The 57,671-nt window shown below is 50.5% G+C and carries 55 protein-coding genes (1 of these 55 only partly in view); 32 read left to right on the top strand and 23 right to left on the bottom strand.

All coding sequences use genetic code 11. The features are described from left to right. Together AC4QZR_RS08715 and AC4QZR_RS08720 are read right to left on the bottom strand one after the other, a co-directional pair. Positions 1–1,422, bottom strand: the 5' portion of a protein-coding gene (locus AC4QZR_RS08715; RefSeq protein WP_494480558.1) for a DNA gyrase/topoisomerase IV subunit A. It extends 1,326 nt beyond the left edge of the window; 1,422 of the gene's 2,748 nt are visible here — the first part of the coding sequence; the start codon lies at positions 1,420–1,422; its stop codon lies off the left edge, out of view. Then, positions 1,415–3,277, bottom strand: a complete 1,863-nt coding sequence (locus AC4QZR_RS08720; RefSeq protein WP_253405885.1) for a DNA topoisomerase IV subunit B — start codon at positions 3,275–3,277, stop codon at positions 1,415–1,417. Before AC4QZR_RS08720 ends, AC4QZR_RS08715 begins: the two co-directional genes overlap by 8 nt. 349 nt (positions 3,278–3,626) lie before the next feature. Between AC4QZR_RS08720 and AC4QZR_RS08725 the strand changes: the two genes are divergently transcribed. The 3 genes from AC4QZR_RS08725 to fbaA all read left to right on the top strand — a co-directional run bounded on the left by AC4QZR_RS08725 (position 3,627) and on the right by fbaA (position 7,498). Continuing rightward, positions 3,627–4,775, top strand: coding sequence for an AI-2E family transporter (locus AC4QZR_RS08725; protein ID WP_494480559.1), 1,149 nt, complete (start codon positions 3,627–3,629; stop codon positions 4,773–4,775). Positions 4,776–4,911: 136 nt separating this feature from the next. Next, positions 4,912–6,321 carry an exonuclease domain-containing protein gene (locus AC4QZR_RS08730; protein ID WP_494480560.1) on the top strand — a complete coding sequence of 470 codons (1,410 nt, stop codon included), beginning with the start codon at positions 4,912–4,914 and terminating at the stop codon, positions 6,319–6,321. A gap of 106 nt (positions 6,322–6,427) precedes the next feature. Then, positions 6,428–7,498, top strand: coding sequence for a class II fructose-bisphosphate aldolase (gene fbaA / locus AC4QZR_RS08735; protein ID WP_494480561.1), 1,071 nt, complete (start codon positions 6,428–6,430; stop codon positions 7,496–7,498). Between the two features lie 56 nt (positions 7,499–7,554). Here fbaA and AC4QZR_RS08740 read toward each other — a convergent pair whose 3' ends face one another. The 5 genes from AC4QZR_RS08740 to AC4QZR_RS08760 all read right to left on the bottom strand — a co-directional run bounded on the left by AC4QZR_RS08740 (position 7,555) and on the right by AC4QZR_RS08760 (position 12,990). Beyond that, complete coding sequence (locus AC4QZR_RS08740) at positions 7,555–8,493, bottom strand: 1-phosphofructokinase family hexose kinase (protein ID WP_494480562.1); 939 nt, start codon at positions 8,491–8,493, stop codon at positions 7,555–7,557. 199 nt (positions 8,494–8,692) lie between these two features. Beyond that, positions 8,693–11,095 carry a glycoside hydrolase family 65 protein gene (locus tag AC4QZR_RS08745; RefSeq protein WP_494480563.1) on the bottom strand — a complete coding sequence of 801 codons (2,403 nt, stop codon included), beginning with the start codon at positions 11,093–11,095 and terminating at the stop codon, positions 8,693–8,695. Further along, positions 11,088–11,909 carry a trehalose-phosphatase gene (gene otsB / locus AC4QZR_RS08750; RefSeq protein ID WP_494480564.1) on the bottom strand — a complete coding sequence of 274 codons (822 nt, stop codon included), beginning with the start codon at positions 11,907–11,909 and terminating at the stop codon, positions 11,088–11,090. Before otsB ends, AC4QZR_RS08745 begins: the two co-directional genes overlap by 8 nt. Before the next feature lie 32 nt (positions 11,910–11,941). Next, positions 11,942–12,688, bottom strand: coding sequence for an HAD family hydrolase (locus AC4QZR_RS08755; protein WP_494480565.1), 747 nt, complete (start codon positions 12,686–12,688; stop codon positions 11,942–11,944). Between the two features lie 113 nt (positions 12,689–12,801). Continuing rightward, on the bottom strand, positions 12,802–12,990 hold the full coding sequence (locus AC4QZR_RS08760; RefSeq protein ID WP_494480566.1) for a hypothetical protein: 189 nt from the start codon (positions 12,988–12,990) through the stop codon (positions 12,802–12,804). 237 nt (positions 12,991–13,227) lie between these two features. Between AC4QZR_RS08760 and pgi the strand changes: the two genes are divergently transcribed. Further along, positions 13,228–14,877, top strand: coding sequence for a glucose-6-phosphate isomerase (pgi, locus tag AC4QZR_RS08765; RefSeq protein WP_494480567.1), 1,650 nt, complete (start codon positions 13,228–13,230; stop codon positions 14,875–14,877). A 47-nt stretch (positions 14,878–14,924) separates the two neighbouring features. Further along, positions 14,925–16,523 carry a hypothetical protein gene (locus AC4QZR_RS08770; protein WP_494480568.1) on the top strand — a complete coding sequence of 533 codons (1,599 nt, stop codon included), beginning with the start codon at positions 14,925–14,927 and terminating at the stop codon, positions 16,521–16,523. A 46-nt stretch (positions 16,524–16,569) separates the two neighbouring features. Here AC4QZR_RS08770 and AC4QZR_RS08775 read toward each other — a convergent pair whose 3' ends face one another. Then, positions 16,570–17,637, bottom strand: a complete 1,068-nt coding sequence (locus AC4QZR_RS08775) for a DNA topoisomerase IB (protein WP_494480569.1) — start codon at positions 17,635–17,637, stop codon at positions 16,570–16,572. A 141-nt stretch (positions 17,638–17,778) separates the two neighbouring features. Here AC4QZR_RS08775 and AC4QZR_RS08780 point away from each other — a divergent pair, with 141 nt between their 5' ends. From AC4QZR_RS08780 to AC4QZR_RS08795, 4 genes are all read left to right on the top strand, one after another. Further along, the gene (locus AC4QZR_RS08780) at positions 17,779–18,189 is read left to right on the top strand and encodes a hypothetical protein (protein WP_253405897.1); all 411 of its coding nucleotides are present in this window, start codon (positions 17,779–17,781) and stop codon (positions 18,187–18,189) included. Between the two features lie 90 nt (positions 18,190–18,279). Then, a complete protein-coding gene (locus tag AC4QZR_RS08785) occupies positions 18,280–21,129 on the top strand; it encodes a M16 family metallopeptidase (protein ID WP_494480570.1) in 2,850 nt (949 codons plus the stop codon). A gap of 218 nt (positions 21,130–21,347) precedes the next feature. After that, complete coding sequence (locus AC4QZR_RS08790; protein ID WP_494480571.1) at positions 21,348–22,184, top strand: M48 family metalloprotease; 837 nt, start codon at positions 21,348–21,350, stop codon at positions 22,182–22,184. A 56-nt stretch (positions 22,185–22,240) separates the two neighbouring features. Continuing rightward, positions 22,241–23,380 (top strand): App1 family protein phosphatidate phosphatase, encoded by a 1,140-nt coding sequence (locus tag AC4QZR_RS08795; protein ID WP_494480572.1) that lies wholly within the window; start codon positions 22,241–22,243, stop codon positions 23,378–23,380. A gap of 108 nt (positions 23,381–23,488) precedes the next feature. Here AC4QZR_RS08795 and AC4QZR_RS08800 read toward each other — a convergent pair whose 3' ends face one another. Together AC4QZR_RS08800 and mtgA are read right to left on the bottom strand one after the other, a co-directional pair. Further along, positions 23,489–23,983 carry a YybH family protein gene (locus tag AC4QZR_RS08800; protein ID WP_494480573.1) on the bottom strand — a complete coding sequence of 165 codons (495 nt, stop codon included), beginning with the start codon at positions 23,981–23,983 and terminating at the stop codon, positions 23,489–23,491. Continuing rightward, on the bottom strand, positions 23,970–24,707 hold the full coding sequence (gene mtgA / locus AC4QZR_RS08805) for a monofunctional biosynthetic peptidoglycan transglycosylase (protein WP_494480574.1): 738 nt from the start codon (positions 24,705–24,707) through the stop codon (positions 23,970–23,972). The genes AC4QZR_RS08800 and mtgA overlap by 14 nt, the downstream gene beginning before the upstream one ends. Positions 24,708–24,865: 158 nt before the next feature. Here mtgA and AC4QZR_RS08810 point away from each other — a divergent pair, with 158 nt between their 5' ends. Both AC4QZR_RS08810 and AC4QZR_RS08815 read left to right on the top strand, forming a co-directional pair. Continuing rightward, a complete protein-coding gene (locus AC4QZR_RS08810) occupies positions 24,866–25,501 on the top strand; it encodes an LON peptidase substrate-binding domain-containing protein (protein WP_494480575.1) in 636 nt (211 codons plus the stop codon). Further along, positions 25,501–26,730, top strand: coding sequence for a metallophosphoesterase (locus tag AC4QZR_RS08815; RefSeq protein WP_494480576.1), 1,230 nt, complete (start codon positions 25,501–25,503; stop codon positions 26,728–26,730). The genes AC4QZR_RS08810 and AC4QZR_RS08815 overlap by 1 nt, the downstream gene beginning before the upstream one ends. 7 nt (positions 26,731–26,737) lie before the next feature. Here AC4QZR_RS08815 and AC4QZR_RS08820 read toward each other — a convergent pair whose 3' ends face one another. Continuing rightward, positions 26,738–27,649, bottom strand: a complete 912-nt coding sequence (locus AC4QZR_RS08820) for a diacylglycerol/lipid kinase family protein (protein ID WP_494480577.1) — start codon at positions 27,647–27,649, stop codon at positions 26,738–26,740. 34 nt (positions 27,650–27,683) lie between these two features. Beyond that, on the bottom strand, positions 27,684–28,481 hold the full coding sequence (locus AC4QZR_RS08825; protein ID WP_494480578.1) for a M48 family metalloprotease: 798 nt from the start codon (positions 28,479–28,481) through the stop codon (positions 27,684–27,686). A gap of 278 nt (positions 28,482–28,759) precedes the next feature. Between AC4QZR_RS08825 and AC4QZR_RS08830 the strand changes: the two genes are divergently transcribed. Next, positions 28,760–28,957 (top strand): hypothetical protein, encoded by a 198-nt coding sequence (locus AC4QZR_RS08830; protein WP_116543560.1) that lies wholly within the window; start codon positions 28,760–28,762, stop codon positions 28,955–28,957. Between the two features lie 74 nt (positions 28,958–29,031). Here the strand turns inward: AC4QZR_RS08830 and AC4QZR_RS08835 are convergent, their stop codons facing one another. Then, complete coding sequence (locus AC4QZR_RS08835; RefSeq protein WP_494480579.1) at positions 29,032–29,847, bottom strand: murein L,D-transpeptidase catalytic domain family protein; 816 nt, start codon at positions 29,845–29,847, stop codon at positions 29,032–29,034. A gap of 269 nt (positions 29,848–30,116) precedes the next feature. Here AC4QZR_RS08835 and AC4QZR_RS08840 point away from each other — a divergent pair, with 269 nt between their 5' ends. Next, complete coding sequence (locus AC4QZR_RS08840) at positions 30,117–30,506, top strand: hypothetical protein (protein ID WP_494480580.1); 390 nt, start codon at positions 30,117–30,119, stop codon at positions 30,504–30,506. A 50-nt stretch (positions 30,507–30,556) separates the two neighbouring features. Here the strand turns inward: AC4QZR_RS08840 and AC4QZR_RS08845 are convergent, their stop codons facing one another. Then, positions 30,557–30,955, bottom strand: coding sequence for a hypothetical protein (locus tag AC4QZR_RS08845; protein ID WP_494480581.1), 399 nt, complete (start codon positions 30,953–30,955; stop codon positions 30,557–30,559). A gap of 313 nt (positions 30,956–31,268) precedes the next feature. Here AC4QZR_RS08845 and AC4QZR_RS08850 point away from each other — a divergent pair, with 313 nt between their 5' ends. Continuing rightward, complete coding sequence (locus tag AC4QZR_RS08850; protein ID WP_253405910.1) at positions 31,269–31,499, top strand: hypothetical protein; 231 nt, start codon at positions 31,269–31,271, stop codon at positions 31,497–31,499. A gap of 88 nt (positions 31,500–31,587) precedes the next feature. Here the strand turns inward: AC4QZR_RS08850 and AC4QZR_RS08855 are convergent, their stop codons facing one another. Both AC4QZR_RS08855 and AC4QZR_RS08860 read right to left on the bottom strand, forming a co-directional pair. Continuing rightward, entirely contained in the window at positions 31,588–32,046 is a 459-nt protein-coding gene (locus AC4QZR_RS08855; protein WP_253405911.1) for a DUF4199 domain-containing protein, read from the bottom strand. A gap of 53 nt (positions 32,047–32,099) precedes the next feature. Beyond that, on the bottom strand, positions 32,100–32,570 hold the full coding sequence (locus tag AC4QZR_RS08860) for a DUF4199 domain-containing protein (RefSeq protein ID WP_494480582.1): 471 nt from the start codon (positions 32,568–32,570) through the stop codon (positions 32,100–32,102). A gap of 333 nt (positions 32,571–32,903) precedes the next feature. On the opposite strand from AC4QZR_RS08860, the gene AC4QZR_RS08865 reads away from it, so the two are divergent. Continuing rightward, positions 32,904–34,529, top strand: a complete 1,626-nt coding sequence (locus AC4QZR_RS08865) for an ABC-F family ATP-binding cassette domain-containing protein (RefSeq protein WP_253405913.1) — start codon at positions 32,904–32,906, stop codon at positions 34,527–34,529. 35 nt (positions 34,530–34,564) lie between these two features. Next, a complete protein-coding gene (locus AC4QZR_RS08870; RefSeq protein ID WP_494480583.1) occupies positions 34,565–35,242 on the top strand; it encodes a hypothetical protein in 678 nt (225 codons plus the stop codon). Between the two features lie 73 nt (positions 35,243–35,315). Here the strand turns inward: AC4QZR_RS08870 and AC4QZR_RS08875 are convergent, their stop codons facing one another. Both AC4QZR_RS08875 and AC4QZR_RS08880 read right to left on the bottom strand, forming a co-directional pair. After that, positions 35,316–35,465, bottom strand: a complete 150-nt coding sequence (locus tag AC4QZR_RS08875) for a lmo0937 family membrane protein (protein ID WP_007660460.1) — start codon at positions 35,463–35,465, stop codon at positions 35,316–35,318. Positions 35,466–35,531: 66 nt separating this feature from the next. After that, positions 35,532–35,684: a lmo0937 family membrane protein gene (locus AC4QZR_RS08880; RefSeq protein ID WP_140623340.1), complete on the bottom strand. Its 153-nt coding sequence runs from the start codon at positions 35,682–35,684 to the stop codon at positions 35,532–35,534. A 435-nt stretch (positions 35,685–36,119) separates the two neighbouring features. On the opposite strand from AC4QZR_RS08880, the gene AC4QZR_RS08885 reads away from it, so the two are divergent. Continuing rightward, positions 36,120–37,025, top strand: coding sequence for a 3-hydroxybutyryl-CoA dehydrogenase (locus AC4QZR_RS08885; protein ID WP_494480584.1), 906 nt, complete (start codon positions 36,120–36,122; stop codon positions 37,023–37,025). A gap of 2 nt (positions 37,026–37,027) precedes the next feature. After that, a complete protein-coding gene (locus AC4QZR_RS08890; RefSeq protein ID WP_494480585.1) occupies positions 37,028–37,417 on the top strand; it encodes a VOC family protein in 390 nt (129 codons plus the stop codon). A 91-nt stretch (positions 37,418–37,508) separates the two neighbouring features. On the opposite strand, the gene AC4QZR_RS08895 is transcribed toward AC4QZR_RS08890, so the two are convergent. After that, positions 37,509–38,321: a 2,3,4,5-tetrahydropyridine-2,6-dicarboxylate N-succinyltransferase gene (locus AC4QZR_RS08895; RefSeq protein ID WP_494480586.1), complete on the bottom strand. Its 813-nt coding sequence runs from the start codon at positions 38,319–38,321 to the stop codon at positions 37,509–37,511. 51 nt (positions 38,322–38,372) lie between these two features. Here AC4QZR_RS08895 and AC4QZR_RS08900 point away from each other — a divergent pair, with 51 nt between their 5' ends. The 9 genes from AC4QZR_RS08900 (at position 38,373) to mnmE (ending at position 47,915) form a co-directional block, all read left to right on the top strand. Beyond that, a complete protein-coding gene (locus AC4QZR_RS08900) occupies positions 38,373–39,512 on the top strand; it encodes a glycosyltransferase (RefSeq protein WP_494480587.1) in 1,140 nt (379 codons plus the stop codon). Positions 39,513–39,588: 76 nt separating this feature from the next. Continuing rightward, complete coding sequence (locus AC4QZR_RS08905) at positions 39,589–40,587, top strand: 3-oxoacyl-ACP synthase III family protein (protein WP_494480588.1); 999 nt, start codon at positions 39,589–39,591, stop codon at positions 40,585–40,587. 146 nt (positions 40,588–40,733) lie between these two features. Continuing rightward, positions 40,734–41,390, top strand: a complete 657-nt coding sequence (locus AC4QZR_RS08910) for a metal-dependent transcriptional regulator (protein WP_494480589.1) — start codon at positions 40,734–40,736, stop codon at positions 41,388–41,390. A gap of 1 nt (position 41,391) precedes the next feature. After that, complete coding sequence (locus tag AC4QZR_RS08915; RefSeq protein WP_494480590.1) at positions 41,392–42,324, top strand: metal ABC transporter solute-binding protein, Zn/Mn family; 933 nt, start codon at positions 41,392–41,394, stop codon at positions 42,322–42,324. Positions 42,325–42,336: 12 nt separating this feature from the next. After that, complete coding sequence (locus tag AC4QZR_RS08920; protein ID WP_494480591.1) at positions 42,337–43,128, top strand: metal ABC transporter ATP-binding protein; 792 nt, start codon at positions 42,337–42,339, stop codon at positions 43,126–43,128. A 207-nt stretch (positions 43,129–43,335) separates the two neighbouring features. Next, positions 43,336–44,619 carry a metal ABC transporter permease gene (locus AC4QZR_RS08925; protein ID WP_494480592.1) on the top strand — a complete coding sequence of 428 codons (1,284 nt, stop codon included), beginning with the start codon at positions 43,336–43,338 and terminating at the stop codon, positions 44,617–44,619. Positions 44,620–44,969: 350 nt separating this feature from the next. After that, positions 44,970–45,848 carry a metal ABC transporter permease gene (locus AC4QZR_RS08930; protein WP_494480593.1) on the top strand — a complete coding sequence of 293 codons (879 nt, stop codon included), beginning with the start codon at positions 44,970–44,972 and terminating at the stop codon, positions 45,846–45,848. A 74-nt stretch (positions 45,849–45,922) separates the two neighbouring features. Continuing rightward, positions 45,923–46,465: a thioredoxin family protein gene (locus AC4QZR_RS08935; protein WP_494480594.1), complete on the top strand. Its 543-nt coding sequence runs from the start codon at positions 45,923–45,925 to the stop codon at positions 46,463–46,465. A 70-nt stretch (positions 46,466–46,535) separates the two neighbouring features. After that, complete coding sequence (gene mnmE, locus AC4QZR_RS08940; protein ID WP_494480595.1) at positions 46,536–47,915, top strand: tRNA uridine-5-carboxymethylaminomethyl(34) synthesis GTPase MnmE; 1,380 nt, start codon at positions 46,536–46,538, stop codon at positions 47,913–47,915. A gap of 166 nt (positions 47,916–48,081) precedes the next feature. Here the strand turns inward: mnmE and AC4QZR_RS08945 are convergent, their stop codons facing one another. Next, positions 48,082–48,243 (bottom strand): hypothetical protein, encoded by a 162-nt coding sequence (locus tag AC4QZR_RS08945; RefSeq protein WP_494480596.1) that lies wholly within the window; start codon positions 48,241–48,243, stop codon positions 48,082–48,084. Between the two features lie 337 nt (positions 48,244–48,580). On the opposite strand from AC4QZR_RS08945, the gene AC4QZR_RS08950 reads away from it, so the two are divergent. From AC4QZR_RS08950 to AC4QZR_RS08970, 5 genes are all read left to right on the top strand, one after another. Continuing rightward, positions 48,581–50,008, top strand: coding sequence for an APC family permease (locus AC4QZR_RS08950; RefSeq protein WP_494480597.1), 1,428 nt, complete (start codon positions 48,581–48,583; stop codon positions 50,006–50,008). A 231-nt stretch (positions 50,009–50,239) separates the two neighbouring features. Further along, complete coding sequence (locus tag AC4QZR_RS08955; RefSeq protein WP_494480598.1) at positions 50,240–50,599, top strand: hypothetical protein; 360 nt, start codon at positions 50,240–50,242, stop codon at positions 50,597–50,599. Positions 50,600–50,867: 268 nt separating this feature from the next. Next, positions 50,868–51,983 carry a lysylphosphatidylglycerol synthase transmembrane domain-containing protein gene (locus AC4QZR_RS08960; protein ID WP_494480599.1) on the top strand — a complete coding sequence of 372 codons (1,116 nt, stop codon included), beginning with the start codon at positions 50,868–50,870 and terminating at the stop codon, positions 51,981–51,983. Positions 51,984–51,991: 8 nt separating this feature from the next. Then, the gene (locus tag AC4QZR_RS08965; RefSeq protein ID WP_494480600.1) at positions 51,992–52,555 is read left to right on the top strand and encodes an amino acid permease; all 564 of its coding nucleotides are present in this window, start codon (positions 51,992–51,994) and stop codon (positions 52,553–52,555) included. Positions 52,556–52,624: 69 nt separating this feature from the next. After that, positions 52,625–53,719, top strand: a complete 1,095-nt coding sequence (locus AC4QZR_RS08970) for an amino acid permease (RefSeq protein ID WP_494480888.1) — start codon at positions 52,625–52,627, stop codon at positions 53,717–53,719. A gap of 44 nt (positions 53,720–53,763) precedes the next feature. Here AC4QZR_RS08970 and AC4QZR_RS08975 read toward each other — a convergent pair whose 3' ends face one another. Genes AC4QZR_RS08975 through AC4QZR_RS08985 form a run of 3 tightly spaced genes read right to left on the bottom strand, consistent with a single transcriptional unit; the run spans position 53,764 to position 57,588 of the window. Continuing rightward, a complete protein-coding gene (locus AC4QZR_RS08975) occupies positions 53,764–55,038 on the bottom strand; it encodes an amine oxidase (protein ID WP_494480601.1) in 1,275 nt (424 codons plus the stop codon). A gap of 57 nt (positions 55,039–55,095) precedes the next feature. After that, a complete protein-coding gene (glf, locus tag AC4QZR_RS08980; protein ID WP_494480602.1) occupies positions 55,096–56,301 on the bottom strand; it encodes a UDP-galactopyranose mutase in 1,206 nt (401 codons plus the stop codon). A gap of 36 nt (positions 56,302–56,337) precedes the next feature. After that, positions 56,338–57,588, bottom strand: a complete 1,251-nt coding sequence (locus tag AC4QZR_RS08985) for a glycosyltransferase family 1 protein (RefSeq protein ID WP_494480603.1) — start codon at positions 57,586–57,588, stop codon at positions 56,338–56,340. Between the last annotated feature and the right edge of the window lie 83 nt (positions 57,589–57,671).

Below are 57,671 nucleotides of genomic sequence, written 5' to 3' on the forward strand. Positions count from 1 at the left end.
CAATCCTTCAAAGTAAGCGATCGCATAGCGGATCAGGTTAGCCAGGTGGTCATCCACCTCAGCCATCTCTTCTTCCAGTTTGTTGATGTACTCATCGGCTTTGAAAGAGTCGAATTTGGAGATACGCTTGATCTTGATCTCGGTCAGGCGGATGATGTCATCCTGAGTTACTTCGCGACGCAAAAGCTTCTTAAACGGATCCAGGCCTTTGTCAATCGCCTCGAGCACAGCTTCCCAGGTTTCGCACTCCTCGATATCACGGTAAATGCGGTTCTCGATGAAGATCTTTTCCAGCGAAGAGTAGTGCCACTTGTCTTCCAACTCACCTTTACGGATCTCGAGTTCACGCTTGAGCAAGTCCACTGTTTTGAAGGTGGAAATGCGCAGCAACTCGTCCACACTCAGGAAGTGGGGCTTGTCGTCGATGATAACGCAGGTGTTTGGAGAAATAGATACCTCGCAGTCCGTGAACGCGTAGAGCGCGTCCATGGTCAGGTCAGGCGACACGCCCGGAGGCAGTTGTACCTGTATCTCCACATCGGCAGCCGTATTGTCAACTACCTTCTTGATCTTGATCTTGTTGTTCTCGCTCGCCTTTACGATCGACTCCATCAGTCCTGTGGTTGTGATGCCATAAGGCACGTCACGGATGATGAGCATCGTCTTGTCGACCTTCTCAATTGTGGCGCGCACCCGAATCTTACCACCACGCATACCATGGTTGTAGTTGGTCACATCCACCATACCGCCGTTCGGGAAGTCAGGCAGCAAGGTTGTCGTGCGGCCTTTCAGCACATCGATAGATCCTTTGACCAGCTCCTTAAAGTTGTGCGGCATGATCTTAGTCGAGAGACCAACGGCTATACCTTCTACACCCTGCGCAAGCAAAAGCGGGAATTTCACCGGCAAAGTCACCGGCTCGTTCTTACGGCCGTCGTAGCTCAACTGCCACAGTGTCGTCTGCGGATTGAAAACCACATCCAGCGCAAACTTGGACAGACGCGCTTCGATGTAACGAGGCGCAGCCGCACTATCGCCAGTACGTACATCGCCCCAGTTACCCTGCGTCTCGATCAAAAGATCTTTTTGACCCATGTTTACCATCGCGTCACCTATTGAGGCGTCGCCGTGCGGGTGGTACTGCATGGTCTGACCGATCACGTTGGCCACTTTGTTAAAGCGACCATCGTCCATCTCCTTCATCGCATGCAGGATGCGGCGCTGCACCGGCTTCAGACCATCTTCGATGGCAGGTACGGCACGCTCCAGTATTACATAAGAAGCATAGTCAAGGAACCAGTTTTCGTACAGACCGGACACCGGCGTTACGTTATGGATTATCTCTTCCTCACCGTCTGTAAATGCAACTTCTTGCTCCTCTTCTCTTTCTATACCTTCGTTGTTCAGTTCGTCGTTATGCATATACTTCCTCAACTATGTCTTTCTCAAACTTCAGATTCTCAATAATGAATTGCTGGCGCTCCGGCGTGTTTTTGCCCATGTAGTAGCTCAGCATTTTCTGTATCGTCGTGTCTTTCTGCAGGAACACCGGTTTTAATTTGATGTTATCGCCAATGAACTTGCCGAACTCATCCGGTGAAATCTCCCCCAGACCTTTGAAGCGGGTGATCTCCGGACGCTTGCCCAGTTTCTCAATAGCCGCCTGCTTTTCAGTTTCGTTATAGCAATAGATCGTCTCTTTCTTGTTGCGCACCCGGAAAAGCGGGGTTTCCAGAATGTACACGTGGCCGTTCTTCACCAGATCCGGGAAGAACTGCAGGAAAAAAGTGAGCAGCAGCAGACGAATGTGCATACCGTCCACGTCGGCATCTGTGGCGATCACTACGCGGTTGTAGCGCAAACCTTCCAGCCCCTCTTCAATATTTAAAGCGTGCTGCAGCAGGTTGAACTCTTCGTTTTCGTACACTACCTTTTTCTTCAATCCAAAGCAGTTCAGCGGCTTACCTCTCAAACTGAAAACCGCCTCTGTATCCACGTTTCGGGATTTGGTGATGGAACCACTTGCTGAGTCACCCTCCGTTATGAAGAGTGTAGAAAGCAGTGCATTCTCGTGCTTGTCCTCGTTGAAGTGCAGACGACAATCGCGCAGCTTTCGGTTATGCAGGTTGGCTTTCTTGGCGCGCTGGTTGGCTAGTTTCTTCACACCCGCCATGTCCTTGCGCTCCCGCTCGCTCTGTTCGATACGCTTCTTCAGCGCCTCGGCCGTCGCCTGATTGATCCGGAGATAATTATCCAGGTGCTCCTTTATAAAGTCATTGATATATGAGTTCACAGCCGGTCCATCTGGTCCCATGTCAATCGAGCCCAGTTTGGTCTTGGTCTGCGACTCAAACACCGGCTCCTGTACACGCAGCGAAATGGCACCAACAACGGAGCCACGAATATCAGCCGCATCGTAGTCTTTCTTATAAAAGTCGCGGATCGTTTTTACCAGTGCCGTACGGAAGGCCGCCAGGTGCGTACCGCCCATCGTGGTATACTGACCGTTCACGAAAGAATAGTACTCCTCGCCGTAGTCGTTACCGTGTGTGATGGCTAGCTCAATGTCGTTGCCTTTCAGATGGATGATCGGGTAGCGCATGCTCTCCTCATCGGCTTTATTTCTCAAAAGATCGAGAAGGCCGTTTTCGGAGTAGAATTTCTTGCCGTTGAAGTTGATCGTCAGACCGGCATTCAGGTATACGTAATTCCAGATCTGGTTTTCCAGATAATCCGGGTTGTACTGGTAGTTCTTGAAAATAGTATCGTCCGGCGTAAATGTCGTGAGCGTACCGTTGCGCTGCGAAGTGGCCTCCAGCGGAAGATCGTTTGTCAGCACGCCACGCTCAAACTCTGCAGCCTTCATCTGGCCGTCGCGCACCGACTGGATGCGGAACTGGCTTGAGAGGGCGTTTACTGCCTTGGTACCCACACCGTTCAGACCAACAGACTTCTGGAAAGCCTTGCTGTCGTACTTACCACCTGTATTGATTTTGCTCACGCAGTCGATCACCTTGCCCAGCGGAATACCGCGGCCATAGTCACGCACCTGCACCTTGTGGTCCGATATTTTGATGTCGATTGTCTTGCCATACCCCATCACGTGTTCGTCAATGGAGTTGTCAATTACCTCTTTCACCAAAATGTAAATACCATCATCGGCCGAAGAACCGTCTCCCAACTTACCGATGTACATACCGGGGCGTAGCCTGATGTGTTCGCGGGGCTCCAGCGAGCGAATGCTGTCTTCGTTGTAATTATGCTCTAACTCTGCCATTCTGTAAGCGTAAGTGTATTTGATTTAGTGGAATCACTCGGAAATATAGAAAAATAAAAGAAATCGGACGCTACAAATAGTTCCGGCGTCTAACCGATTCATCTTTAAAAGAAGGCTAATGCTAATATTATTAGTCAGCAAATATAGCTAAAATAGTTGAAATCATCAACCACTTCTATACAACCAATGCACATTGCGATCAGTTCACAAAAATAAGAGAAATACGCAGGTATAACTTAGCTAAAATTATTAGCATAAAAATAGTTAGATATAACTATACTTGCGCATTACATTTGCTTAACTGAATGCGGTTAAACACAGGCCGTATACCTACATACATTCGCACCCTATGGAAATTAAATTACCCCAGTATTTTAAGTATGTCATCATTTTACTGGGCCTTTTTCTAGCTATTTGGACACTCCAAAGCTTCAAATCAGTTCTGATGCCACTGACCTTTGCTTTGCTGTTTGCCCTGCTCCTGCTGCCTCTTACCCGCGACCTCGAAAAATTTCGTGTACCGCGTGCCTTGGCTATTCTCTGTAGCATTGTGATGGTGGTGATCGTGCTGGGGTTGGTGATTTGGTTTCTGTCCATGCAAGTCATTAGCCTCACCTCGGAACTGGATGCCATCGGCAAAAACTTTGATGCTTTGCTGATGAAGGTACAGGATTACCTCTACCACAATTTTGGCATACAGCCGGCCAACAAAAGCGAGCTTTTCCGTAATACAGTAGGCGGCTTGCGGGAGATTTCGACCACTTTTGTCGGCAGCACCATCTCGCTGACCACCGGCGCGCTGACGGTCATCACCATCGTGCCCATCTTTGTGTTCTGTTTTCTGTACTACCGCGACCACCTGGAGCAATTCATGTACAAGTTTGTGTCGAAGGAGCGCCGTAGCAGCCTGAACCATACTATTGACAACATACAGTTGGTGGCGCAGAGTTATATCTCTGGGCTGATGATCGTGATTGTGATCGTATCTCTGCTCAACTCGGCTGGCCTGCTAATCCTGGGCGTGAAGTATGCCATCTTCTTCGGCGTCTTTGCCTCCATCCTGACCATCATACCTTATATTGGCATCCTGATCGGGGCCATGCTGCCGGCGTTGTTCACGCTGGCTACTACCGGTAGTTTGTTCGAGGCGGTGCTGGTGGTGCTGGTGTTCATGTTTGTGCAGTTTCTGGAGGGCAACTTCATTACACCCTATGTTGTTGGTTCCAAGGTCAGTATCAACCCTTTTGCTGCCATCATCGCCTTGCTGATCGGTGGTGAAATATGGGGAGCGGCCGGTATGATCATCTCTATACCCATGATAGCGATCCTGAAGGTAATTTTCGATGCCTATGAACCACTACAACCTTTTGGCTTTTTGTTGGCTGACATAGACGATGTGAAAGCTCAGAAATCGGGGCGCTTCCGGAAAATGTTCGATAAGCTGCGCGAAAAAGCGCGTAGGGAGCGCTACGAGGATGACCGTGAGGCTGAGCAATAGCCCGCATTTGCTAAAGCTGTTTGCACAAGGTATAGCGAGCGTTCAATTTGAAACGTATTGCTAAAAATATTGGTTTACAGGATAGCCCTTTGGACAGCGCCGAAGGTCGCTTCAAATAAGCCTAAAAAGAATCAGCTTGTACGCCATCATAGACATTGAGACTACGGGTAGTCAGCCCACGCAGGACAGGATCACCGAGATTGCCATTTTCATTCACGATGGAAACGAAGTCGTGGATAAATATAGCACCCTGATCAACCCGGAGCGCCCCATACCCTATTTCATTTCTCAACTCACCGGCATTACCGACGACATGGTGCAGGACGCACCCAAGTTTTACGAGGTGGCCAAAGACATCGTGCAGTTCACCGAGGGGAAGGTGTTCGTAGCCCATAACGTGCGATTTGACTATTCCTTCATCAAGAAAGAGTTTGCCGATCTGGGTTTTACCTTTCAGCGCAAAACGCTCTGTACCGTGCGCTTGAGTCGTTCGCTTATACCTGGCCTACCGTCTTACTCGCTCGGGAAACTCTGTAAAAGCATCGACATTGACCTGCAGATGCGCCACCGGGCCATTGGCGATGCTGAGGCGACGGCCAAGCTATTTGACAAGCTGATCAAGATCAACCGGCCGGTCATTGACGGAGCGCAGCATATGGCCGATCCTTCAGAACAGCTTAAAAACGAAATCAAAGCCTCACTCCTTCCTCCCGCCATCAGCAAGGAGCAGGTGGATGCATTGCCGACGGTTCCGGGTGTATACTACTTCTACAACGAAGCGGGCGAGGTGATCTATGTGGGCAAGAGTATTAACATCAAGAAGCGCATTATCCAGCACTTCAACATCGACTACAAGAGTCGCAAATCCATTGAGTTCAAAAACCAGATAGCCGATATCACTTACGAGCTGATGGGCAACGAACTGGTGGCATTACTGTTTGAGTCTGCCGAAATCAAGCGGATGAAACCGCACTACAACCGGCAGCAGCGGCGCAGTGTATTTAACACCGGCATCTTCACCTACCAGGACGACAAAGGGTATAAGCGCTTGACATTCGGTAGCATCAATAGGGCCGATGATGTGAACATGACGCCTATTATTGCCCTCTCAAACCAGTTTAAGGCCAAGGGATTCCTTTATCATAAGGTGTCCAAATATAACCTGTGCCAGAAGCTGTGCGACCTGTATAAAACGCCGGGCGCCTGCTTCGATTACCAGGTACACATCTGCCAGGGCGCTTGTATTGGTGAGGAAAGCCCTGAGGAGTACAATGCCCGGGTGGATGCCGCCATCGAGTCATTCACCTACGAGCACAACAGCTTTGTGATTGTGGGCAAGGGCCGAGAGTTGGGCGAGAAGTCTGTGGTGGTGGTGGAGCACGGCACCTACCTCGGCTTTGGCTTTGTGGACGAGTACTTTTCAGCCAGTTCGCTCGACGATTTCAAGTCAGAGATACAGCGCTACAACGACAACAAGGACGTGCAGCAGATCATACGCGGCCACATGCGCGGGAAGCACAAAGACAAAGTGCTCGTGTTTGATTAAGCTTTCCTAACAGGTATAGCCCCTTTTTTCTGAAGCGCCTGCCATCAATTTTCGGTTAAGAAATTATTTATCCGTAATTTCAAATCGAAATAAAACTTAAACATTCATGGAAAAACGTTTCAGATCAGGGGTATTGTTCGGCGATGAGGTAACAGAGCTGTTCAAGTATGCCAATGAAAATAACTTTGCGCTGCCAGCCGTCAACGTGATTGGCACAAACTCTATCAATGCCGTGCTGGAAACAGCCAAGGCGCTTAACTCTCCCGTAATCATTCAGTTCTCGCACGGTGGTGCCACCTTCTTTGCTGGCAAAGGCCTAGAGAATGACAACCAGAAAGCCGCTATCGCAGGTGGTGTTTCCGGTGCCCAGCACGTGCACCTGATGGCCGAAGCCTATGGTGTGCCGGTAGTACTGCACACTGACCATGCCGCCAAGAAATTGCTACCATGGATCGACGGTCTGTTAGACGCTGGCGAGAAATACTACGAGCAGCACGGCAAGCCGCTTTACAGCTCCCACATGCTCGACCTTTCTGAGGAAGAGATCAAAGAAAACATCGAGACTTGCGCCAGCTACCTGGAGCGTATGAACAGGATCGGTATGACTGTAGAGATCGAGCTCGGCGTAACGGGCGGCGAGGAAGACGGCGTGGACAACACGGGTGTGGACAGCTCCAGACTGTATACCCAGCCAGACGAAGTAGCTTATGCCTACGAAGAACTGAAGAAGGTAAGCGACCGCTTCACGATCGCAGCGGCTTTCGGTAACGTGCACGGCGTATACAAGCCAGGCAACGTAGAGTTGCGCCCGGAGATTCTGAAAAACTCACAGGACTTCATCAAGGAGAAATACGGAACTAGCGACAATCCGGTGAACTTCGTATTCCACGGCGGCTCCGGTTCTGAGAAAGCGAAGATCACAGAAGCAATCGGTTACGGTGCCATCAAAATGAACATCGACACCGACATGCAGTGGGCTTACTGGGAAGGCGTGAAGAATTACTACGAGTCGAAGAAAGATTATCTACAAGGTCAGCTCGGCAATCCAGAGGGTCCGGATTCCCCGAACAAAAAATATTACGACCCACGCGTATGGCTGCGCAAAGGTGAAGAAAATTTCATCGCCAGGTTAAAAGAGGCGTTTGAGGATTTGAACTGCGTGAATCGCAATTCATAATCTAGCTTACTAATAGGGGAAAGGGTGAGGCGAAAGCTTCACCCTTTTTTATTTTATTACTTATGCTTCAGCAACCACTGGTAAATCTCCTCAGTATCCTCTTTGCGACAAAGCTCCGAGCCTGGCGTCATGGTAGCGGCGGTACCGGCGGCTACACCATAGCGCACCACTTCATCAAGCGGACGACCCTGTAGCAAGCCCATCACCATACCCGCTACCATACTGTCTCCGGCGCCGACCGCACTCTGTTGTTTCACGGTCGGTGGCACGACATAGTGTATACCTGACTCTTTTGATGCAAGCATGGCACCACGTGGGCCGAGCGACACGACCAGCACTTTGCACTTGCCTTCATCGATCACCTGCATAGCAAACTCCTCCTGTTCGAACGCCGAAATGTGTTCCTTTCCGGCCAACTTGGCCAGCTCACCCAGATTGGGTTTGATCAGGTATAGCCCCTCTCCTGCCGCTTTTATTAAGGCTTCACCCGAAGTATCCACGATCAGCCTGAAGTTACGCTTGTGGGCGATCACCGCCATCCGGAGGTAAAAGTCGTCGGGCACACCGGGAGCCAGGCTGCCACTAGCGACCACATATTCAAGAACTTGCTCCAGTTTTTCGAGTTTGTCCAGCACCTGTTGCCACTCCGACTCCTCTATATGAGGACCCGGCATGCCGAAACGGAACTGGTCGCCGGTGTTGTCTTCCATCACCATCAGGTTTTCGCGGGTCCAGCTTTTAGTCTGGCCGTTCCAGTACTCCACGCCTTCCTCTTTCAGCAAATTGCAGAGCATTTCTCCGGCTGGGCCTCCTGACAGTAGCCAGGCGCAAGAGTTGCCGCCCAGCTTGTGTATGGCTCGGGAAACGTTGATGCCCCCTCCGCCCGGTTCGTAAGTGGGTTCTTCGCAGCGGAGTTTCTTCTCGGGCAGCACACGCTGCACGTGGGTGCTCTTATCCAGGGCCGGGTTGATCGTAATGGTCAGGACTTTATGCATACTGCTACAGGTATAAATATCTGAAAGAAAGGCGTCACTCTAGGGAAACCACTATTATAAAACATCCGGATGAAGGCTCTAATAGATCTTAACAAGCTCGTGCATACTTTCATGAAACTACCCCCTGGCCGAGAATTACAGGAAATGACATCAGGTATAGGTTTAGGTATAGACTTTCCTGAAACACATTCCTTATACCTTAGCGGCGGATGTCGAACTCCTTTTGGTCGCCGGTCCTGAAGGTATAGACCTCACCACGCACCCCGACATTCACTTCCTTGGACCATCCCCTGTCAAATTTGATGATCAGTTTATCGCGGGTAATATTCAGGTCAAGCCAGTGTCCGCGATAGCGGAGCTGCAGGTTAAGGCAGGGCATTTCGTCCGGAAGCACCGGGTTCAACCACAGCACATTATCACGAATCTCGAGGCCGGTGTAAGCGCGTTGCACCAGGTCTACCGTGCCGGCCATGGCTCCGAGGTGTATGCCTTCGGCTGTGGTGCCTCCCTGTATATCTTCCAGGTCACTCATCAGGGCTGTTTCAAAGTTTGTCCAGGAGCGTTTACGGTCCGAACGGGCCAGCACCCAGGCATGCACGATCTTACTTAGGGTGGAGCCATGCGAAGTGCGCTGTTCGTAGTAGGCAATGTTTTCAGGTATACGCTCGGGCTTAAAGTCGTAGTCAAGTTGCCTGAAGATGGAAATCAATTCTTCTGAAGAAAAAAGGTAAAAGAGCATCAGCACATCGGCCTGTTTACTGGCTTTATACCTGTTCACGCTGTCGTCTTCGCTTTCCAGGATGCGGTCGAGCCGCATGGATTCTCCGTGCTTTGCTCTGTACTTCGCCCAGTCGAACTCCTGTAGTTTGTCGTAGCCGTCAAATTGCGCGATAATCTTGGTATCTTCCAGAAAAGGCACGTACATGCGCTTGCCGATATCCTCCCAGCGTGTCAAGTCGTCGGGCGTAATGTGCCGCTTGGTGAGCAGTTCTACGTAGCGGGAGTCACCGATCACCTCTTTGAGCTGCAGCGCTTTTTGGATCACCCAAACGGCCAGCACATTGGTATAGGCGTTGTTGTTTAGGCCTACCTCCTCAGAATCGGGATACTCGGTGTGGTACTCGTCAGGCCCCACCACATGCAGAATCTCATAGCGACCAGTTACCTGATTGATAGTAGCGATCGTGGACCAGAACTGTGCGATATCCAGCAACATCTCAGCACCGTGGTAACTCAGGAAGTCGATGTCGCCGGTGGCCTGGTAGTAGTGCCACACATTGTAGGCAACAGCCGAACTGATGTGCCGCTGCAGAAACGTGTTGTCAGGCAGCCAGCGGCCCGACTGCGGATTGAGGTGAAGGACCTGGCTTTCCTCTCGGCCGTTACTGCCGCTTTGCCACGGGAACATAGCCCCTTTATACCCTGCCGCTTTTGCGGCGCTTCGGGCCTCGTTCAGGCGACGGTAGCGGTACATAAGCAACTCTCGCGTGATGGCCGGCAGATGCAGGTTGAGAAAAGGAAAGATGAAGAGTTCGTCCCAGAAGATGTGCCCCCTGTAAGCCTCTCCATGCCAGCCCCGGGCGGGTACGCCCACGTCCAGGTCGACGGTATGGCCCGAGACGGATTGCAACAAATGGAAGATGTGCAGTCGCAGCACAGACTGCACTTTCGTATTGCAAGCCGTGTCAAGGTCACAGCGGTTCCAGATGCGTTGCCAGGCCCGCTTATGCTCCTCCAAAGACTCTTCAAAAGTACCCTGCCGGAAGCTGTTGACACAGGCATCCTGCAAAGGCTCAGAGGTGGCCCAGTCGCGGGAGGTATAGATCAGCACGCTTTTTTCGAGCCGCAAAGTCTGGCCTTCTTTTGCCTGTAGTTTAAACTGGTGTTCTGTATAGCCTTGTTCAATTTTGGTCTGAGGCAACACGCCACTGTCTTGTCCATTCAGGTATACCTTGGTACGGGCTACCTGCACCATTCGGGTCTTCGACTGCACTGTCTGCACCACCAGGTACATGGTCTCTTCGTCGTGCTGGCCTTGTTCCAATGTTTCGAGGTGCTGACTGGCCAGCGCGCGGTAACGGGCCACGCCACTGTTGATCACGCGACCGTCAAGGGCGGCTCTTAACCCTACTTCACCTGACCAATTAGTAGGCGTCAACTGCCATTCCAGCGCTGCGAGGTGCGGGTTTGCCATGCTGACGATGCGACGGGTGTTGAGCTTCGATTCGCGCCCTTTACTGTCTCGGAAATGGACGAAACGAAGCAACACACCATGCTTTAAATCAAGCTCCTGCTTGAAGTCGAGCACCTCAACGTTGCTGATGTGAAACCACTCTTCGCCTGGCTGCCGGAAGGAAACGGGTAGCCAGTTGGGCCAGTTTACCAGGTCTTCGTTTTCGATTTGCTTGCCGGCCACTTCGGAGGTGAGCCGGTTGTAGCCGCCGGCCAGGTATGTGCCGGGGTAATGGAGATCGTCTTCGGCAGGAGTTTCTTCAAATGCGCCACGGGTGGCAATGTAACCATTCCCTAGTGTGCAGAGCGCTTCGCGCAGGGTTTGCTCTTCAGGGACCCATTGGTTGTAAATGATACTCCAATCAGCCATTGCTTTGCTGTTTGATAGTATCTGTCAGATCTTCCAGGAAAACACGCACTTCATCCACACTTTCCAACCGGTAAGTAGCGGCCGTTTTGTCGTCGTGCTCGCCTACCAGTATACCTATACCGTGGCCCCGCAGCTCTGCAAAAGCGTCTTCATCCGTTATATCGTCGCCGATGTAAAGCGGCACATAGTTGCCATTGTTCAAACCCAATTCCTCCATCAGCCACATCACCGCTTTACCTTTGTGCCAGTTAATGTTCGGTTTGAGCTCGTAGATTTTTTTGCCGTGGCCGATCTTGAGTTCTGGCATTGTATCCAGCACTTCGTCCACAGCCTTTCTAACTTCTTCCACCTGATTTTCAGCCACATTGCGGTAATGTACCGCGATCGCATAGCGCTTCCGCTCCACCAGACTTCCCGCTATACCTTGTAGCTTTTCCTGCAGGATGCCTTCCGCTTTGTCCAACGCGGGCAGGGCGGTTTTGGCACCTCCGGGTTCAGAGGCCATACCTCCCGGGCCGGTGATATCGAATCCGTGGGAACCGGCAAAATAAAGGTTATCGAGTTTGACCAGGTTTTCCACGTTCCGGCGGTCCCGCCCGCTCACCACAGCCACTTTGGTCACGGCAGCCATCTCGTGCAGTGCCGTCCGCATCTCGTCCGACAGTAATGCCATTTCAGGTCGCTGCACAATGGGCGTCAGACAGCCGTCGTAGTCAAGAAAAATGGCGGGTGTTTTGCCTTGGAACTGTGCTTTGAGTTCGGAGAGTTGTTCGAGGGCCGACGGTAATTCCTGGGCCGCACATTTCTGTATCATAGTATTGATTTGAGGGGTCGAATTTGGGATGTTTATACTTTGGGGAATTCCTTGATAACCAGATCAGCTCCACTAGCTTTAAGACCGGCTTCGTCGTGGGTACGGTCTACACCTACCACCAGTCCAAAACCACCGGATTTGCCGGCCTGTACCCCTTTGCGGGCGTCTTCGAAAACGGCCACCTGGGCAGGTGCTATACCTAGCCGGCGGGCAGCCTCCAGAAAAATATCCGGTGCAGGTTTGCCTTTCAGGCCAAGTTCAGAGGACTGTAGCCCGTCAACATGCTCTTCAAACAGCTGCTCTATACCTGCGGCATGCAGTACATCCACACAATTCTTACTAGCAGAAATAACGGCTGTGCGCATACCGTTTTGTTTTTGTTGTTTGATCCAGGCAATGGTATCATCATACACATCCACCCCGCCCTGCCTGACCAATTCCTGAAAGTACATGTTTTTCAGGTTCCCGAGTCCTCCTACTGTTTCATGACCTGTTTCGTCTTCGGGGCTGCCCTCCCGCAACGTGATGCCTCGGGATTCCAGAAAATTGCGAACACCGTCGTAGCGGGGAATGCCGTCAATATACTCCCGGTAGTCGGTTTCGATGTCGAGCGGCTCGTAGTGTTTGCCCTCTTCCTCACCACGCTTTTGTAGGTAGGCATCGAACATGCGCTTCCAGGCCTGGGCGTGTACCCGGGCTGTCTGCGTTACGACACCGTCGAGATCGAAGATCAGGGCTTTGATGTTTTTCTCCTGAAGATTTTGCTGAAGCGTATTCATGTTTTATTAGTTTTAATAATCAGGATTTCGGACAAGCCAAAGGCCTGCGAACAGTTGTGAAGAACACACCGCGTATGCTTTAAGGGTGAACTTTACAAAAAATCAATAAGCTACTAAGGTATACCTTCTGTGCGCTCATGCGGCGGTACGTCAGGGGCCTGCTCCGGGTGAGTGGTCTGATGCTGTTCGCCGGTTACCTCCTTAGCATGGGTTGGTGGTGTTCTTTTTCCGTCGTCTTCCCTCAAAATTCTGGCTTTTGGTGATGGAGTTTCGTTTGGTTGGTTCTTTTCTTCCTCTTTCATAGTCTGGGGATTTTCGTTTAACATTCCTGTAAGCTTCATACGCATGAATTCCCTTCATCGAATGAAATCTACCGGTCTTAGGCCTACGCAGGAGCCCGCTAAATGATACCTTTCATGTGCTCACTGCCCAAATTACCGTATCTTTATACCTGAAAGGCTATATTTCCTGCCCATTCTGAAAAACCTTGCAGGCGCTTTAAGAGTAGTTCCTGCCGTAACACCTTGACAAAATAAAACATGCTACAATCCGACAACCCGACCCAAACGAATACTTGGAAAAAACTTGAAACACACTTCGCTGCGTTGAAGCATCAGCACCTGCGCGACTTATTCAAGGCCGATCCGGGTCGCTTCAAAAAATTCTCTTTCGAGATAGACGGAACGCTATACGATTTCTCTAAAAACCGCATCACGGAAGAAACCTTGGATCTGTTAGCCGAACTAGCCGAGGAAACGAAGGTGCCAGCCGCCATCGAGAGCATGCTGCGCGGAGAGAAGATCAACGCCACCGAAGGCCGTGCCGTGCTGCATACCGCCCTGCGTAACTTCACGGATCAGGAACTGGTAGTGGACGGAGAAAATGTGCTGGAAGAGGTACGTGACGTGCAGCGCCAGATGAAGGATTTCTGTGACCGACTGCACAGCGGCGAATGGACCGGCTACTCTGGTAAAAAAGTAAAGCATGTCGTGAACATAGGTATAGGTGGCTCGCACCTGGGTCCGCAAATGGTGACCGAGGCGCTCAAGAAATATCAGAAGCCGGATATCGAAGTGCATTTTATCTCGAATGTGGACGGTACCGACGCGGTAGAAGTCCTGCGCAAAGTCGATCCGGAAACAACCCTATTCATTATCGCTTCCAAAACCTTCACTACCAAAGAAACCATTGCCAACGCCCACACGGCCCGGAGCTGGTTCCTGGAAACAGCCAAAGACGAAGCGTATGTGAGCAAGCACTTTGTGGCACTATCTACCAACACCGAGGCAGTCTCTAAATTCGGCATCGCACCGGAAAGCACCTTCCGCTTCTGGGATTGGGTAGGCGGTCGTTTCTCGCTCTGGTCAGCCATCGGTTTGTCGGTGGCCTGTGCTATCGGGTACGACAGGTTTGAGGAATTGCTGCGTGGCGCTGAGGCCATGGACAAGCACCTGAAAAATACGCCGCTCCGCCAGAACATACCGGTACTGATGGCTCTTTTGAGCATCTGGTATACCAACTTTTTTGAAGCGCAGTCGCACGCCGTGTTGCCTTACGACCAGTACCTGCGCCTGTTGCCAGAGTATTTACAGCAGCTGCAGATGGAAAGCAACGGCAAGACCGCCATGCGCAATGGTGAGTACGTGAACTTCCAGACGCAGCCTGTGATCTGGGGTGCGGCGGGCACCAACGGACAGCACTCTTTCTTCCAATTGATCCACCAGGGCACGGTGTTGATTCCATCTGATTTCCTGGCCCCGGTGAACAGCCACAACCCGATCGGCGAGCACCACCCGATGCTGCTTTCCAACTTTTTTGCCCAGACCGAGGCGCTGATGAAAGGCAAAACTGAGGAGGAAGTGCGGACAGAGTTGGAGAAGAAAGGAATAGCTAAAGAAGAGCTCGAGCAACTGGTCCCGCATAAGGTATTTGAAGGCAATAAGCCATCCACCTCGATTATGTTCGACATGCTGACGCCCTATACCCTGGGAAGCCTGATTGCCATGTACGAGCATAAGACTTTTGTGCAGGGCGTGATCTGGAACGTGTACAGCTTCGACCAGTGGGGTGTGGAACTGGGCAAGCAACTGGCCGGCGCCATTGAAGAGGAACTGCTCCACAACAAGGAAGCGGAGCACGACAGCTCCACAGCCGGACTGATCAGCTATTACAGACAAAAACGCAAATAGCGAAAACCTTGCGTCGAGGCTGCGTTTAAGGATGGTATCTATACCTTATGCAGCAACTATACCTTAAAACGACGCTTCTGCTGCTTCTCGCACTCTTGCTCAGCAGTTGCGCCGACGATAATTTCTACCAACAAGACGCTTTGGTGCAGCCGGGGGAGCATGACCTGCCTCCGGCTGGCACTGACAGCGTATGGGCAGTGGCCGGACGCCACTACGACCGTAGCTGGCTTTACCGCCTTTTCTGGGGCAACCACCATCGCGACAGCTGGACCACCCCTGTTAAGCTTCCCGTATTTGATCTTTCCCGCGTGAACGGCGGCATGAGAGTCGTGAAGAAAGGGGGCGGCTTCCAGACCAGCAGTTTCCAACTCCAGGACAGCCTCGGCCGCATTTACGCTTTCCGCTCCATCGACAAAGATCCGGTGCAGGTGCTGGCTAAATTCTGGCGACCCACTTTCGTCACCAACATTCTCCGCGATCAGATCTCTTCTGCTAACCCGTACGGGGCTTTGATCATTCCTGGCCTAGCCAAAGCGGCAGGCGTCTTTCATAGCTCCCCTACACTTTATTACGTTCAAAAAAGTGATACCTCTTTCGGTGAATACGCAAAGGCGGTGCAGGGCAAGGTATACATGCTCGAGGAGAAATTTGATGGTATGGCCGACACGCTGCGTATGTTCGGAAACGTGACCGGATTTGCGGACTCCGAAGATGCCCTACGCAATCGCTACAAAACAAATACCCATCAATTTGATCAAAAAGCCTTTGCGCGCGCCCGGCTCCTGGATGTGCTCGTCGGTGACTGGGACCGCCACAAAGGCCAGTGGGACTGGGCCGTCTACGAAGAAGGCACCGATACGATTTATAAACCCATCCCCAAAGACCGTGACCAGGTATTCCTGAAAATGGACGACGGCGCTATACCTTTCCTTGCCACCAGCAAGCTGATGGCCCGTAAATTCTACTCCTTCGGACCGACCATCAAAGATGTGAAAGCCCTGATGATCAATGCACGTTTTATAGACGAGCGCCTGCTTCACGAATTGACACGGGAAGAATGGGTGGCGATTGCAAAGGATGTGCAGGAAAAGCTCACCGATGACGTGATCGAAAAAGCCGTGGAAAACCTGCCCTCTCCCATCTATACCTTAAAAGGAGAAAGCATCCTACAAAATCTGAAAAACCGCCGCGACCAACTACCCGAATTGGCAGAAGAGATGTATGAAATCATAGCCAAAGAAGTCACCGTTGCTGGCACTGATCAGCCGGATTTTTTTCAGGTAAGGCGGCTGGATGATGACCACACCGAAGTTGTTCTTATGCGTCCTGCTCAAACCAGTATACCTGAAAAGGTACTCTACCAACGGACATTCTCCGGAAAAGAAACAGAAAAGATCACGCTGCACGGCCTCAGCGGAGATGATGAATTTACGATTGAAGGAGATGTTGCAGAAGGTATACTGGTAGAGGTATATGGCGGCCTGGGTGAAGATGAAATAACGGACAGGTCCTCGGTTAAAGGTTGGCGCAAAATGACCCATATCTACGACACCGAGCGCGGCAACGAAATCGACTTCGGCACCGAAGCCAAAGACCTGACCACAAGAGACGTGCGGGTGCACGCCTATGACCGGGAAGGAAATTAGAGTATTGTAGGGACAGTTTGCAACCAGTCCCTACAAAATAAATACCTCAACTTCTAAGGCTCTTCTCCAGCATTTTCAGCACGAAATGTTCCATACTGCTGAGGTGTTCGATTTTGGATTTAGTGGGATCGTGCTTTTTAAGGAAACTCATCAGTTTATCTTCCCGAAAGAGGTTCACTACCTCGGGGTGTATGTAGTATTTGCTGCAAACGGTTGGGGTGTTGCCCAAGCCTTTGGCCACCTCCTTCACCGCTTCCTTTATACCTTTCTCTTTGTCAATCTCCGGGTTTTCGTCGATAACGCGCTCCAGGCATTCCACCATGCGCACGGTGCCACCCCAGGTCCTGAAATCCTTGGCCGTGAAATCATAGGCGGTCACTTCCCGCAAGTATTCGTTCACGTCGCCTGACTCCAGCGTCTGCCGCTCGCCTTCCTCATCGTAGTACTGAAACAAATCGTAGCCGGGTATATCCTTACACTTCTTCACGAGCTGCGCCAGGCGCCTGTCTTTCAGGTCGATTTTTTGCTCCACTCCTTTCTTGCCCACAAATGCAAAAGTAACCGTACTGCCATTAAAGGTCACGTGACGGTCACGCAGCGTGGTGAGCCCATACGACTTGTTTGACTTGGCATAGGCACGGTTTCCGATCCGAATCAGCGCGTTGTCCATAATCGACACCACCAGCGCCGTTACCTTGCGCTTGTCGAGGTGGCGGGACTGTATGTCTTTTTGAACCTGCTCCCTCAAGGCAGGCAGCGACTTCCCGAATGTGATCATGCGACCGAATTTGGTCAGGTTGCGGGCGTGCTGCCATTCCGGGTGGTAGATGTACTGCTTGCGCCCTTTGTCGTCGCGTCCGGTGGCCTGGAGATGTCCGCGGGCCGTTTTCGCGATCCATACTTCGGTCCAAGCCGGCGGAATCACCAGTTTTTTGATGCGTTCAAGCGTTTTTTCATCGGTCACCTTTTCCCCTTTATGATCAAAGTAGGTGAAACCTGTACCGGCCTTTTTACGGGTGAGCCCCGGCTTTTCGTCAGAGGTATAGCGCAGGCCCGCCCACTCGGCTGAAAGGGCAGGATCCTTATATAGGTTGTGTAGTTCTTTCTTTGTCATTAGCTAAGGCATTAGGCGCCTGTTGCCTATAATACATAAAAGCCATGCAAAAGTTATCCACGGTACAGACTGCACGGGAGCTTTTGCCTATACCTCCTCAACAATTCCCCTTATATTTGTCCCAGAAAAAAAGACATATCCATGACCATCCATAAACAGATTTCTTACCTCTACGCCTTTTTTGGCGTTTTCCTGCTGGGCTGTGGCGTTGTGGCGGTAGATGTGGCCGGCGAGCAGGCCCGGACCGCCCTCTTTACAGGTATAGCCGGTGGCTTGCTGGCGCTGGTGGCGGGGCATTTCCTGAACAGAAAACACCGTTGGGGATTTCTTCTGGGAAGCGCCGAGGCCGGACTGCTCACGCTTCTGCTGGGCTGGCGCTCCGGCACCTATTTCATTCGCTTGCTCGAAATGGTGCAGGAAGCCCCTGAGCCTAACTCTACCCATACATCAGGTATGGCTTTTCTGCTTACAACCGCCATGCTGGTAGTAGCACTGCTGACCCTGGCGGTGTCCGTTATGTTTGCCAAACAAGTGTTTGCCGAGACAAAATAGGCGTTCGTCTATATTTTCTTATAGCATTAAACCTTTATGTGTTATATTGGTCCTAACACAAGACCAATCGTTCACCTAAAACAAATTAATATGCTTCAGAAAATCGGTTTGAGTATCGTGCTCACGGCCAGTGTGGTCAGTGCTGCCGAGGCGCAGACAAAACTCGTGGAAAAGGTAACCAAGAAAAGCGATGAGCTGGTTATACCTTACGAAAAATACAAACTGGCCAACGGCCTCACCCTAATCGTGCACGAGGATCACTCCGATCCGGTTGTGCATGTGGACGTGACTTACCACGTAGGTTCAGCCCGCGAAGAGGTGGGTAAATCTGGCTTTGCGCACTTTTTTGAGCACATGATGTTCCAGGGCTCCGATAACGTGGCCGACGAAGAGCACTTCAAAATCGTGTCGGATGCAGGCGGTACCCTGAACGGTACTACTAACCGCGACCGTACCAACTACTTTGAAACCGTGCCAAGCAACCAACTGGAAACTGCGCTATGGCTGGAAGCCGACCGTATGGGCTTTTTGCTGGATGCCGTAACCCAGAAGAAGTTTGAAGTACAGCGCGAAACTGTAAAGAACGAGCGTGGTCAGAACTACGACAACCGTCCTTACGGTCTTGTGTACGAGAAAACATCGCAGCACCTGTACCCGCACGGTCACCCTTACTCCTGGACCACCATTGGTTACATCGAGGACCTGAACCGCGTGAACGTAGAAGACCTGAAAAACTTCTTCCTGCGCTGGTACGGACCAAACAACGCTACGGTAACCGTGGGTGGTGATGTTAATCCGGCGGAAGTTGTGAAACTAGTAGAGAAATACTTTGGCGCTATACCTACCGGCCCTGCCGTGCAGGACATGAAGCCAATGGTCGCTTCACTTAACGCAGACCGTTACATTTCTTACGAAGACAATGTGCGCTTCCCGATGCTGCGCGTTACGTATCCGGTGCCGGAGGCTGGTCACAAAGACGAGCATGCACTGGACGTGTTGGCCGAAATCCTGGGACAGGGACGTAACTCTATCTTCTACAAAAACTTCGTGAAAGAGCAGAAAGCCTTGCAAGCTTCTGCCATGAACTCCACCTCGGAGCTGGCTGGTGAGTTCGGTATTTCCATTATGGCCTATCCGAACAGTACTCTGGCACAGATGGAAGAACTGCTGCGCAAGTCTATCGCTGAGTTTGAAACACGCGGCGTAACCGACGAAGATCTGCAGCGCTACAAGGCCTCTGCTGAGTCTAACCTGATTAACAGAATGGCAAGCGTGAGTGGCAAAGTATCGCAACTGGCTTCTTACGAAACCTTCCGTAACAACCCGAACTACCTGCAGGAAGAAATCCGCCGCATCAATGCACTGACAAAGGCTGATGTAGTGCGTGTATATAACCAGTATATCAAAGGCAAACCTGCTGTTATCTTGAGTGTGGTACCAAAAGGCAAGCCGGAAATGGTGGCCAAAGCTGACAACTATAACGTTGACACAAACGTGTCGGTAGCACAGCCACAGGACTACAGCGGACTGAGCTATACCAAGGCAGTTGACACTTTCGACCGCAGCAAGCGCCCGGTAGCGGGTCAGGCCAAAGCCGTGAGCGTACCTAACTTCTATACCTCGAAGTTCAAGAATGGCATGAAGGTGATCGGCACGAAATCTGACGAGATCCCAACTGTTACTCTGCAGCTGACTATACCTGGCGGACATCGTTTGCTGGCCAATAACGCAGGCAAGGCGGGCATCGCATCGCTTACAGCTTCTCTGATGAATGAGGACACCGAAAACTTCACTTCAGAAGCCTTCACAAGCGAGCTCGACAAACTGGGCAGCTCTATCCGCATCGGTTCTGGTACAGAAGACACTTACGTAACAGTACAATCGCTGAAAAAGAACCTGGACAAAACATTGGCACTGCTCGAAGAGCGCTTGTTCCGTCCGAAGTTCGCAGCTGACGACTTTGAGCGTCTGAAAAAGCAGCAACTGGAAGGTATAGCCAACCAGTCGACACAGCCAACGGCTATTGCCAGCAGCGTGTACAACAAACTGCTTTATGGTGAAAACCACATCATGGCCATCCCTACTTCAGGTACTACAGAGTCAGTAGGCAGCATTACCCTCGAGGATGTGAAGCAGTTCTATGCTGCCAATTTCACGCCTACAGGCGCTGAACTGGTAGTAGTAGGCGATATCAACGAAAAAGAGATCATCGGCAAGCTGGACTTCCTGAAAAAATGGAAGAAGAAGAACGTAACTGTACCTGCTGATGTGAAAGCGCCTGCTATTGCGGCCACTAAGATCTACTTCGTTGACAAGCCGGACGCTGCGCAATCAGAGATCAGAATTGGCTACGTAGCCCTGCCTTACGACGCAACCGGTGAGTACTACAAAACATCGCTGATGAACTTCGTGCTGGGTGGTGCCTTTAACAGCCGCATCAACCTGAACCTGCGCGAAGACAAAGGCTATACCTATGGCGCCCGTTCCGGCTTCGGTGGCAGCCGCTTTGCTGGTCCGTACACAGCTTCTGCCGGTGTGCGTGCTGATGCTACTGCTGCTTCTGTAGTGGAGTTCATGAAAGAAATCAACGATTTCAGAACCAAGGGTATCACAGAAGATGAGCTGCAGTTCATGAAAAACTCGATCGGTCAGTCAGATGCGCGCCAGTACGAAACACCTGGTCAGAAGGCGAACTTCCTGGGCCGAATTCTGCGCTACGACCTGAAGAAGGATTACGTAGGCAAGCAAACGCAGATTCTCAACAACATGACGAAGCAGGAAATCGATGCGCTGGCTGCCAAGCACTTGCCATCTGACAAAATGCACATCGTGGTGGTAGGCGATAAGAAAACAGTATTGCCAGAACTTCAGAAGTTGAGCTACGAAGTGGTGGAGCTGGATACCAACGGTAACCCGGTAGGTACCTCCTCCGTAAAATAGCGCATACTACACTTGAAAAAAAGCCCCTGAATATCAGGGGCTTTTTTATTTGCACTATTTTATGCGTTATACCTGTCACTACTCCTTCCAACCAAGGCGAATTTTAATCCGTAAGCGCATACTAAAATCAAATAGCGTTAGTTTTAAGCAAATCGCAGGGTCTTATTTATAGCCTATACCTGCGCATTGCTTTAATACATTTTACCACTCTAATTTAAATGATGAAGTATATCAATCGTACCGCACCCTGGCTGCTTGTCTTTGTCAGTGTGTTTTTCATGAGTAGCTGCAAAGACAATGAAGGCGTCATCTTTTCGATTCAGGATGATATACGACTGGGTGAGCAAGTGTCGCAGCAGGTAGATTCTACTTTCCGTGCACAGGGCAAGTTATTGGAGCGCAACTCCGGCAATGCCAATGTTCAAAAAGCCTATACCCACCTCGACCGCATCGTGAACCGTGTGCTCAACTCCGGCGAAATCAAGTATAGAAATGAGTTTGTCTGGACGGTGAAGATCATCGATGATCGTGAAACCTTGAACGCTTTTGCTGCTCCGGGTGGACACATTTACGTGTATACCGGCTTGATGAAGTTCCTGGACGATGAAGACCATTTTGCCGGGGTGCTGGCCCACGAAATAGCCCACGCCGACAAACGCCACAGCGTGCAGCAACTGCAGCGAGACTACGGTATAGCGCTGCTACTTTCCGTCGCGCTCGGTAACAATGCCGGTACGCTGCAACAGATCGCTGCCCAGTTGGCAGGTACCCTGGCAGGCCTGCGCTTCAGTCGGGGAGCCGAGACCGAGGCCGATAACGCCTCCGTGATATACCTGGACGGAACCGATTATTATGCCTGCGATGGCGCAGCCGGTTTCTTCGTAAAGCTCAACACTGAGGCGCAGGGCAGCAATCCGCCCGAGTTCCTGAGCACACACCCGAACCCGGACAACCGCGTCGAAAACATTCAGCAGCAGGCCAGCCAGCGTGAATGCGCAAAAGACGGAGCTGCCAATACGGACTTTAACGAACTGAAAAAAAGCCTGAATTTGTAACTCGCAAAGGTCTGCCCAGAGGCAGGCCTTTGTGTTGAACCCCATACCTGTCGACTATGAAAAAGATAAAGAACACTGCTGCGAAAGCTGTTTTGAAAGGAGAAGAAAAGTTTGACACGCTGACTTTTAATCTGCGTCGCAAGCTCAATATGTTTGGTCCGCTGCACATTATGGCTTACCGCAGCTATGGCACACCTACCCGCCTCTATGTGAAAGGCCGCGTGTTGGTCGATAAGGGCATCACGCTGTCAGAAGAGAATGACACGTTGTGGGAGAACATCCTGAATATGTACAAACGCTTTAATAGCCGGGAAATACCGGGTGCACGCATTGAGCTGTGCCTGGGAGATCAGAAACATGAGATCACAACGGACATAGAAGGCTATTTTGTGCTGAATCTAGCGCCTGAGAAGCCGCTTGTGCTCGAGGACATCTGGCACACAATCGATATTACGCTTTCCGAGGCCCCCGTGGAGGTGGAAGGACCGGTGAAGGCGCAGGCACATGTGCTCGTCCCTCCTCCCGATGCAGAGTATGGCATCATCAGCGACATAGACGATACCATCGTGCGGACGGGGGCCACGAGCCTGCTGCAGACCGGACGAAACGTGCTGCTCAACAATGCACACTCCCGCATACCTTTCCATGGGGTAGCATCCTTTTATAAGTCGCTGCAACTGGGGCGTAACGGCAAGCGTAACAATCCATTCTTCTATGTTTCGAGCAGTCCCTGGAACACGTACGATCTGCTTTACCATTTTCTGGAGCTGAATGAAATTCCGCAAGGGCCGCTCCTGCTCCGTGACTTCGGAATTGATGAAAGCAAGCTCGGCTCCTCCGACCATATGAGCCATAAGTATAAAGAGATCGAAAACATACTGATCACTTACCCTGAGCTTAAGTTCATTTTAATTGGTGACAGCGGGCAGCAGGATGCCGAGATTTATGCAGAGGTTGTACGAAAACACCCGGGCCGTGTCCTGGCCATTTACATCCGGGATGTGAACATCGAAAAACACGCCACGAAAGTGGTCAAGATTTTTGACGAGTTCAAGGATAACAAAGAAGTGGAGATGGTGCTTGTAAAACAAACCCTGGAAGCCGCTGAACACGCTGCAAAATGTGGCTATATCTTCACGGAAGAAATTCCGGAAATTGCCAGAGAAACCGAAGTGGATGCCGAGGGAGATGAGTGATTAATTGAGTGGATGAGTATTGGAGTGAATGAGTGATTGTTAAATTGTTATTACAATGATTAAAATCACACACTAACAAAATCACTCCATCACCAATTCACTCATTCACTAACTCGAATGGTCTGCTACGATTTTCCAGCCTTCCGGGAATCGCTTGAGGATGATGGAGAAGTGGCCTTGCAAGTCGCCTAAATCTGCGTCGCGCTGCAGGTGCCATTTGCCGACTACGAGCATGTGGTCTGAGGCTAGATGGCGAAACTCTTTCAGGTCGAAGGTCAGTTTGCCCATGGCTGTCGGATCAGGGTAGCTCTTGCGGTAGTTATCCAAAGTCTTTTGCCAACCATAGGTCAGGCCGTTTTTACCCACAAACAGCAGCGAGTCTGATTTCCAGTAATCCTGCATAAAGCACTCGAGGTTGCCTTGGCTCCAGCAGGCTGACTGCGAGGCCAGCATGTCGCGCACCTGCCCTTCTGCCACCGCTGGATCGTGCTTGGCAGGAGTAGTGGTGCTAAGCTCTACCTGCTTCTCTTCGTTCTGCTGACAGGCTGTAAATGACAAGCCTATACACAGGGCCAGTACACCGATAAACTTATTTCTTTTCATCTTTTTGGGGAAGTATGGTTTTGATGTAAGTCGTGCCACCCAGACGGCCCATGGCACGGGCTATGCGACGCTGCCTGCCTAATACGTATGCCGACGGTCTTTCAGCGGAATAGCGGATCGGATTGGGAAGCACTGCTGCCAGCCGTGCCGACTGCTGACGTCCTATCTCCGAGGCAGGTTTCTTAAAATACTTTTGCGAAGCCGCTTCCACGCCAAACACCCCATCCCCCATCTCTGCAATGTTCAGGTATACCTCCAGGATACGCTTTTTGCCCCACAGCAACTCAATCAGGAAAGTAAAGTAAGCCTCTACACCTTTGCGCAGGTAACTCCGACCGTGCCATAAGAACACGTTCTTGGCCACTTGCTGGCTGATGGTACTGCCTCCCCTGATGTTCTTTCCTTTCTGATTGCGCTTAAAGGCATCGGCAATAGCATCAAAATCGAAACCGCTGTGTTCCAGGAAAAGCTGGTCTTCTGAAGCTATCACGGCTAGCGGCAACTGCTCTGACATCTCCTCCAGAGAAACGAACTTATACCTGATCGCAGGGTTATCCTTGCCTGCTGCCCCGGCTTCGGCGCGCCGCTTCACCATATGCAGCGTAGCCGGTGGAGCCACCCAGCGGTATACCAACACCCACAGCACACTCAGGAGCACGAGGCTCAGCAAAAGCTTTGTGATGATAAGCCTGATCTCACGAAAGCCCAGCCGTTTCTTCTTCATTATAAGCGTTCAAAAAATAAGTGCGCAAAGCTAAGTGTTTTGGCTTATAATGCAACAAAAGCGGCGTGGCTGAATTGTAATACTTAACACGCGTCAAACATACCCGTATTCCATATACAAAACACGAACTTGTCTGTTATAGAGCTAAAGAAAAGGCCATGCAAAAGTACTTACCCTTGTTCCCTCTGAATATCGTGGTATTTCCGGGCGAGAAGCTAAACCTGCACATTTTCGAGCCTCGCTACAAGCAGCTGGTCTACGACTGCCTCGAAAGCGGCACGACATTTGGCATACCTACGTTCATCAACAACAGTGTGGGGCACTACGGCACGGAGATCAAGCTGCTGCAGGTTGAGAAAAAATACGAAAGCGGCGAGATGGACATTCGCACACAGGGTTTGAGCACCTTTATGATACTGGAGTTTGACAAACAGGCACCGGGCAGGCTCTATGCTGGCGGTCAGGTAGAGGAAGTAGAGAACCTGGAAGACGAGGATATTGTAACGAAAGAGAAAATACGCGAAAAGCTGCAGGAGTTATACACAGCTTTGGGTATAAGCAATATTCTGATGGACCTCCCCGAAAACTTTACCTCTTTTGACGTTGGCCACCATTTAGGCTTGAACACGGAACAGGAGTATACCTTGTTGCAATGCAATAGTGAAGCCTTGCGACAAGAAATGATTCTACAGCATCTTCTGCAGGTATTACCTATTGTAGCCGAAACCGAAAAACTCAAGGAACGCGTCAAGCTCAACGGTCATTTCAAAAACCTCTCGCCACCTAACTTCTGATGCTGCTATACTTTCTTATCATACCTACCGTGTTGTTTTTGGTTTTTGGGCTGTTCAGCTACTGGCAGGAGCTCAAGTACCGCAACAAGCCATTCTATAAACTTTCGGATGTAGGCTGGCGCAAGTGCCTGCCTAAACCTGAGGCACGGCTGGTACACAGCATCGCGTTTATGGGCGATGTGGGCTATGTCGCGACCGACGGCACGGACCCTGTCATGCGAATCCTGGAAGAGTGGCAGCAAAACGCAGGACCCGATGGCAGCGTCCTGTTCCTGGGGGATAACCTATACCCGGTGGGAATGCCCGCCGAAACCCATCGCCACTACCCTGCCGCCAAAGAGCGCCTGGATTTCCTGCTAGGGCAAATGGGCGCTTATGCAGGGCGCAAGATTTTTCTGAGCGGCAACCACGACTGGAACAAAGGGCGCTCTAAAGGGCTGGAGTATGTGCTCCGGCAAGAAAAATATGTGGTCGACACGCTGCAGGACGACAACAGTTACCTGCCCCGGCACGGTTGCCCTGGTCCGGAGGCCATACAACTAGCAGAAGGGTTGCTATTGGTCATCATCAACACGCAGTGGTGGGTGCAACGGGGCGAAAAGCCGATGGGTACCGGGCAGGGCTGCCCTTATGATGACATTGAGGAATTCTTTGTGCGCCTGAACCAGATCCTGCGCCGTAACCGACACCAGCGTATCGTGGTGGCAGCGCACCACCCACTTTACAGCAATGCGCTGCACGGTGGCAAGTTCACCATCAAACAGCACATCTTTCCGCTTACGGCTGCCCACAAACGCTTTTATATTCCGTTGCCTATTTTCGGTTCTTTATACCCATTTTACCGTCAGCTATTTGGAGCCTATGAGGACATGTCCCACCGAAAATACCGCAAGATGCGCAAGCGTCTGCTCCGAATCTTCCATCAGTACAGCAACATTGTGTATGTGGCGGGGCATGACCATAATCTGCAGCACTTTGAGGTGAGGGACAACCATTACATCGTGAGCGGATCGGGCAGCAAAACCTCTTTTGTGAAGAAGGGCGGCAAAGCCACCTTTACGCTGGAGCAGCGGGGTTTCTTTGTGCTCAACTACTACGACACCGGGGAGGTATGGATAGAGGCGCTGGCGGTTACGGAAGGTGAAAGCGTTTCAATGCCAGGTGCCGTTGTGTTCCGGAAAGAATTAGGCCCCGTCTTGAAGCCCAAAAAACAAACACTGGAGGTATAGCCTTTAATTATGATTCATCAGGTATAGGCAGAATAACCTTCAGGCTTTTAGGGTGCATCGTCACTTTGATCACCTCATCTAATTCAGCCGGTTCGCCGTCGATATGCACCACTTCACGGTCTACGTTGTAGACAGTAGCCTTTCGACAGCTGATGCGACGGGTATAGATGGAGCCGTCAATATTATCGGTGTACATCCTCACCAGCAAAACAGGCGCGGCAGCTTTTGGGAAAGGCTCAATCAGGCAGATTTCGAAGCGACCGTCGTTTAGGATTCCGCTGGGGTTAATAGCGGCATTGCTCCCAAAGGCGTTGGCATTGGCAATGGTTACCATAAAAGCCTCCCCCTCAAAATTCTCCGTGTCGGTTTCTATTCGATAAAACTTCGGCTCGTAATTCATGTACTCCTGCAAAGCTATCCACGCGTAGGCACCCGGTCCACGCTTATCCCCTTCGCAAAAGCGCTTCACGACCAGGGCGTTAAATCCCAGATCGCTGAGATGGATCGAAGGCTTCCCATTCAGGTCGATGGTGTCAATGTTGCGCACCACATGTTCGTGGATCAACTGCAAAGCCTCTTCTGTATCCTGCGGTATACCCAGGTCTTTTGAGAGCCCGTTGCCGGAGCCAAGCGGAATAATGCCCAAAGGTATGGAGGTACCGATCAGCAGGGCGCCGACCAGACTCACCGTGCCATCGCCCCCTACTGCAAAGACAGCATCATAAGTATTTTCCTCTATGAGCTGCTTGATCTGCTCTAAATCACTTTCGCCCGTCGTTCGATAGATCGTACACCTAATTTGATAATCAGCACATTCTGACTTTATTTCATCCTCCAGTTCCTCTTTGTCGATATCACCTGCTATGGGGTTGATGACAAACAGGAGGTTTTGGAGTTTCTTGTCTTTTTGCGTAGGCATGTTGTGGTCTCAGTTTATAGATGAATGCCCGGGCTTATTTTACCAGGCCAGCAGGCAGACCGTTTGGATACTCCTGTTGGATGGCACGTTCAATCTCCGCGATACGGTTGCCTGGATTGGGATGCGTTTGCGCGAATTCAGGACCACTGGCACCGCCGCTGGCCTCCTCGAGTATGCGCATCACCTCAATCATGGCCCGCGGGTCGTAGCCTGCCTCCCCTGTCAGGCGCACCGCCAGCCGGTCCGACTCCAGTTCATCTTCCCGTCCGTAACGCATGTTCATCAGTTTGCCAATCATAGCGGCAGCAACGGCACCTGTTCGTGAAGCTGGGTTTTCCGGATCGTAGGTGGCAATGGCTGCAGCACCGGTCAAACCCTGCGTGAGCTTTGCCTTGGCTAACTGCTGGGCAGAGTGTCGCCCGACTACGTGCCCTATCTCGTGGCCCAGCACGCCTGCCAGTTGCGCCTCCGAACTCAGACGACGAAGCAGCCCTGCTGTGATGAAAATCTGCCCGCCGGGAAGAGCAAAGGCGTTGACAGTCTGCTCATCGGCTAGCAAATGAAAGTCAAATTTATAGGGCGTCTCGGCAACGCGGGTATTCTGGACAAGCCGCTGCCCGATTACGTTAACCTGGGCTCTCGCCTGTTCATCCGGATGAAGTCCACCATATTGAGAAGCCATCTGTGGAGCAGTCTGTAACCCAAGGGCAATCTCCTGCTCTACGGTCATATCCACGTGCTGCATCTGGCCGGTAAATTCATTCTCCTGCCTGTTGCACCAGTACGTCACCAGCGATACCGCCGCAATCAGGATGGCAATAATAAATTTCATGACTGCTCTCATGTTACTCTATAGCTTCACGGTTCTAATTTTATAATTATGTAAGCCCTACTCACCGGTCAGCTTTTGCGTGATGTTTAGTGCTGGCCGGGTATGTTGCAACACCATATACTTTAATTGTACTAGAAAGTATACGCAAGTGCCATGAAAATAATAGAGATTGCAGGATAGATAGAAGGCAAGAATTCATAAATAGCTACCCTATTTTATATGAATTTCGTAATACACTAAAATCGCTGCAAAAACAGCTTCAATTAAAACAGAATATTATGAATATGAAAAGAACATTCGGTGCCATTCTGACCATATTAGGTATAGTTGGCATCATCTGGGGCGCTTATGCCTTTGTTATGGGAGGCGACGGCGCTGCCGTTGGCAAGTACACGGCTGCCGTTCCCTTTATTGTAGGCCTGATCTTTTTCTTTGCGGGCATCAACCTGGTAAAGACGACAAAGGACCAGACGTGACCCTAAGAATCATTAAAACCAAAAAAGCCACTCCGGATCTCGGCGTGGCTTTTTTGTGTAGTTTTTTGTCCTGTCTATGCGTTAGTCGGCAGTATATCCTGAAGCGATGCGAAGCCTTCGACAGCTCTTTCTACATTCAAATAGTCAGAGGTATAGGCCTTGTCTGCACTGTGAATGTAGAGTACCGTATTGTTCTTGATCAGCTCGATCACATCACCGGAAATAGCTCTTGGCACCGCCGGGCAGCCCAGGCTGCGGCCGAGCCGGCCATACTGCTTTACAAAATCTTCACTAACGTAGTCAGCACCATGCAGTACGATGGCACGTTCCATGGCTTTCGAGTTATACTGCTCGTCCATACCGGACAAACGCAACGAAAGCCCATGCTTGCCATGATAGGTTTTATCGGTCAGGTAGAAGCCCATACTACTCATGTTGGAATTAGGTTCGTTTGAGAACTTCTCTGCTTTTACATTGCCCGTGTTACGGCCATGCGCCACCAGGTTGTTGTAGAGTACTTTGTTTGCATCCAGGTCAATAATCCACATGCGCTTCTGATTGCTTGGCTTGGTAAAATCAACCACGGTCAGGATCTGCTTGTCAGCAGCTGTCAGTTCATCCTGCTTGAAATTGTGGTAACCTGTATAGGCACGCTCAAATACACTGTAGGAAAGTCCCGCCTCTTGTAATCCTGCTCTGTTATACACTTCCTGTACATGATCTTCGAAAGCAAGTTTCTTCTCAGCAAAGGAAAGGTTGGCAAGTGAAGTGGAAGTCAAAACAGTTTCAGCTGTGAGTCCCATCGGATCAGATTCGTCGTGTCGGGCTCCGCCAGGAGTGGCTATCAACATGAAACTCAAGGCAAAAGAGGTTACAGTGGCTCTTATCATAGGGCTATTCTTCTTATCGGGTTTTACGCAATTAATGTACTAACAGGAAAAAACACAACAATTGTTCCCTTAAAAGATGTTTAGGTCCAATTTGAAGGGCTTTCCCCCACCTGCTGACCGGATGTATATGCTAAACGTTTGTATACCTGAATCTTAGTATATGAGGACTCTATATTTTTATTGCTCTAAAGTTTTACTGTTTTATAAATTAGGGCATTTACTTGTATGCCAAGGCCGGAAGCTGCAATTTTGAGGTAAGAGAATAGCACATGAAAACGTACTCCTTCTATACCCTGCTACTGATTATGCTAATGGGCTGCGCTGATCCCGCCCGCATGTCAGGCTTTGATAGTGAAAAATGGCAACAAGATAAAAAAGGATGCCAGGGACAACGAAATACTATGGTCAACGACTTTGAGTCAATACGCCGCGACTTGTACGGGCGCCCTGAAGCAGAAATAAAAGACATCCTCGGCAAACCTGATGCGGAGCAACTGATGCGCCGGGGACAGCGTGTCTTTATCTACTACTTCGAACCCGGCTCGCAGTGCAATGAGCGGAACAAACTCTCTGAAGCTAACCGGGCTGAGGTACGCTTTAACGCCCTGAACAAAGTAAGCGAGATCACCTACCTGCGCCCAGTACCTGCTGCAAAATAAAGCAAAAAGCCCGCCTTAAGGCGGGCTTTTTGCTTTATTCTTACCGGTGATTATTCCTCTTCATTCCCAGTCAGCATGTTTATGTGCTGGCGTCCTTCCAACTCAAGGAATTGCTTCAGCTGTTTTTCGCTCAGAATGCCAGCCATTACCTTGTCAAGCTGTATCTGTATTTCTCTGTAAGTACGCTGCCGTTTTATCGGGTCTTCCTGCTTCAACTCGGCTTCCGACATCAGTTGGTAGCGTTCTTCGTGCAGCAGTTCAACCTGCTTTAGTTGCTCTTCACTCAGATTCAGTTCGCGCTTCATTTCCAGAATAGCCATCTGGGGACCGCTCAGGCTTAATGCCAGTACTTTTTTATCCAGCTCGTCGTCTGTCTCTGTCAATCGCTGCGCCTGTGTCGTACTTACTGTTAATCCTAGTATGATTAAAAAAGGTATAATTCTTTTCATGGTATTCGGGTATTATGCCATCATCTGGCTATGCTAAAGTTATATAGTGTTATGAACGGAATTACATTATTTAGGTTCTGTTTGAAAACACACATATTTTATATTTTTCTAATAGTACATCCTGCCATATTTTAGAACATAATTGCAATATTTCAAAATACATTTAAATTATAAAAATAACTTGTATTCAAAATTAGCTATATCGTAACTAAAGCCTCAGAGAACAGTACACAAAACAAACGCTCGAAATAGTATTTTTAATAGTGGCACCCGGTTTCGCAGTAGCGTCTCCCCCATACAAAATGAAATAAACATGAAAACCAAACATTATAATCCCAGTTCGCTTGAGGTCAACTTTGCAAAAGCATTTCAGGACTTAGCACTGGAGCTCGAAGAGAGGCTTGATGCAGGTAAAGTCGTCAATATCACGCCTATACATGACGTAGACAACCCGATGGTAATTTATAAGCTAAAAGATGAGGAAGGTGATTTACATGAAGTAGTTGTACAAATCATACAGCGACCAGACAACCTGGTGAGCTGATCTGACAATATAATCCTAAAAAAGAGAGGCGACCAGGTAAATCCCGGGTCGCCTCTCTTTTTGTATCTCTTCAGTGAATGAAATTCGATCAGGGACTGCCTGGCACTTTGTGGTCGCGTCGCTTAAACCATTGCATAGCAATGAACGACACCATAAAGCCCGATATCACACCTTCCAGCATCAGAACCATAAAAACTACAATTCCAGGAGTAATGGCCATTCGATCGCCGAAAAACTGTTCGCCGGCAAGAACTTTTAGCAGCCCATCATCAAACGCTTTAATATACACGACCATAAACGCGGAAAATACCACAGTTGCCAGAACGGAAGTGATGACGCCTACCCCCAGGCCCTCAAAATACCCTATATTGCCCTGCCGCATAATCTTAAGTGCCCGTATGGAAAGGGTAACACCTACTGCCATAATCAGGCCATTAAGAAAGCGCAACTCAATAATATGCGAGAGGCCAACTACTTTCATAAGTAGAAAGTAGCTGACCAATGCAAGTGCTGTTAACAGGCCGTATTTTAGGCCGATTTTTTCCATAGTAGGTGCTTGAGGTATATCTCAAATTGAGTCTGCTGGAATAATTGCTACGGTCAGATGCGCTCCTGTATGGCATGTTCTTCCCGCTTAAACCACTGCATGGCCACAAAAGCGATCAGGAAGCCGGGGATAGTTCCGTAAATAATGGTGAGCACAAAGAATGACAGTACTGATAAACTCACCGGGAACAGTGAACTGGACTGCAGGCTGGCCAGGTATGCTGTGTCTAAAGTAGTCAGGTAAACAACCATGAAGAGGGCCAGTATTGTAGAGGAAACCACGCCCGTGGTTGCCCCGATCGCCAGGCCCTGGAAATAATTGATGTCCCCTCCTTTCGCTTTTTTGAATTGCGAAATAGCCACCGTTATACCTATGATCAGGAAGATCGCACTCAGGAACGAAAGCTCCACTCTGTTTTGCAGGTTCAGCAGGCGCATGATCAGAAAAAAGATTATGTGCGCTATACCTACGAAAATACCATATTTCAGTGATACCTTTTGATATGTGATTCTTGAAAGTGCCATATGTATACTATTTTGTTAAGAGTCCTTTGTTTTTAAAAGTGAACAGATTAGTCGCACGATTGGTTATAAAAAAGAGCTTGTCGTGCATAAAGCTCCCCAAAGCAGGTGCGATCTGCCGTATATAATTAAATCAATATACTAGAGAACATGGGTTGGTGTTGTGATTTGAGTCATTAATTTTTCAGCTCACTTCCCGAAGGGCTTCATTTAAAAGCAATTAAGCCACCCTCTGTGAGCCCTTAGCCTATTGGTTTACAGCAATTTGAAAAAAAGACGGTTTTTATTTCGTAATTTTGCACCGCAATCGTTTCATATACTCATTTTAAGCTATCTATGATCAGCACCAACAATGTAAGCCTGTCTTATGGCAAGCGTACCCTGTTTGAAGACGTAACCATCAAATTTTTGCCCGGCAACTGCTACGGCCTCATCGGGGCCAACGGCGCGGGCAAATCCACATTTCTAAAGATACTCTCGGGTGAGATTGACCCGAACACCGGCACCGTGGAGATACCGGCCAACGCCCGCCTGGCCGTACTGAAGCAGAACCACTTCGAATACGACGAATCGCCGGTATTGCAGACCGTCATCATGGGTCACAAGCGCCTATTTGACATCATGCAGGAAAAGGATGCCATTTATGCCAAAGAAGATTTCACGGAGGCTGACGGCGTACGTGCTGCTGAACTGGAAGGTGAATTTGCTGACCTGGAGGGCTGGAATGCAGAGTATGAAGCAGCGGAACTCCTGAGCGGCCTTGGCATAACCGAGGACCTGCACTACGCCCTCATGAAAGATCTGAGCGGCAGTGAAAAGGTGCGTGTGCTCCTGGCGCAGGCCCTCTTCGGTAACCCGGACATCCTGCTGCTGGACGAACCTACCAACCACCTGGACGCTGAGTCGATCATGTGGCTGGAGAACTTCCTCGATAATTTCCAGAACACCGTGATCGTGGTATCGCACGACCGTCACTTCCTGGACGCCGTGTGTACGCACGTGGCCGACATCGACTTTGGCAAGATCAAGATGTTTGCCGGTAACTACGGCTTCTGGTACCAGTCAAGCCAACTGGCCTTGAAACAGCGTTCCGATGCCAATAAGAAGACTGAAGACAAGCGTAAGGAACTCGAAGAGTTCATCCGCCGCTTCAGTGCCAACGCTTCCAAGTCTAAGCAGGCGACTTCGCGTGCTAAGTTACTCGAGAAGCTGACCGTAGAAGACATTCAGCCTTCCTCACGCAAGTACCCCTATATTGCCTTCAAGCCAGAGCGTGAAGCGGGGAACCAGATCCTGCATGTGGAGAACCTGACCAAATCGATCGATGGGCAGCCGCTTTTCACGAACATTTCTTTTATGATTGATAAAGGAGATAAGATTGCGGTGATCGGTCGTAACGACATTGCCGCTTCTACTTTCTTTAAGATCCTGTTTAACGAGGAGCAGCCTGATTCAGGAGAGTTTAAGTGGGGCACAACCATCACAGCTTCTTTCTTCCCGAAAGACAACCAGGAGTTCTTCGACACGAATCTGAACCTGGTTGATTGGTTGCGCCAATACTCTGTGGAAAAAGACGAAAGCTTTATCCGCGGATTCCTGGGTCGTATGCTGTTCTCAGGAGAGGAGTCGCTCAAAAAGGCCAACGTGCTGTCAGGTGGCGAGAAAGTGCGCTGTATGTTCTCCCGCATGATGCTGCAATCTGGTAACGTGCTGGTATTCGATGAGCCAACCAATCACCTGGACCTTGAATCGATTACGGCCCTCAACAACTCCCTCCGCGATTTCGATGGCACCATCCTCTTCTCTTCGCATGACTTACAGTTTGTGGACACGATCGCCAACCGCATCATCGAACTGACGCCACGCGGCATCATCGACAAGCGCATGGGCTACGAGGAATACCTGTCGGACGAAAACATCAAGGAGCTGCGCAAAAAAATGTATGCTACTGCCAAGGTATAGCGTATAAACAGCGACAACCTGTAACCCAGCATGATATGCCGCTACGCTTAAGCTACAAAATCCTGGTGCTGACCCTGTGTTGCCTGCTGGGCGGCACAGCGGCCATCGCCCAAACTGAGCCCGATACGGTACGCCGCAAACGGGAACTGCCTACGAGACCTACGGTGGAACCGCAACAGCAACAACCCCGCGTCACGCAGCCACAGCCAGAGGTGATCCGTCCGCAGGTAGTGCGCCCGGGTGAGGAAGCTCCACAGGCTCTGATTGACCGCATGTTCTGGGGCGGGAGTTTCGGTCTGCAGTTCGGTACTTTTACGAATATCTCACTCTTGCCGGTAGTCGGCTATCGTGCTACCGAAACGTTTTGGCTTGGTATAGGCGGGGTGTACCATTATCGGAGATTCAGGGGAGAGAGTATGCACAACTACGGAGGTCGTGTTTTCGCCCAACAGCAGATCTTCGAGAATTTCCTGATTCACGGTGAGTACGAGCAATTGAGTGTGGAGCTGCCCTTAATGAATTATAACACCGGGGTGTATGAGATCAGCAGGCGCTTTATAGGTATACCCATGGCCGGCTTAGGCTACAGGCAGCGTATTGGTGAACGGGGTGCAGCCGACATACTGCTGCTCTACAATTTCAACGATTCTTATGCCTCACCTTACTCTAACCCGGTCATCCGAGCAGGCTTTAGCTTTCCATTCAGGAAGTAGGCCTTGGAGCAAGGAATAAATAAAAAAAGGCTGCAAATTTCTTTGCAGCCTTTACTGTTTTGAGGTATTCGTATTAGCCCCGTATGAGTCGTAGCAGTACCACGATCACGGCGATCACCAATAAGATGTGAATCAATCCACCAACGGCATCAGGGAATCCCAGGAATCCGATCAGCCAAAAGATTACTAGCACAACGGCTATGATATACAATAAATTTCCCATAGTTTTAATATTTTAATTTCGAAAATATAGTCTGTTATCCTATCTAACGTAGTTACGCTATATAGGTTAAGCACTTCGTATTAATCGCAGCACAACTGCGATAACAGCCAGCACTAAAAGTACGTGGATGATTCCACCAACGGCATCAGGAAACCCAAGGAACCCGATCAGCCAAAAGATTACTAGCACAACGGCTATGATATACAGTAAATTTCCCATAGTTTTTTTGTTTTAATTTCTCCTTTTCAATGCGTTGAAAGCAAAACCGACTGTCTGGCTTTCAACGCAGACTAAGTGGCCTGCTTTGCATTTTTTTGTTTTAAGCTTTTTACGAGCCCTATACTTTAAAGGATGTATATAATCGCATTATTTTGTATACTTTGAACTAATATTTTAAAATATAGCTATAATACCGAGTAGCAAATTGACCCTTATCCTTTTGATACACAGCTAAAATGCAACTTCTTTCAAAAACTGAATTGACCGCCATAATTTAGTATAGAATATTAACTATACCCGGTACCTGATAGGTATAGCCCTGACTTTTGCCAGCACACAAAATAGAAGTCTTCCAAGATAAATGTTTTTAAAACCGTTGTTTATCTGAATTCTGTTAGCTTTGTAATGTATTTTTAACTACACGCATATTCATCTATGAAGAAAATAGCAGTCATTGGTTCGGGCACTATGGGCAACGGTATAGCCCACGTATTTGCCCAAAATGGTTTCCCTGTTTCGTTGGTTGACATTTCGGAAGAGGCGCTCAACAAGGCACTCGCTACTATTACCAAAAACCTCGATCGCATCATAGCCAAAGGCAACCTGACGGAGGAGCAGAAAAACCAGACCCTGGACCGCATCACCACTTATACCAACATGAGGCAGGGTGTGCAGGAAGCAGACCTGATCGTGGAGGCGGCCACTGAGAACGTAGACCTGAAGCTGAAGATATTTAAAGATCTGGATGCTTTTGCCAAGCCGGAAGCGATACTGGCCAGCAACACCTCTTCTATCTCCATCACCAAAATCGCTTCGGTAACCAATCGCCCTGACAAAGTGATCGGCATGCACTTTATGAACCCGGTGCCGGTGATGAAACTGGTCGAGATTATCCGCGGCTATTCTACTTCTGACGAAGTGACCAGCCAGGTGATGGACATGTCGCTGCAACTGGGCAAGGTGCCTACTGAGTGCAACGACTACCCGGGCTTCGTAGCCAACCGTATTCTTATGCCGATGATCAACGAGGCGATCTACTCTTTATATGAGGGTGTGGCCGGCGTGGAAGAGATCGACACGATCATGAAGCTGGGTATGGCGCACCCGATGGGACCGCTGCAACTCGCCGACTTCATTGGCCTGGACGTGTGCCTTTCTATCCTGAACGTGCTGCACGATGGCTTTGGCAATCCCAAATACGCCCCATGCCCACTGCTGGTAAACATGGTGCAAGCAGGTCATAAAGGCGTGAAATCAGGACAAGGCTTTTACTCCTGGTCGCATGGTTCGAAAGAACTTGTCGTGGCTGACCGATTCAAGAAAAAACACTTTGCACAATAAGCATGGCACAGACCTTTAATGTAGTAGACTGGTTTGAGGTACCAGTAACCGATATGCCGCGGGCTATCCGTTTTTATGAAACGGTGTTTGACTATACCCTACACTACCAGACCATTGGCGACGAGGAAATGGCCTGGTTCCCATGGTCCGAGGAGGCTTCAGGTGCCTCAGGCTCGCTTGTGAAGCATGAAGAGAAGTACAAACCTTCTGCCGACGGAACGGTGGTCTACTTCTCCTCCCCGTCTGGAGACTTAGCAAACGAACTGGCTAGGGTAGAGAAGGCGGGCGGTAAACTGCTACAGGACAAGACGCTGATAGCAGAGGACATCGGCTTTATGGCTTTAATCCTGGACACAGAAGGTAACCGCATCGCCCTGCATTCCAGAGGCTAGTCTATACTTTCAGCTATACCTTATAAACAGAAATCCCCCTGCCATATCAGCAGGGGGATTTTCAGTTAAATAAAGGGAAGTATAAAAGATTTTAAACTGCTACAGCATTTTCACGCAATGCATCGTTGAGCGAAGTTTTAAGATCGGTACTTTCTTTGCGCTGACCGATGATAAGGGCACATGGTACCTGGAACTCGCCTGCCGGGAATTTCTTGGTATAGGAACCAGGTATAACCACGGCACGCGGCGGCACATATCCTCTGTACTCTTTCGGCTCACTGCCTGTCACGTCGATGATTTTGGAGCTGCCCGTGATGGTTACACCTGCACCGATCACTGCTTCTTTGCCGATGCGGCAGCCTTCTACCAGAATGCTGCGCGATCCGATAAAGGCGCCGTCCTCAATAATCGTAGGGGCTGCCTGTACCGGCTCCAACACGCCGCCCAGTCCAACACCGCCACTCAGGTGCACGTGCTTGCCCACCTGAGCACAGCTACCTACGGTAGCCCAGGTATCCACCATCGTACCTTCGTCCACATAAGCGCCAATATTTACATAAGAAGGCATCATGATTACACCTTTGGCAAGATAAGCGCCGTAACGGGCCACGGCATGAGGCACGACACGCACACCCAGTTGTGCGTAGTTCGATTTAAGGGCAATCTTGTCATGAAACTCAAACGGTCCCACCTCGATCGTCTTCATCGCCTGAATCGGGAAGTACATCAGCACCGCCTTCTTCACCCACTCGTTTACCTTCCAGTCATCACCAACAGGCTCTGCCACACGCAGACGACCTTTGTCAAGCTCTTCTATCACGGCGCGAACCGCTTCAATCGTATTATGTTCTTTCAGCAAGTCACGGTTTTCCCAGGCCTGCTCTATTATCTGCTGTAATGCCATGCTATTTTTCGTTTATAGAGAATCAATGCGTAAAAGTATTAAATTTAGGCGATGTCTGAAAAGAGAATCCTGCTGGCCTCGCTGCTCAAGCCCATAAACGACACCCGTCTCTATGAAAAGCTGGGCATGTCGCTGAGCAAGATTTCTGGTACAAGCATCCACCTGGCCGGATACAAAGCGCCTATACCTGCCGGAGCACCGGACAACCTGCACTTCCACCCTATTTTCCAGTTCAGGAGACTCAGCACCGGCCGCCTAACTGCCCAGCGCGATTACTACCGCCTGCTCCAGCACATCCGGCCACAGTTGGTGATCGTGAGCACACACGAATTGCTACTAGCTACGCTCCTATATAAAGCCAGGTATGGTGACGTCCGTATTGTATACGACATACAGGAAAACTATAGCCTTAACTTGCGGGCACAGCACAACTATAGCTGGCCGCTTAAACATCTGCTGGCGCTGAGCATTCGCACCATCGAAAAGATGACAGCCTCCAGCATCGATCACTATCTGCTGGCCGAGCGCAGTTATGCCGATGAGCTTCCCTTTTTGGGCGATCGCTATACCTTTATAGAGAACAAGTACAAAGGCAGTCAAAAACTGCCAATCACTGCTATACCTGCCAGCCTGCCTCCTACCGGGCCGCTTTGTTTGCTTTACAGCGGCACTATTGCCGAGGAGTACGGCGTGTGGGAAGCGATTAAGCTGGCAAAGAAACTACAGGCTATCCGGCCTGAAGTGAAACTAACCATCATCGGGTATTGCGCCAACAGCCATACCTTAGCGAAACTTCAACAGGCTTGCCATGCACTCCCTTTCGTGGAATTAGTGGGTGGCAACAAGCTGATGCCGCATCAGGAAATACTGCAACAAATACAGGAGAGCCATATCGGCTTACTGCCTTACCGACCCAATGCAAGTACTTTTCGCTGCATCCCTACGAAACTCTACGAATACATGGCACATGGACTGCCTATCCTGATCCAGGAAAACCCTTTGTGGCAAGGTATAGTAGAGCGAAACAATGCCGGCCTGGCCATTGATTTTAGTCGACTAAACGTACAGGAACTATACCCCAAACTGAGCACTCTCAATTTCTACAAACAAGGTATACCTGACACCATCTACTGGGAAAGTGAAGAGAAAAAATTGCTACAGTTAATAAAGCCTCTTCTGACCAAGGTATAAGCAAGTTGAAAATCAATTTTTAGACGAATCTAAATTTGAATAGAATCAGTATATTTGTAAAGCTAAACCTTATATTATGCGAAACTCAAAGATAGCCGGCGTAGGCCACTACGTGCCTGAAAAGGTAGTCACCAATTTTGACCTGGAGAAAATCATGGAAACTTCAGATGAATGGATCCGTGAGCGAACAGGTATACAGGAGCGTCGCTACTTCCAGGAGGGCGTAGACACGACATCCAACATGGGCGCCAAAGCCTCTATGAAAGCCCTTGAAATGGCCGGTTTGAAGCCAGAGGAGGTGGACATGATCGTGTTTGCCACCCTTAGCCCGGATTATGTGTTTCCTGGCTCCGGTGTGTTAATGCAGCGCGAAATGGGCCTGAAAGAGATACCCGCCCTAGATGTGCGTAACCAGTGCTCCGGCTTTGTATATGCCCTCTCGGTGGCCGACCAGTTCATCAAAACCGGCATGTACAACAACATCCTGGTAGTAGGCTCTGAAATCCACTCAAACGGCCTTGACTTCACCACACGTGGCCGCAACGTGTCCGTGATCTTTGGCGACGGCGCGGGCGCTGTGGTACTCACCCCTTCTGAAAGCGCGGAACGCGGTATTCTGTCCACGCACCTGCACGCCGATGGCGAGTTTGCCGAAGAACTGGCCGTGATCGACCCGGGCAGCACCAAGAAGGACCGCCTTACACATGAAATGATCGACGAGGGCACCATCTATCCTTACATGAACGGCAACCAAGTGTTCAAACATGCCGTCACGCGCTTCCCGGAAGTGATTGAAGAAGCACTGAACAAGAATGGGTATAAAGCATCTGATGTTGATATGCTTATACCACACCAGGCCAACCTGCGAATTACGTCTTATATTCAACAGAAGATGGGACTTCCAGCCGAAAAAGTGATGAGTAATATCCAGAAATACGGTAACACAACAGCTGCCTCTGTACCGATCGCACTGAGCGAAGCCGTACAGGAAGGGCGCGTTAAGGAAGGGGACCTGGTATGTATGGCAGCCTTCGGCTCCGGCTTCACCTGGGCCTCTGCCCTTATCAGATGGTAATTTCTAAGTTGAGTGAGTTAGTGAATGAGAGATTTTTTGGTTGAGTGATGTTTCAAGGACGAATTATTAATCTCAACAATTTAATAATTAACTCATTTACCAACTCACTCAATCACTAACACACTCATTCACTCAATCAACAATAAGTGCACAGCTTTACTGAAGAAAATTACATCAAGGCCATCTACAAACTTTCTGACGGCGGTACCCGTGAGGTAAACACCAATGCGATAGCAGACGCCCTGGACACCAAGGCGGCGTCTGTGACGGACATGCTGCGCAAACTGAGCGCTAAAGGTATAGCCGACTATGTGAAGTACCGGGGTGTCACCCTAACGAAAAATGGTGAGCGGGTAGCTTTGCAGATCATCCGCAAACACAGGTTATGGGAGGTTTTCCTGGTGGAGAAGCTAAAATTCAACTGGGACGAGGTGCATGACATGGCCGAGGAACTGGAGCACATCAACTCTGATCTGCTTATCCGGCGGCTCGATGAGTTTCTGGGCTATCCAAAGTTTGACCCACATGGCGACCCGATTCCCACGGAAGACGGCGAGATGAATACCAAACAGCAGCGTCTGTTGGCAGAACTTGAAGTGAACAGTTCCGGCACAGTAGTAGGCGTCAACGACTCTCAACCGCTCTTTCTGCAGTACCTCGATAAAATGGGGATATTCCTGGGAGCAAAGATTAAAGTAATAGATAAGATCCTATACGATAACTCATTGGAAATAAACATTGAGAACAAAAAGAATCTGGTAGTATCCAGTGAAGTGGCACGTAATATTTTCCTGTCTGCCTAGTATGAAAGCTCCTGCCCTTTTCCTGTATCTGCTGCTGGTCATGCTTTCTGGAACAGCCTGCACCCAGGTTGACACCCGGGGCGAGGTGCCAGCCGGAAAGCGCATGCGCATTGTAACCACGACAGGTATACTGAAAGATGCCGTTGTGAACATTGTAGGCGATGCAGCAGACGTAGAAGCGATTATGGGAAGCGGTGTAGACCCGCACTTGTACAAAGCTACGCAGGGCGACCTGAATATGCTGACCGATGCGGACGTGATCATTTACAACGGCCTGCACCTGGAGGGCAAAATGGGTGAAGTGCTGGAAAAGCTGAGCCGCTACAAAACCGTGCTCGCCGCTACAGCAGGTATACCAGAGTCCGATCTGTTGAATTCTACTGCTTTTGCTGACAGTCACGACCCGCACGTTTGGTTTGATGTCTCACTCTGGATGAAGGTAGTCGTGCAGCTGAGCAGCGAGCTTCAGAAAAAGGATCCGCAACATGCCATGGTGTACCAGGAGCAGACGGCAGTATACCTGCGCGAACTCTCAGCACTGCACAACGAAACCAAAGCCGCCATTGCTTCCATACCTGAACAGCAGCGCATCCTGATCACAGCACACGATGCTTTTGGCTACTACGGCAACGCCTACGGTATAGAGGTCCGCGGTTTGCAGGGCATCTCTACTCTATCCGAGTTTGGTTTGCAGGACGTGTCTTCGCTGGTCAAGTACATTGTGGCTAATAAGATAAAAGCGGTGTTTGTCGAGTCTTCTGTATCGCCTAAGGCCATTGAGGCAGTGGTGCAGGGCTGCAGCAAACGAGGCCACAAGGTGCTGATTGGAGGTACCCTTTTCTCTGATGCTATGGGCGAAGAAGGTACACCTGAGGGGACTTATACCGGCATGGTAAGACACAACACGAACACGATTGTAACTTCTTTAAAATAAGAAGGCTATCCTATGATACTTCAAGTAGAAAATCCAGTAGTAGAAGTACACGACCTGACGGTAAGTTATGATCGAAAACCGGTGCTGTGGGGCATTGACCTCACCCTGCCGGCCGGTGCGCTCGTGGGCGTGATTGGTCCGAACGGTGCAGGCAAGTCCACCCTGATCAAGGCGATGATGAACCTGTTACCTGTCAGCAGTGGCTATGTACGCATCTTCGACCAACCCCTCAAACAGGTATACAGCCGGATCAGTTACGTGCCCCAACGGGAGTCGGTAGACTGGGATTTTCCAGCCTCTGTATTTGATGTGGTGCTGATGGGCAGGTATGGCCAGTTGGGTTTGTTCAAGCGTCCCCGCAAAGCCGATAGGGATGCTGCCATGGAAGCGCTCGAACAAGTAGGTATGCAAAGCTTTGCTGAGCGTCAGATCTCGCAGCTTTCCGGAGGACAGCAGCAGCGCGTGTTTCTGGCAAGGGCACTGGCTCAAAATGCCGACGTTTATTTCATGGATGAGCCCTTTGCCGGCGTCGACATTGCCACCGAAACCGCTATCATCCAGTTGCTGCGCCTGATGCGTGACCAAGGTAAGACAGTAATTGTAGTGCACCATGACCTGCAGTCAGCCTCCGAATACTTTGACTGGGTGGTGCTCCTCAACATGCGCTTGGTAGCCTCCGGTCCTACAGAACAGGTACTGAACCAGGAACTGCTGGAGCAAACCTACGGCGGAAAACTCACTCTGCTCAGCAAAGTTGGCGATCTCCTCCGCAAACAGGAATTCCCGGCAAGGGAGAAGAGTTGAATTCTTTAATTATTGATGGTTAAATGGTTATTCGCTAATAGCTGGGTGCACGGTTAACCCACCCCTGTCATTCCAAGGAAAGGAATTGCCGCGGCTACCAATTGGTAGGTATAAGTTTCGTAGTTGCAGGCTATATTACCTAAAACAGCATCACTAGATAAAACAATTAACAATTTAACAACCATCAACAATTTAACCTTTTATAAAATGCAGGACTTTCTAGAGTTTTTCTCGTTTACGGATGCCAACATACGGTACGTGACGCTGGGCTCGGTGCTGCTGGCTGCCAGTTCGGCGGTGGTGGGCTGCTTTACGCTGCTGCGCAAGCGGGCGCTGGTGGGTGATGCAGTGGCCCATGCCGTGCTGCCGGGTGTTTGTCTGGCTTTCATTGTATCAGGCACCAAAAATCCTTTCATTCTGCTGATCGGTGCTTTTGTAACAGGCTGGCTTTCGTTGGTGGTGATCGATTACATTACTTCCCGATCCCGGATTAAAGAGGACACGGCTATTGGGCTGGTGTTATCTGTCTTTTTTGGTATTGGCATTTTACTGCTCACCGCTATCCAACAAACCGGCAACGCCGCTCAGAGCGGACTTGACAAATTCTTGTTTGGTAGTGCTGCTTCGCTGATCGGAGAAGATCTGATCGCTTTTGGGGTGGTAGCCGTTTTGCTTTTGGTAGCTGTGGTGCTGTTTTTTAAAGAACTTACCCTCCTTTGTTTTGATCAGGCTTATGCCCGCACCATCGGTTTTCCGGTGCGCGGACTTGAGTTGCTGCTTACCACCCTCACCGTATTTGCTGTGGTGGTAGGTATACAGGCTGTGGGCGTCGTGCTGATGGCTGCCATGCTGATTACGCCGGCGGCGGCAGCTCGTTTCTGGACCGAAAACCTGAAGGTGATGCTCGTACTCGCCGCGCTCATCGGTGCTTTCTCAGGTATAGCGGGCGCCTTCGTTTCATACACTGCCCCTTCCATGCCAACTGGCCCCTGGATCGTGCTGATCGTTTCGATGATCGCCATCTTGTCCTTTGCTCTGGCGCCCGGTCGTGGCTGGGTTGCCCGCATCTTGCGGCAGCGGCGCAACAAGACCCGTATTCTGGAGGAAAACCTGCTCAAGCTGCTTTACCAATTAGGTGAACTCCGGCAGGACTATGGTAATGCCCGCAGCCTGGAAGAATTGCTGGAGCGGCGCAACATACCTAAAAATGAAGCCCTTAGCGGATTGCAAAAGTTAAAACGACAGGGTTATCTGCAGAAAGATGACGGTCGCTGGTTGCTGACCCCGGAAGGCGAGAAACGCGGTCGCCGGGTGGTACGCCTCCACCGCTTGTGGGAGCTATACCTGACACAGTACCTCAACCTGGCCTCAGACCACGTGCACGAAGACGCCGAAACCATCGAGCACATCATTACCCCGGAACTGGAGCAGCGCCTAATTGAAGAACTCAACTACCCTGATCTGGATCCGCATAGCGCGAGAATTCCATGACGGAAATGAGTGAATGAGTGATTGAGCGGATGAGTGAATAGAAGTCGAAAATTATAGATTTAGGAATTAACTTGACTGAAGGTATGAAAGGTATATCATCAGAAATGAGATTTTGAAGTGACAGGTCATGGACCGATGCTATCAATTTAAGTGCTTAATATGTCATTTCGACCTAGGGGAGAATTCTGAAATATTGCAGAAGACTGAAATAACCCAGATCTCTCATTGCATTCGAGATGACATAAGAGAACTAATTCTTTAAGTTGACGGACTTGAATCACAGCCCGACCAATCGAGCGCAGAACTATTAACAATTCAACCATCAACAATTTAACCATACAAGAACAAACGTGAACGCATTCTGGATCATATTGACGGGGAGTTTAGTAGCGACGTGCTGCAGTCTGTTGGGTTGTTTCCTGATACTGCGCCGTATGGCCATGGTGGGCGATGCTATTTCGCATGCTGTGCTGCCAGGCATCGTGATCGCGTTTATGTTCACCGGCTCGCGTGACACGATTCCGATGCTCATCGGAGCCGGACTGCTGGGTGTGCTTACCACCTTCCTGATCGAATTCTTCCATCGTTATGCACGGGTACAGGCTGATGCGGCCATTGGCGTTACCTTCACCTGGCTCTTTGCCATCGGTATCATTCTCATCTCCGTATTTGCTGGGCAGGTGGACCTGGACCAGGACTGTGTGCTGTATGGCGAAATTGCATACGTGCCGCTCGACCTTATTATTACCGAAGGAGGCCTGAGCATGGGTCCGCGCACAGTCTGGATGCTGGCGGTAGTCACGCTGCTGATCGGTGCTTTCATTGTGCTAGGGTATAAAGAGCTTTTCCTGACCACTTTTGATCCTGCCTTTGCAGTAGCCATTGGCATCTCTACTACCCTTTGGTATTACCTGCTGATGGGCGCGGTGTCGCTCACAACGGTCGCTTCCTTTGAGTCTGTTGGGGCGATTCTTGTGGTAGCTTTTCTCGTCGCTCCGCCTGCCACTGCCTACCTGCTAACCGACGATTTCAAGACCATGCTGGGAATTTCTGTTTTGTTGGGGATCATTGCCTCTTTCGCGGGTTACTACCTGGCCGTGTGGCTCGATGGATCAATTGCCGGTGCTATCGCCACCGTAACAGGTATAGAGTTCCTGCTGGCATTCCTTTTCTCGCCTACACATGGCAAATTGCGCAGACAGAAACGTGTGCAGATGGTCGGGCATTAACCTGAAAGACAAGGTATAAAGCAACATATACAGGAAGCATCCCTTTAACCGTTCTGATTCAAATAAAACTCACCGTGCCAAAAAAAACATACCTCCTTTCCCTGCTTGCGCTGATGCTTTTACTGTCAGGCTATACCTGGCATGGAACGAAAACTGCAGCATCTACCAACCAAAAAGGAGCTAAAATCAATTGGATCAGCATGGAGGAAGCTGCCGAAAAGATTAAGATCCATCCTCGCAAAGTTGTCATCGACGTGTATACGGACTGGTGCGGCTGGTGCAAGAAAATGGATAAGTCTACTTTCACCGATCCTGCAGTGGTGGCCTATATCAACAAAAACTACTATGCCGTGAAGCTGGATGCCGAGGGTAAAAAACCGATCACGCTCAACGGCCATACTTATACCTATCAGGAGCAGTATCGGGCGCACGAGCTGGCAGTTGCCCTCCTGCAAGGGCAGATGAGCTACCCGACTACCGTATACCTGGACGAGAAATTTAACATGCTCACGCCCGTTCCCGGCTACCTCGATGCGACCACTTTCCATCAGGTTCTGACCTATTTCGGAGACAATCATCACAAGTCAAAAACCTGGGAAGAGTATACCAAAAAGTAGGAATGACGAACGTTTGGTGAAGAATGCCTGATTAATCCGTAATTTTGTGTTTTAAAACACTTGCTATACCTTGATTCATCAGTTTTTACATACCGATACCATTGCAGCGGTTGCCACGGCACCCGGTACAGGCGCCATTGCAGTTATTCGCCTCTCAGGCCCTGAGGCCATCACCATTACCAATTCTGTATTTAAGGGCAAAGACCTGACAAAACAGGACAGCCATACCATCCATTTCGGGACCCTCCGCGATGGCGATAAGATAATAGATGAAGTGCTGGTTTCGCTATTTGTGGCGCCTCACTCCTATACCAAAGAAAACGTGGTGGAAATCTCCTGCCACGGTTCCGATTTTATCGTGCAGCAGATCATGCAGTTGCTTTTAAAAAAAGGTTCCCGTCTGGCCAATGCCGGAGAGTTTACAAAGCGCGCCTTCCTGAACGGCCAGTTTGACCTGGCGCAGGCCGAAGCCGTGGCCGACCTGATCGCCTCAGACTCTGCCCTCTCGCATGAAGTAGCCATGAAGCAGATGCGCGGTGGTTTTTCGCAGGAAATTAAACGGCTGAGGTCCGAGTTGGTACACTTTGCGTCCATGATAGAGTTGGAGCTAGACTTCGGCGAAGAGGATGTGGAGTTCGCCGACCGCGACCAATTGCGCACCCTGATCCTGAACATACAGCAGATCATTCGCGAGCTGCTCAAGTCATTTGAGCTGGGCAATGTGATCAAAAATGGTGTGCCGACTGTGATCGTGGGCAAACCTAATGCGGGCAAGTCCACCCTGCTCAATAAGCTCCTAAACGAAGAAAAAGCCATCGTGTCGGATGTGCCGGGCACGACCCGCGACTTCATTGAAGATGAGATCAACATCGGGGGTGTCACGTTCCGCTTTATCGATACAGCCGGTCTGCGCGAAACTACCGACAAGGTAGAAGCTATCGGGGTGGAGCGCACCATGCAAAAGCTGAGCCAGTCCTCGCTCATCATCTACCTGTTCGACATCACTAGCACGACCCCGGAAGAGTTGCAAACTGAGATGGAGGAACTCAATCCGAAGAAACTGCCGCTGCTTCCTGTCGCCAATAAAATAGACCAGGCTACACCTGATAAACTGGCTGAATTTGCAGGTATAGAAGGATTAGTGGAGATATCCGCTGCGGAGGGAGCTCACTTAGAAGAACTGAAGCAGGCGTTGGTAGACAAAGTGAACCTGGGCAAACTCAACACCCAGCAGCAGACCATCGTGACCAACCTGCGCCACGTCGACAGCCTGAACAAAACCTACGAAGCGCTGGACGACGTGCTCAATGGAATAGGTTTAGGTATAAGCGGCGACCTAGTAGCAGCCGATATTCGCCGGGCTCTTTATAGTCTTGGTATGATCACGGGTGAGATTACGAACGATGATTTGCTCGACAACATCTTCACAAAGTTTTGCATCGGAAAGTAACCATTAGCAATAGCCTAATACTTACCTGTTTATAATAAAATCCTGCTAATGAGTTATTTGCAGGGTTTTATTTTGCCGCTATACCTGATGAATAAAGCCTAAGAAATGCTCATCCTTTAGCAACAGCGTTTTCTAAATTAATAGAAATCGAAGCTAACCGTAAATCTTAGTCTCCACTCCCGCCCTTTCTGTCAATCTCATCATTATCCCTAGCTGTATCGCGTTTGCCTTTTTTGGCCTCCGCTTTTAGGCGCTCCTGGTATTCCTTCCTTTCCTGAAATTCTTTTTGACGCTGCTTCTTTTGTTGGTTTTCTGATCTGGTACTCATAAGCGAATGCATTATTTGTAATAACTAGAATTACTGGCTCATCGGTGGAAAGTTAACCAACAGTTCACATTCTACATGTGAAAGAAAGAAGATAGACAACCAGTAGCTTGTGTTCACAGACAATGCACATCATCTATTGAATACCTCTATTACTATGCTGGTGCTTTTCAGATTGGTCATCGGTCTCTACCAAATCCTTATTGGTTACGTTTGCTTAATCGCTTCTGCTTACCAACATTTTGCTGCTATGGATAAATTAGTATGAAATATTATTTTTCCATCCTACATTGGGGTTAGAATTGCCTAATTGTCAAGAGACCAGCACAAGACATAACACATGGGGAAACAAAGAGAACTGGACCGCTCATTGGGCCTGCGCCTGGTCATCGTCGTCGTGATAGGAAATATCATCGGGTCCGGCGTGTACAAGAAAGTGGCCCCGATGGCCGCCGAGTTGCACTCGGCTGAATGGGTGCTGATCTGCTGGTTGCTGGCTGGTATTATTTCTCTGTTCGGCGCGCTCTGTAACGCGGAGGTGGCCGGGCTGCTGGCCGATACAGGCGGCGAGTACGCCTATTACAAGAAGATTTACAACCGTTTCTTCGCCTTCATTTACGGGTGGTCGCTTTTCACAGTCATCCAGACGGCGGCGATCTCTTCCTTGTCTTATGTCTTCGCGCAGTCCCTCCATAGCATCGTGCCCCTGCCTCCTGTACTCGAAGGGCTATCCGACTTCACAATTGTAGGTATTTTCTACCCCTTTGCTGACTTCAACATAAAGCTTGTAGCCATCGTGCTGATCGTTCTCCTCACCTGGGTGAACATGAAGGGCGTACGGATGGGGGCATGGCTAAGCACTGCCATCCTGTTGCTCGTCTTCACCGGAATCGGTATCATCGTGCTTTTCGGTCTTTCCAGTGATCAGTCATCTATCGGGGAAAGCTTCTCAGTTTCGTCTGTTTCCAGTTCTCCCGTCACGTTCAGCGCTGTCTTCACGGCCATGCTCTCCGCGTTCTGGGCCTACCAGGGCTGGGCAGCCATCGGATTCTTAGGCGGGGAGGTCAAAAACGCTAAGCAGAATATTCCAAGGGGCATTACGATCGGGGTACTGACTGTAATAGGCATTTACCTGATCGTGAACATGACCTATCTGTCCATTTTGCCTATACCGGTGCTGGAGCAGATACATGCGGCCGGAAACAAGATTGCAGCAGTGGAGGTTGTGAAGAGTTTCTGGGGATATGGGGGTACCATATTCATCTCCATCCTGATTCTGGTTACGACCTTTGGCTGCACCAATGCCACTGTGCTGGCAAGCAGCCGCACATACTTTGCTATGGCGCGTGAAGGACTTTTCTTCCGGAAAGCGGCCGAGCTCAACCAGGCGCAGGCACCAGCCAACTCGCTACGTTTCCAGAGTATCTGGGCCTGCCTGCTGGTACTCTCCGGCACGTTCGACCAGCTGACAGACATGATCATTTTCGCTGTCTTCATTTTCTATGGATGCACTACAATGGGTGTCTTCATCCTCCGAAAAAAGATGCCCAACGCCCTCAGGCCCTATAAGGTATGGGGGTACCCGGTAGTGCCCGCCATCATGGTCCTTTTCTGTGCCGCCCTTTTTGTGAACACGATCGTTGTCCGTCCACGGGAGGCAGCCATCGGTATGGCCCTGATATTGACCGGCATTCCCATGTACTGGTGGTTCCGCAGAAACCAGCAGAAAGAGGCCCAGATGTCATCGGAGAAAAAAGTGATGCATTGAGACTCTCCCAAGACCAGGATAAATCATGCGCTCATAACAGAAGCTGGAACGCGCTGCTACTAGTATTTAGCAAACTTGGTCTGGCTTCTCCTTTCATGATTACAGGAGGAATAGCAAACAGCGTACAGGCGAAGGTGGGCCGCCAAAATACCGTTTGAAGCTTAACTTTCAGGTAAAATATATGTGCCTTTGCTGTTGCATTAATCGGCACAACACGATTCCTTTGTTGCGATGAAAACTACGGGTGCACAGTTGCTTCGAAAGCTGAACGTCCTGCTGGCGGTTTTGCTATGCAGTGTGTTGGCATTTGTCCATCCTGTCACCGCGCAAGCGGCATCTTATCCTGATGCGGTGCTTCAACAGAGTGTGGATGATGCGGAAGAGGTCCCGCTCGTTCTCCTTGGTGGCCAGTTCATTTCTGGAGAAGCTTTGGGTGTGCCTCAGCTCGAAAGAGCGCTGTTGGCTCCTTTGGTAAGCTCGCTGCTCCACAGACTTTATCCTGTTGATAAGGGCGCCGCACCTTCACCGTACGCCTCCCCTGTTTCCAAAGACGATTGCGGCCTCCATACCATCCTCACCAAGGGCCCCTAGTTCCCAACCTCTTCCCCAGCATTATAGGCTCTAGTGAAACCATCAGATAACTGCTTTTAAAGTTGTTTTCCCTATAAACCCACTCCTGTTTCAAGCTACCATGGCTCCAGAAAAGCGAATCGGTATCACTGGCTTTTCTTCAATCCTTAGCCTGTGCCTGACATTGCAACAAGAAAAGAGAACGGGTTTTACCTAGACTACGAAGCACCCATTTCGCCATTAGCACAAAATACGACGAGTGGAGTTCTGAGTAGATACCATCATAATCATGACACTGACAAAAGAAAAACTACAGGCGAAGTTCTCTGCCCGCAGGCTTATCCTACCTATGTTGCTGGGCCTGGGTGTGGTGGGCTACATGCTGTACAAGAACTATGAGCCTGGGCAACTTCAAACCCTCCTGCAGGCCAGCCCGCTCTGGCTTGGGGTCACCCTGCTGGTGCTGCTCATCAGGGACCTGGGCTACATGTACCGCATCCGCTACATAACAGACAAAGCACTGAGCTGGAAGCAGAGTTTCCGGGTGATCATGCTTTGGGAGTTTGCCTCCTGTGCCCTACCCTCGGTAGTGGGTGGCTCTACTGTGGCCGCCTACATCCTGTTCAAGGAGAAGATTCCGTTGGGGAAGTCCATCGCACAGGTGATGGTGACCGCCATGCTCGACAACCTGTACTTCGTGCTGGCTGTGCCACTGGTGTTGCTGTTTGCAGATGGGCAGTTGATTCCCTCCTTCGACAACATGAACGAGACGCTCCGGCAAAGCCTGGGTATTGCCTTTGGTATCTCCTACCTGCTGATCGCCCTGTATGCCTTCACCATGTTCTACGCCCTGTTCATGAACCCGAAAGCCGTCAAGCGCCTTTTGCTCCGGATTGGAAGTTTCCGGCTATTGCTTAAGTGGCGTCCAACGCTGCTGCGCCATGCCAACGAATTGTTGATTGCCTCCAGGCACTTACGCACCAAAGACACGGCCTACTGGCTGCACGGGAGCATCTCGACCATCTTCGTCTGGACGGCCCGGTATGCCATTATCGGCTGCCTGATAGCGGCGTTCACGCACCTGGATGCAGCGGACCATTTTCTGGTGTTCGCCCGCAACCTCATCTACAAAGTGGTATTGCTGGTGTCCGTTACGCCGGGTGGGGCTGGCTTTGCTGAAATTGCCTTCCCGGCCTTCTTCGGTGCCTTCCTGGGCGGATTTACCACCATCATTGTTCTCCTGTATCGCCTGTTGACTTATTACTTATACCTGGTAGTAGGTGTGATCGTATTCCCCCGCTGGGTTGCTGTTGTGTACGGCAACGAGAAAAGCACCACTATACCTGAATCCAAACCACAGACTTCCACTGCCTCTACCAACACCGACACTATACCTGTCAATTGAGAAATTTCTTGAAGAACCTTACCCGCCGCAAAAATGCCACAGCCCTTTTAGAGGACTATAGGAAGGATGGCAACATCCAGGGCACCAACCTGATTCGCAACCTCCAATTCAGGGATCTGGTTGCCTTTGGCATTGCTGCCATCATTGGGGCGGGCATCTTCAGCACCATCGGCAATGCCAGCGCGGCTGGCGGACCCGGGGTTTCGCTGCTCTTTATCTTCACGGCCATCGCCTGCGGTTTTTCGGCCCTGTGCTACGCCCAGTTCGCCTCAACTATACCTGTGTCTGGTAGCGCTTATACCTACGCCTATGCTTCTTTCGGTGAGTTTGTGGCCTGGATCATCGGCTGGGATCTGCTCATGGAGTATGCCATTGGCAACATTGCTGTGGCTATCTCATGGTCTGATTATTTTACGGCCGTGCTCCGGGGAGTCGGCATTGGTATGCCGGAGTATCTGACCATGGATTTCCTGAGCGCGTCGCGTGGCTTCCAAGAGGTGCAGACGCTGCTTGCACAGGGTCAGACATTATCATCCTTTCCAACCCATTTGCAGGAAGCTTTTCTAGCCTAGCAAAACGCACCCTCCCTGGGGGGCTTTAAGCTGGTGGCGGATATACCTGCGTAGGGTATCACGGCACTGATTACGTATCTGGTCTACATCGGCATCAAAGAATCCAAGCGCACGGCCAATTTGCTGGTGCTGCTCAAGCTCATCGTTATTTTGCTCGTCATCACGGTGGGTGCTTTCTATGTGAACACCGACAACTGGACTCCCTTTGCCCCGAACGGACTAGCGGGCATCATGAAAGGAGTGTCGGCCGTTTTCTTTGCTTACATCGGCTTCGATGCTATTTCCACCACCGCCGAGGAGTGTGAGAACCCGCAGCGCGACCTGCCCCGCGCTATGATCTTCACGTTAGTGATCTGCACGGTATTGTATGTGGTGCTGGCACTGGTGCTGACAGGTATGGTGCCGTTCAGCGAACTGGCCGTGGGCGACCCGCTCGCTTATGTGTTTTCAAGGGTGAACCTGGATGCCATGGCCGGTATTGTGGCTGTGAGTGCCGTTATAGCCATGGCCAAAGTGCTCCTGGTTTTCCAGTACGGGCAGCCGCGTATCTGGATGGCCATGAGCCGCGACGGTCTTTTGCCCAGAGCCTTCTCCCGTATCCACCCGAAACACAAAACGCCCGGCTTCTCCACGATCGTCACCGGTTTTGTGGTGGCCGTACCGGCCATTTTCATGAACCTGACCGAGGTCACAGACCTGACCAGCATCGGTACGCTGTTCGCGTTTGTGCTGGTGTGCGGCGGCATCCTCTTGCTGGAGGAAAAACAGAAAGCCGCTACGGCAGCACACAAGGGATTCCGTGTACCCTACATCAATGGCCGCTATGTGTTTCCGCTCATGGTACTAGTGGCTATGGTACTTTTATACCGCTTTCGTGCCGCTGAAGTGAGCGGCTTCTTCAGCCTGGATGGTGGTTGGGAAAACTTCCAGCACAAACTGCCGTTGCTGGGCTTTATCGGTATTGCCGCTATCCTCACTGTCCTCACCTGGATCCGAAATCTTTCGCTTATACCGGTGCTGGGTCTGCTCACTAACCTATACCTGATGACGGAACTTGGCCTGACAAACTGGACCCGCTTTCTGGCCTGGCTGGCGCTAGGCCTGGTGGTATACTTTGCGTACGGTTACCACAATAGCAAGCTCCATCAACCACAGGGAATTTAAACGGCTTAAATGAGTAATACCTTGAGAAAACGGAGAAATATACTCTATTTTCCATTAACGGCCTGCCGCAGCTTCCTAAAGCGCAGGTTTCTTCCCGACATTTTACTGTGAGGTCGCGACATTCCTCTTTCTTCATCCGTGAAGATGAGCTCCTCCATCATTTGCTGGACATCCAGCAGGGCTTCGGCATAGGGTTGGTACAACACACGCTCCGGCAGTTCACCGGGCTCTTCTTCCGCGTCCCAGAGCCCGGCCCGGTGCCAGGGTGAAAGATGGTCCCAATCGGGACGGTCGATGATGGGGTAAAGACAGATGCCCCATAAAGGTATACCTGCCTGCAGGGCGGCGGCGCATTCCTCTGCAACAAAACGGATCCAGTGCGGACGGTCTATACCAGGGTGGCTTGTCTCTGCCAGCACAATGGGCTTCTGGTAGCGGGTATAGGCCATTTGCAACAAATTACGCAAAGGCTGCCAGCGCTCGTCCTGGTGCTCGTTCACCCAGCTCAGTTGTGCGTGCGTGCCCAGCTCCCACTGGTTGCTGTAGTAGTAGTTGAGCCCCAGTATATCCAAGAATTCCGGCCGGCCGCCCAGTTCGGGGCAAACATGGCCGCAAAGCATATCCACCGCTTGGAATTGGTGCTCATGTGCCAGCTGCGCTTCGGCCTGTAGCTCCGGCGAGCAGTCACGAGGGGCCACTATATTTACCAGCGGCTCTGTAGTCAGTATCCGGATGTTCGGGTCGATCTCGCGCATGCCCGCTATACCTTCTATGTAGGCCCGCATCAAACCGTATTTTACTTCCCAGCCTTGCCTGGTGCAGTATGGCGAAGTGCCCCGCACATCCCCCCCCAACCAGGAGATAAAACTCACTTCGTTGATCGGTGTGACCACCAGCGGACCATCCGGGAAATGGGAACGGTAAAACCGCACAAATGCACGGCACATAGCGGCAAAGCGTCGGGCAAACATGGGGTGCAGCGGCGTCAGATCATCCGGGTATCCAAAATGGCATAGGTCCCATACCTGCTGTATGCCCAGTGCCCTGCCCTGCTTCAGCATGGTGCCGACGGTGGTCCAGTCGTATTGGTAGGGAGCTTTCTCCACCTGGCTCCACCTTATACCTTCACGCACTGCGCTGATATGGAAAGGCGCCAGGTTCTTATAGTCCTGTTCCAGCAAAGCGAGGTGCCCTGTCAGGGTGAGGAAGTCCACCCTGTTACCAAAAGCATTGAGTTTATCGGTGCACTCAAACCCAGCCATCCAGAAGGACTGAAAAGGACTTTCAAGTAAAGTGGTGTTTGTTGCGTTGTCTGCCATAAGCCTGTGGGGTAGGAATTGCCTGCTACCTGACCGGCAGCAGGTAAAAATGGATCTTTATCGGGTTCTTTTGCTAGTGACTTCTGTACCGACCTGCAGTGTAGCCCCGTCTATTTTTACGCTATGCCCGTTGTGCCCTACCAAAGCGCTATCCAGCAAAGGCAGCACCTCTTCCTGGCACGACAGCTTTTTAAATAGCGTGAGCGCCTGCGCCACCACTTGGTCCATGTTGTAGTACTTGTAAGTAGCCAATCTGCCGACAAAGTGTACGCCCGGTGTGGCATCTGCCAGCTTTTTGTACTGGTTGTAGATAGCCGCATTCTCAGGGCGCGGCACCGGGTAATAGGGGTCTCCCTCAGCCTGCGGGTATTCGTATACCACGCTCGTTTTGGGATGCTGCTGCCCCGTCAGATACTTGAACTCCGTGATGCGGGTGTAGGCGTGCTCGTTAGGATAGTTCACTACTGCAGCAGGCAGGTGCACGGGCGCATCCAGCGTTTCGTGTTTAAACTCGAGCGAGCGGTAAGGGAGTTTTCCAAACCTGAAATCAAAATATTCATCTACCGGCCCGGTATAGATCATCTCTTTAAAAGGAATTACGTCGAGTATTTCGTGGTAGTCCGTATTGAGCATGATCTTGATGTTGGGATGGGCCAGTAGCTTTTCGAACATGTTGGTGTAGCCGTGTAGTGGCATGGCCTGGAATGTATCGGTAAAATAGCGGTCATCGCGGTTGATGCGCACCGGCACGCGGGAGGTCACCGACTTGTCCAGTTCCGATGGGTCCATGCCCCATTGCTTACGGGTATAGTTGCGGAAGAACTTTTCGTAAAGCTCCCGTCCTACCTTGCTCACCACTACATCTTCAGAGGTCCGCACCGGCGATACCTCTTCTGCCACGGATTTAAAGAAATCATCCACTTCAAAAGAGGTCAGGCTGAGGCCGTATAATTTGTTGATGGTATCGAGGTTGATGGGCATGGGGACCAACTGTCCGTCTACGCTTGCGAGCACCCGGTGCTCATAAGGGCGCCAGGCCGTGAAGAGCGACAGGTAGTCGAACACCTCCTTTGAGTTAGTATGGAAAATGTGCGGCCCGTATTTGTGCACCAGTATGCCGTCTTCGTTATAATGATCGAAGGCGTTGCCGGCAATATGCGGACGCTTATCAATAATGAGTACTCTTTTATGCAGCTGCGAGGCCAGGCGTTCAGCTAGCACACTGCCGGCGAACCCCGCTCCTACGATCAGGTAGTCGAACATATGGTATTGAATTATAATGTAAGTGATTACTCCTGATCAGGCCTGCTGCTTTTTCAGCTCCAGGGCACCCACGATCAGTCTGGTCATACTGCTCCAGGTATTATCCCAGGAAAGGTCGGCCATGAAACCATCTACCGCATCCAGCCATTGTTTATCCTCCTGCTGTGTCAGGGCGTGCTCCACAGCTGTGATGAAGGAATCGGAGGTGTCGGCAATGTGCACCAGACCGGCCTCCCCATAAGGGCGGACTACATCCCGGATCGGAGTTGACACCACAGGTTTGCCGGCCGCCAGGTACTCGGGTGTTTTAGTCGGGCTGATAAATTCGGTAGACTCATTGATGGCGAAAGGAAGGAGCGCCACATCCCAGCCACTCAGGTAGGCCGGCAGTTCCTTGTAGGACTTCCCTCCCAAATAGTGAATGTTGGCGTGACGGGGCAGTGTAGCCGGATCGATTTTCACCACCGGTCCGATCATGATCAGGTGCCAATCCGGTCGGGCAGTTGCCAGGGCTTCCAGTAGTTCGAGGTCCATACGTTCGTCAATCACCCCAAAGAAACCAATGCGGGGCCCCGGTATACTGGCCTGATCAGCGGGCTCTGGCAATCGGGTGCGCGCCTTGGAAAAGTGTGCCTTGTCGATGCTGCTTGGAAAGGCATGAACCTGTGGGTGCTGCTTTTTCTTGGCCTCGTACAGGCTTTGGCCTCCCGTAAAAACAAGGTCTGCTTTCTGAAAGAGCGCGCGTTCCAGTTCTTTGAGTTGTGCGGGCGCAAATCTGAAAGCCGATAGCTCATCCATACAGTCGTAAACGGTGAGCACCGGCGAAAAGTGCGCCGTAAAGCCGAGAGCCATTGGTGTATAGTACCAGAAAAGGTAATGCGTCAGTTGCTGTTCAACGAATAGCTGGTTCAGTAGATTGCGTTGTGCAGTCACCACAGCTTCTACGGAAAAACCATGGGGCATGTACGGCACGACGAGTTGTACATGCCCTTCGCGCTCCGCCACCTGCAGGTATGGCTCCTGGCAGTCAGTGAACAGGGGCTCTTCCACGAAGAAAACACGCGCATGCCTGGCAAAGCGCGAGAGCAGGTGCTGTGGCCGCTGGTAGACAAAATCCCAGCGCAGGTGCGACAGGCAGACCACATCTGGTAAGCCCTGAAAGCCGTTTGCAAGTGCTGTCCCTCCAGCCAGTTTTTTGTGTGATAAAGTTTCTCTGTCAGAAACCACACTTGTATTGTCCTCGCCGACTGATGCCGGCGCATTTGATTCAGAGTTCGTTTTAAACATAGCGTTATTTAAGAGACTTAAGGCCAGGCTACAGGTTAGCAACACGAATTACCAGCCTGATGAGACAAGTTTTACTTACTACG

Source organism: Pontibacter sp. YIM B11418, from assembly GCF_059278805.1.

Coding starts and splice junctions, on each gene's coding strand:
- AC4QZR_RS08720 (WP_253405885.1), bottom strand. CDS start 3,277: ATGGCAGAGTTAGAGCATAATTACAACGAAGACAGCATTCGCTCGCTG.
- AC4QZR_RS08725 (WP_494480559.1), top strand. CDS start 3,627: ATGGAAATTAAATTACCCCAGTATTTTAAGTATGTCATCATTTTACTG.
- fbaA (WP_494480561.1), top strand. CDS start 6,428: ATGGAAAAACGTTTCAGATCAGGGGTATTGTTCGGCGATGAGGTAACA.
- AC4QZR_RS08740 (WP_494480562.1), bottom strand. CDS start 8,493: ATGCATAAAGTCCTGACCATTACGATCAACCCGGCCCTGGATAAGAGC.
- AC4QZR_RS08745 (WP_494480563.1), bottom strand. CDS start 11,095: ATGGCTGATTGGAGTATCATTTACAACCAATGGGTCCCTGAAGAGCAA.
- otsB (WP_494480564.1), bottom strand. CDS start 11,909: ATGATACAGAAATGTGCGGCCCAGGAATTACCGTCGGCCCTCGAACAA.
- AC4QZR_RS08755 (WP_494480565.1), bottom strand. CDS start 12,688: ATGAATACGCTTCAGCAAAATCTTCAGGAGAAAAACATCAAAGCCCTG.
- AC4QZR_RS08760 (WP_494480566.1), bottom strand. CDS start 12,990: ATGAAAGAGGAAGAAAAGAACCAACCAAACGAAACTCCATCACCAAAA.
- pgi (WP_494480567.1), top strand. CDS start 13,228: ATGCTACAATCCGACAACCCGACCCAAACGAATACTTGGAAAAAACTT.
- AC4QZR_RS08770 (WP_494480568.1), top strand. CDS start 14,925: ATGCAGCAACTATACCTTAAAACGACGCTTCTGCTGCTTCTCGCACTC.
- AC4QZR_RS08775 (WP_494480569.1), bottom strand. CDS start 17,637: ATGACAAAGAAAGAACTACACAACCTATATAAGGATCCTGCCCTTTCA.
- AC4QZR_RS08780 (WP_253405897.1), top strand. CDS start 17,779: ATGACCATCCATAAACAGATTTCTTACCTCTACGCCTTTTTTGGCGTT.
- AC4QZR_RS08785 (WP_494480570.1), top strand. CDS start 18,280: ATGCTTCAGAAAATCGGTTTGAGTATCGTGCTCACGGCCAGTGTGGTC.
- AC4QZR_RS08790 (WP_494480571.1), top strand. CDS start 21,348: ATGATGAAGTATATCAATCGTACCGCACCCTGGCTGCTTGTCTTTGTC.
- AC4QZR_RS08795 (WP_494480572.1), top strand. CDS start 22,241: ATGAAAAAGATAAAGAACACTGCTGCGAAAGCTGTTTTGAAAGGAGAA.
- AC4QZR_RS08800 (WP_494480573.1), bottom strand. CDS start 23,983: ATGAAAAGAAATAAGTTTATCGGTGTACTGGCCCTGTGTATAGGCTTG.
- mtgA (WP_494480574.1), bottom strand. CDS start 24,707: ATGAAGAAGAAACGGCTGGGCTTTCGTGAGATCAGGCTTATCATCACA.
- AC4QZR_RS08810 (WP_494480575.1), top strand. CDS start 24,866: ATGCAAAAGTACTTACCCTTGTTCCCTCTGAATATCGTGGTATTTCCG.
- AC4QZR_RS08815 (WP_494480576.1), top strand. CDS start 25,501: ATGCTGCTATACTTTCTTATCATACCTACCGTGTTGTTTTTGGTTTTT.
- AC4QZR_RS08820 (WP_494480577.1), bottom strand. CDS start 27,649: ATGCCTACGCAAAAAGACAAGAAACTCCAAAACCTCCTGTTTGTCATC.
- AC4QZR_RS08825 (WP_494480578.1), bottom strand. CDS start 28,481: ATGAAATTTATTATTGCCATCCTGATTGCGGCGGTATCGCTGGTGACG.
- AC4QZR_RS08830 (WP_116543560.1), top strand. CDS start 28,760: ATGAATATGAAAAGAACATTCGGTGCCATTCTGACCATATTAGGTATA.
- AC4QZR_RS08835 (WP_494480579.1), bottom strand. CDS start 29,847: ATGATAAGAGCCACTGTAACCTCTTTTGCCTTGAGTTTCATGTTGATA.
- AC4QZR_RS08840 (WP_494480580.1), top strand. CDS start 30,117: ATGAAAACGTACTCCTTCTATACCCTGCTACTGATTATGCTAATGGGC.
- AC4QZR_RS08845 (WP_494480581.1), bottom strand. CDS start 30,955: ATGAAAAGAATTATACCTTTTTTAATCATACTAGGATTAACAGTAAGT.
- AC4QZR_RS08850 (WP_253405910.1), top strand. CDS start 31,269: ATGAAAACCAAACATTATAATCCCAGTTCGCTTGAGGTCAACTTTGCA.
- AC4QZR_RS08855 (WP_253405911.1), bottom strand. CDS start 32,046: ATGGAAAAAATCGGCCTAAAATACGGCCTGTTAACAGCACTTGCATTG.
- AC4QZR_RS08860 (WP_494480582.1), bottom strand. CDS start 32,570: ATGGCACTTTCAAGAATCACATATCAAAAGGTATCACTGAAATATGGT.
- AC4QZR_RS08865 (WP_253405913.1), top strand. CDS start 32,904: ATGATCAGCACCAACAATGTAAGCCTGTCTTATGGCAAGCGTACCCTG.
- AC4QZR_RS08870 (WP_494480583.1), top strand. CDS start 34,565: ATGCCGCTACGCTTAAGCTACAAAATCCTGGTGCTGACCCTGTGTTGC.
- AC4QZR_RS08875 (WP_007660460.1), bottom strand. CDS start 35,465: ATGGGAAATTTATTGTATATCATAGCCGTTGTGCTAGTAATCTTTTGG.
- AC4QZR_RS08880 (WP_140623340.1), bottom strand. CDS start 35,684: ATGGGAAATTTACTGTATATCATAGCCGTTGTGCTAGTAATCTTTTGG.
- AC4QZR_RS08885 (WP_494480584.1), top strand. CDS start 36,120: ATGAAGAAAATAGCAGTCATTGGTTCGGGCACTATGGGCAACGGTATA.
- AC4QZR_RS08890 (WP_494480585.1), top strand. CDS start 37,028: ATGGCACAGACCTTTAATGTAGTAGACTGGTTTGAGGTACCAGTAACC.
- AC4QZR_RS08895 (WP_494480586.1), bottom strand. CDS start 38,321: ATGGCATTACAGCAGATAATAGAGCAGGCCTGGGAAAACCGTGACTTG.
- AC4QZR_RS08900 (WP_494480587.1), top strand. CDS start 38,373: ATGTCTGAAAAGAGAATCCTGCTGGCCTCGCTGCTCAAGCCCATAAAC.
- AC4QZR_RS08905 (WP_494480588.1), top strand. CDS start 39,589: ATGCGAAACTCAAAGATAGCCGGCGTAGGCCACTACGTGCCTGAAAAG.
- AC4QZR_RS08915 (WP_494480590.1), top strand. CDS start 41,392: ATGAAAGCTCCTGCCCTTTTCCTGTATCTGCTGCTGGTCATGCTTTCT.
- AC4QZR_RS08920 (WP_494480591.1), top strand. CDS start 42,337: ATGATACTTCAAGTAGAAAATCCAGTAGTAGAAGTACACGACCTGACG.
- AC4QZR_RS08925 (WP_494480592.1), top strand. CDS start 43,336: ATGCAGGACTTTCTAGAGTTTTTCTCGTTTACGGATGCCAACATACGG.
- AC4QZR_RS08945 (WP_494480596.1), bottom strand. CDS start 48,243: ATGAGTACCAGATCAGAAAACCAACAAAAGAAGCAGCGTCAAAAAGAA.
- AC4QZR_RS08950 (WP_494480597.1), top strand. CDS start 48,581: ATGGGGAAACAAAGAGAACTGGACCGCTCATTGGGCCTGCGCCTGGTC.
- AC4QZR_RS08955 (WP_494480598.1), top strand. CDS start 50,240: ATGAAAACTACGGGTGCACAGTTGCTTCGAAAGCTGAACGTCCTGCTG.
- AC4QZR_RS08960 (WP_494480599.1), top strand. CDS start 50,868: ATGACACTGACAAAAGAAAAACTACAGGCGAAGTTCTCTGCCCGCAGG.
- AC4QZR_RS08975 (WP_494480601.1), bottom strand. CDS start 55,038: ATGGCAGACAACGCAACAAACACCACTTTACTTGAAAGTCCTTTTCAG.
- glf (WP_494480602.1), bottom strand. CDS start 56,301: ATGTTCGACTACCTGATCGTAGGAGCGGGGTTCGCCGGCAGTGTGCTA.
- AC4QZR_RS08985 (WP_494480603.1), bottom strand. CDS start 57,588: ATGTTTAAAACGAACTCTGAATCAAATGCGCCGGCATCAGTCGGCGAG.